Origin of the sequence: Sphingobium cupriresistens (assembly GCF_004152865.1) — a bacterium.
Lineage (GTDB): Bacteria > Pseudomonadota > Alphaproteobacteria > Sphingomonadales > Sphingomonadaceae > Sphingobium > Sphingobium cupriresistens.
Genome location: NZ_SEOO01000006.1, coordinates 1 through 54,865, shown reverse-complemented (window position 1 = coordinate 54,865; position 54,865 = coordinate 1). Strand labels below are relative to the sequence as shown.

The 54,865-nt window shown below is 64.5% G+C and carries 58 protein-coding genes and 1 tRNA gene (1 of these 59 cut by a window edge); 14 read left to right on the top strand and 45 right to left on the bottom strand.

The annotated features are described in order from the left end of the window. The 15 genes from recN to rimP form a co-directional block, all read right to left on the bottom strand. Positions 1-368, bottom strand: the beginning of a protein-coding gene (gene recN, locus EWH12_RS05340) for a DNA repair protein RecN (RefSeq protein WP_129925947.1). Its footprint begins 1,297 nt before the window's first position; the window shows 368 of its 1,665 coding nt (coding positions 1-368); it begins with the start codon at positions 366-368; its stop codon lies beyond the left edge, outside the window. A 50-nt stretch (positions 369-418) separates the two neighbouring features. Continuing rightward, positions 419-1,207 carry an outer membrane protein assembly factor BamD gene (locus EWH12_RS05335; RefSeq protein WP_066605512.1) on the bottom strand — a complete coding sequence of 263 codons (789 nt, stop codon included), beginning with the start codon at positions 1,205-1,207 and terminating at the stop codon, positions 419-421. Between the two features lie 54 nt (positions 1,208-1,261). After that, positions 1,262-2,281 (bottom strand): sensor histidine kinase, encoded by a 1,020-nt coding sequence (locus EWH12_RS05330; protein ID WP_129925946.1) that lies wholly within the window; start codon positions 2,279-2,281, stop codon positions 1,262-1,264. A gap of 162 nt (positions 2,282-2,443) precedes the next feature. Further along, complete coding sequence (gene pnp, locus EWH12_RS05325; protein WP_129925945.1) at positions 2,444-4,780, bottom strand: polyribonucleotide nucleotidyltransferase; 2,337 nt, start codon at positions 4,778-4,780, stop codon at positions 2,444-2,446. A 176-nt stretch (positions 4,781-4,956) separates the two neighbouring features. Next, positions 4,957-5,226 (bottom strand): 30S ribosomal protein S15, encoded by a 270-nt coding sequence (gene rpsO / locus EWH12_RS05320; protein WP_056688046.1) that lies wholly within the window; start codon positions 5,224-5,226, stop codon positions 4,957-4,959. Beyond that, positions 5,227-6,264: a tRNA pseudouridine(55) synthase TruB gene (gene truB / locus EWH12_RS05315; protein ID WP_129925944.1), complete on the bottom strand. Its 1,038-nt coding sequence runs from the start codon at positions 6,262-6,264 to the stop codon at positions 5,227-5,229. A 31-nt stretch (positions 6,265-6,295) separates the two neighbouring features. Then, positions 6,296-6,874, bottom strand: coding sequence for a thymidine kinase (locus tag EWH12_RS05310; protein ID WP_066603681.1), 579 nt, complete (start codon positions 6,872-6,874; stop codon positions 6,296-6,298). Between the two features lie 10 nt (positions 6,875-6,884). Further along, positions 6,885-7,787, bottom strand: a complete 903-nt coding sequence (locus EWH12_RS05305; RefSeq protein WP_422917717.1) for an alpha/beta hydrolase family protein — start codon at positions 7,785-7,787, stop codon at positions 6,885-6,887. Beyond that, the gene (locus EWH12_RS05300) at positions 7,787-8,173 is read right to left on the bottom strand and encodes a type II toxin-antitoxin system VapC family toxin (protein ID WP_129925942.1); all 387 of its coding nucleotides are present in this window, start codon (positions 8,171-8,173) and stop codon (positions 7,787-7,789) included. Before EWH12_RS05300 ends, EWH12_RS05305 begins: the two co-directional genes overlap by 1 nt. Further along, the gene (locus tag EWH12_RS05295; protein ID WP_129925941.1) at positions 8,170-8,451 is read right to left on the bottom strand and encodes an AbrB/MazE/SpoVT family DNA-binding domain-containing protein; all 282 of its coding nucleotides are present in this window, start codon (positions 8,449-8,451) and stop codon (positions 8,170-8,172) included. Before EWH12_RS05295 ends, EWH12_RS05300 begins: the two co-directional genes overlap by 4 nt. Positions 8,452-8,482: 31 nt before the next feature. Beyond that, positions 8,483-8,881 (bottom strand): 30S ribosome-binding factor RbfA, encoded by a 399-nt coding sequence (rbfA, locus tag EWH12_RS05290; protein WP_066603693.1) that lies wholly within the window; start codon positions 8,879-8,881, stop codon positions 8,483-8,485. 186 nt (positions 8,882-9,067) lie between these two features. Further along, positions 9,068-11,647 (bottom strand): translation initiation factor IF-2, encoded by a 2,580-nt coding sequence (infB, locus tag EWH12_RS05285; RefSeq protein ID WP_129925940.1) that lies wholly within the window; start codon positions 11,645-11,647, stop codon positions 9,068-9,070. 81 nt (positions 11,648-11,728) lie between these two features. After that, the gene (locus EWH12_RS05280; RefSeq protein WP_129925939.1) at positions 11,729-12,391 is read right to left on the bottom strand and encodes a DUF448 domain-containing protein; all 663 of its coding nucleotides are present in this window, start codon (positions 12,389-12,391) and stop codon (positions 11,729-11,731) included. Between the two features lie 216 nt (positions 12,392-12,607). Further along, complete coding sequence (nusA, locus tag EWH12_RS05275; protein WP_066603703.1) at positions 12,608-14,182, bottom strand: transcription termination factor NusA; 1,575 nt, start codon at positions 14,180-14,182, stop codon at positions 12,608-12,610. Between the two features lie 14 nt (positions 14,183-14,196). Beyond that, on the bottom strand, positions 14,197-14,721 hold the full coding sequence (gene rimP, locus EWH12_RS05270; RefSeq protein ID WP_066603706.1) for a ribosome maturation protein RimP: 525 nt from the start codon (positions 14,719-14,721) through the stop codon (positions 14,197-14,199). 207 nt (positions 14,722-14,928) lie between these two features. On the opposite strand from rimP, the gene EWH12_RS05265 reads away from it, so the two are divergent. Then, positions 14,929-16,065 carry a PQQ-dependent sugar dehydrogenase gene (locus EWH12_RS05265; protein WP_129925938.1) on the top strand — a complete coding sequence of 379 codons (1,137 nt, stop codon included), beginning with the start codon at positions 14,929-14,931 and terminating at the stop codon, positions 16,063-16,065. 91 nt (positions 16,066-16,156) lie between these two features. Here EWH12_RS05265 and EWH12_RS05260 read toward each other — a convergent pair whose 3' ends face one another. The 3 genes from EWH12_RS05260 to tpiA form a co-directional block, all read right to left on the bottom strand. Continuing rightward, complete coding sequence (locus tag EWH12_RS05260; protein ID WP_066603709.1) at positions 16,157-17,788, bottom strand: CTP synthase; 1,632 nt, start codon at positions 17,786-17,788, stop codon at positions 16,157-16,159. An 89-nt stretch (positions 17,789-17,877) separates the two neighbouring features. Next, positions 17,878-18,258: a preprotein translocase subunit SecG gene (secG, locus tag EWH12_RS05255; protein ID WP_066603713.1), complete on the bottom strand. Its 381-nt coding sequence runs from the start codon at positions 18,256-18,258 to the stop codon at positions 17,878-17,880. Between the two features lie 230 nt (positions 18,259-18,488). After that, complete coding sequence (tpiA, locus tag EWH12_RS05250) at positions 18,489-19,250, bottom strand: triose-phosphate isomerase (RefSeq protein WP_066603715.1); 762 nt, start codon at positions 19,248-19,250, stop codon at positions 18,489-18,491. A 218-nt stretch (positions 19,251-19,468) separates the two neighbouring features. Here tpiA and EWH12_RS05245 point away from each other — a divergent pair, with 218 nt between their 5' ends. Together EWH12_RS05245 and trpE are read left to right on the top strand one after the other, a co-directional pair. Further along, positions 19,469-21,418 carry a peptidylprolyl isomerase gene (locus EWH12_RS05245; RefSeq protein ID WP_129925937.1) on the top strand — a complete coding sequence of 650 codons (1,950 nt, stop codon included), beginning with the start codon at positions 19,469-19,471 and terminating at the stop codon, positions 21,416-21,418. A gap of 1 nt (position 21,419) precedes the next feature. Then, positions 21,420-22,943: an anthranilate synthase component I gene (gene trpE / locus EWH12_RS05240; RefSeq protein ID WP_129925936.1), complete on the top strand. Its 1,524-nt coding sequence runs from the start codon at positions 21,420-21,422 to the stop codon at positions 22,941-22,943. Between the two features lie 3 nt (positions 22,944-22,946). Here trpE and EWH12_RS05235 read toward each other — a convergent pair whose 3' ends face one another. The 3 genes from EWH12_RS05235 to EWH12_RS05225 form a co-directional block, all read right to left on the bottom strand. Continuing rightward, a complete protein-coding gene (locus EWH12_RS05235) occupies positions 22,947-23,672 on the bottom strand; it encodes an extensin-like domain-containing protein (RefSeq protein ID WP_129925935.1) in 726 nt (241 codons plus the stop codon). A 3-nt stretch (positions 23,673-23,675) separates the two neighbouring features. Further along, positions 23,676-24,461 (bottom strand): NUDIX hydrolase, encoded by a 786-nt coding sequence (locus tag EWH12_RS05230; protein ID WP_129925934.1) that lies wholly within the window; start codon positions 24,459-24,461, stop codon positions 23,676-23,678. 66 nt (positions 24,462-24,527) lie between these two features. Further along, positions 24,528-24,603 (bottom strand) — tRNA-Ala (locus EWH12_RS05225). A 237-nt stretch (positions 24,604-24,840) separates the two neighbouring features. Here EWH12_RS05225 and EWH12_RS05220 point away from each other — a divergent pair. Both EWH12_RS05220 and EWH12_RS05215 read left to right on the top strand, forming a co-directional pair. Next, positions 24,841-25,785 (top strand): DUF2171 domain-containing protein, encoded by a 945-nt coding sequence (locus tag EWH12_RS05220; RefSeq protein WP_129925933.1) that lies wholly within the window; start codon positions 24,841-24,843, stop codon positions 25,783-25,785. Positions 25,786-25,915: 130 nt separating this feature from the next. Beyond that, complete coding sequence (locus tag EWH12_RS05215; RefSeq protein WP_129925932.1) at positions 25,916-26,098, top strand: hypothetical protein; 183 nt, start codon at positions 25,916-25,918, stop codon at positions 26,096-26,098. Here EWH12_RS05215 and queA read toward each other — a convergent pair. From queA to EWH12_RS05190, 5 genes are all read right to left on the bottom strand, one after another. Then, positions 26,095-27,135, bottom strand: coding sequence for a tRNA preQ1(34) S-adenosylmethionine ribosyltransferase-isomerase QueA (gene queA, locus EWH12_RS05210; protein WP_129925931.1), 1,041 nt, complete (start codon positions 27,133-27,135; stop codon positions 26,095-26,097). The genes EWH12_RS05215 and queA overlap by 4 nt on opposite strands. 25 nt (positions 27,136-27,160) lie before the next feature. Next, complete coding sequence (locus EWH12_RS05205) at positions 27,161-27,889, bottom strand: peptidylprolyl isomerase (RefSeq protein WP_066603741.1); 729 nt, start codon at positions 27,887-27,889, stop codon at positions 27,161-27,163. A gap of 99 nt (positions 27,890-27,988) precedes the next feature. Further along, positions 27,989-28,498 carry a pantetheine-phosphate adenylyltransferase gene (gene coaD / locus EWH12_RS05200; RefSeq protein ID WP_066603743.1) on the bottom strand — a complete coding sequence of 170 codons (510 nt, stop codon included), beginning with the start codon at positions 28,496-28,498 and terminating at the stop codon, positions 27,989-27,991. Between the two features lie 3 nt (positions 28,499-28,501). Continuing rightward, the gene (locus tag EWH12_RS05195) at positions 28,502-29,416 is read right to left on the bottom strand and encodes a polyprenyl synthetase family protein (protein ID WP_129925930.1); all 915 of its coding nucleotides are present in this window, start codon (positions 29,414-29,416) and stop codon (positions 28,502-28,504) included. Between the two features lie 20 nt (positions 29,417-29,436). Next, entirely contained in the window at positions 29,437-29,691 is a 255-nt protein-coding gene (locus EWH12_RS05190) for an exodeoxyribonuclease VII small subunit (RefSeq protein ID WP_129925929.1), read from the bottom strand. 202 nt (positions 29,692-29,893) lie between these two features. Here EWH12_RS05190 and EWH12_RS05185 point away from each other — a divergent pair, with 202 nt between their 5' ends. Next, complete coding sequence (locus EWH12_RS05185) at positions 29,894-30,274, top strand: hypothetical protein (protein ID WP_129925928.1); 381 nt, start codon at positions 29,894-29,896, stop codon at positions 30,272-30,274. A gap of 301 nt (positions 30,275-30,575) precedes the next feature. Continuing rightward, positions 30,576-32,753, top strand: coding sequence for a phosphoribosylformylglycinamidine synthase subunit PurL (gene purL, locus EWH12_RS05180; RefSeq protein ID WP_129925927.1), 2,178 nt, complete (start codon positions 30,576-30,578; stop codon positions 32,751-32,753). A 139-nt stretch (positions 32,754-32,892) separates the two neighbouring features. Here purL and EWH12_RS05175 read toward each other — a convergent pair whose 3' ends face one another. Further along, positions 32,893-33,675, bottom strand: coding sequence for a methyltransferase domain-containing protein (locus tag EWH12_RS05175; protein WP_066603754.1), 783 nt, complete (start codon positions 33,673-33,675; stop codon positions 32,893-32,895). Between the two features lie 60 nt (positions 33,676-33,735). Here EWH12_RS05175 and EWH12_RS05170 point away from each other — a divergent pair, with 60 nt between their 5' ends. From EWH12_RS05170 to bfr, 3 genes are all read left to right on the top strand, one after another. Continuing rightward, positions 33,736-34,977: a DUF418 domain-containing protein gene (locus EWH12_RS05170; RefSeq protein ID WP_242495957.1), complete on the top strand. Its 1,242-nt coding sequence runs from the start codon at positions 33,736-33,738 to the stop codon at positions 34,975-34,977. 60 nt (positions 34,978-35,037) lie between these two features. Then, the gene (locus EWH12_RS05165) at positions 35,038-35,208 is read left to right on the top strand and encodes a (2Fe-2S)-binding protein (protein ID WP_066603762.1); all 171 of its coding nucleotides are present in this window, start codon (positions 35,038-35,040) and stop codon (positions 35,206-35,208) included. Between the two features lie 148 nt (positions 35,209-35,356). Then, a complete protein-coding gene (bfr, locus tag EWH12_RS05160) occupies positions 35,357-35,836 on the top strand; it encodes a bacterioferritin (protein WP_066603763.1) in 480 nt (159 codons plus the stop codon). A 58-nt stretch (positions 35,837-35,894) separates the two neighbouring features. Here the strand turns inward: bfr and EWH12_RS05155 are convergent, their stop codons facing one another. After that, positions 35,895-36,302, bottom strand: a complete 408-nt coding sequence (locus EWH12_RS05155) for a (deoxy)nucleoside triphosphate pyrophosphohydrolase (RefSeq protein WP_066603768.1) — start codon at positions 36,300-36,302, stop codon at positions 35,895-35,897. 82 nt (positions 36,303-36,384) lie between these two features. Here EWH12_RS05155 and EWH12_RS05150 point away from each other — a divergent pair, with 82 nt between their 5' ends. Together EWH12_RS05150 and EWH12_RS05145 are read left to right on the top strand one after the other, a co-directional pair. Further along, positions 36,385-36,570 carry a Flp family type IVb pilin gene (locus EWH12_RS05150; RefSeq protein ID WP_066603770.1) on the top strand — a complete coding sequence of 62 codons (186 nt, stop codon included), beginning with the start codon at positions 36,385-36,387 and terminating at the stop codon, positions 36,568-36,570. Between the two features lie 139 nt (positions 36,571-36,709). After that, the gene (locus tag EWH12_RS05145; RefSeq protein WP_066603774.1) at positions 36,710-36,871 is read left to right on the top strand and encodes a Flp family type IVb pilin; all 162 of its coding nucleotides are present in this window, start codon (positions 36,710-36,712) and stop codon (positions 36,869-36,871) included. Positions 36,872-36,962: 91 nt separating this feature from the next. On the opposite strand, the gene EWH12_RS05140 is transcribed toward EWH12_RS05145, so the two are convergent. The 5 genes from EWH12_RS05140 to EWH12_RS05120 form a co-directional block, all read right to left on the bottom strand. Further along, positions 36,963-38,444, bottom strand: a complete 1,482-nt coding sequence (locus EWH12_RS05140; protein ID WP_129925926.1) for a M48 family metalloprotease — start codon at positions 38,442-38,444, stop codon at positions 36,963-36,965. Between the two features lie 106 nt (positions 38,445-38,550). After that, positions 38,551-39,495 (bottom strand): acetyl-CoA carboxylase carboxyltransferase subunit alpha, encoded by a 945-nt coding sequence (locus EWH12_RS05135; protein WP_066603780.1) that lies wholly within the window; start codon positions 39,493-39,495, stop codon positions 38,551-38,553. 10 nt (positions 39,496-39,505) lie between these two features. After that, on the bottom strand, positions 39,506-40,453 hold the full coding sequence (locus EWH12_RS05130) for a tyrosine recombinase (protein WP_408021495.1): 948 nt from the start codon (positions 40,451-40,453) through the stop codon (positions 39,506-39,508). A gap of 2 nt (positions 40,454-40,455) precedes the next feature. Then, positions 40,456-42,291: a hypothetical protein gene (locus EWH12_RS05125; protein WP_129925925.1), complete on the bottom strand. Its 1,836-nt coding sequence runs from the start codon at positions 42,289-42,291 to the stop codon at positions 40,456-40,458. Between the two features lie 5 nt (positions 42,292-42,296). After that, positions 42,297-42,485, bottom strand: a complete 189-nt coding sequence (locus EWH12_RS05120; RefSeq protein ID WP_066603784.1) for a cbb3-type cytochrome oxidase assembly protein — start codon at positions 42,483-42,485, stop codon at positions 42,297-42,299. A gap of 96 nt (positions 42,486-42,581) precedes the next feature. Between EWH12_RS05120 and EWH12_RS05115 the strand changes: the two genes are divergently transcribed. Continuing rightward, on the top strand, positions 42,582-43,130 hold the full coding sequence (locus EWH12_RS05115) for a shikimate kinase (RefSeq protein ID WP_129925924.1): 549 nt from the start codon (positions 42,582-42,584) through the stop codon (positions 43,128-43,130). Then, entirely contained in the window at positions 43,121-44,230 is a 1,110-nt protein-coding gene (gene aroB / locus EWH12_RS05110; protein WP_066603789.1) for a 3-dehydroquinate synthase, read from the top strand. Before EWH12_RS05115 ends, aroB begins: the two co-directional genes overlap by 10 nt. Before the next feature lie 243 nt (positions 44,231-44,473). Here aroB and rpmE read toward each other — a convergent pair whose 3' ends face one another. From rpmE to EWH12_RS05050, 12 genes are all read right to left on the bottom strand, one after another. Then, positions 44,474-44,698: a 50S ribosomal protein L31 gene (rpmE, locus tag EWH12_RS05105; RefSeq protein WP_007709952.1), complete on the bottom strand. Its 225-nt coding sequence runs from the start codon at positions 44,696-44,698 to the stop codon at positions 44,474-44,476. A 132-nt stretch (positions 44,699-44,830) separates the two neighbouring features. Further along, positions 44,831-45,307 carry a 3-hydroxyacyl-ACP dehydratase FabZ gene (gene fabZ, locus EWH12_RS05100; protein WP_066603792.1) on the bottom strand — a complete coding sequence of 159 codons (477 nt, stop codon included), beginning with the start codon at positions 45,305-45,307 and terminating at the stop codon, positions 44,831-44,833. Positions 45,308-45,312: 5 nt separating this feature from the next. Next, the gene (locus tag EWH12_RS05095) at positions 45,313-45,963 is read right to left on the bottom strand and encodes an OmpH family outer membrane protein (RefSeq protein WP_066603795.1); all 651 of its coding nucleotides are present in this window, start codon (positions 45,961-45,963) and stop codon (positions 45,313-45,315) included. Next, positions 45,963-48,629 carry an outer membrane protein assembly factor BamA gene (gene bamA / locus EWH12_RS05090; RefSeq protein ID WP_066603798.1) on the bottom strand — a complete coding sequence of 889 codons (2,667 nt, stop codon included), beginning with the start codon at positions 48,627-48,629 and terminating at the stop codon, positions 45,963-45,965. Before bamA ends, EWH12_RS05095 begins: the two co-directional genes overlap by 1 nt. Before the next feature lie 88 nt (positions 48,630-48,717). Beyond that, complete coding sequence (gene rseP, locus EWH12_RS05085) at positions 48,718-49,851, bottom strand: RIP metalloprotease RseP (protein WP_129925923.1); 1,134 nt, start codon at positions 49,849-49,851, stop codon at positions 48,718-48,720. Continuing rightward, complete coding sequence (locus EWH12_RS05080; RefSeq protein ID WP_129925922.1) at positions 49,848-51,005, bottom strand: 1-deoxy-D-xylulose-5-phosphate reductoisomerase; 1,158 nt, start codon at positions 51,003-51,005, stop codon at positions 49,848-49,850. Before EWH12_RS05080 ends, rseP begins: the two co-directional genes overlap by 4 nt. Beyond that, positions 51,002-51,781, bottom strand: coding sequence for a phosphatidate cytidylyltransferase (locus EWH12_RS05075; protein WP_129925921.1), 780 nt, complete (start codon positions 51,779-51,781; stop codon positions 51,002-51,004). Before EWH12_RS05075 ends, EWH12_RS05080 begins: the two co-directional genes overlap by 4 nt. A gap of 6 nt (positions 51,782-51,787) precedes the next feature. After that, positions 51,788-52,528 (bottom strand): isoprenyl transferase, encoded by a 741-nt coding sequence (locus EWH12_RS05070; protein WP_129925920.1) that lies wholly within the window; start codon positions 52,526-52,528, stop codon positions 51,788-51,790. A 43-nt stretch (positions 52,529-52,571) separates the two neighbouring features. Then, positions 52,572-53,129, bottom strand: a complete 558-nt coding sequence (gene frr, locus EWH12_RS05065; RefSeq protein ID WP_066603815.1) for a ribosome recycling factor — start codon at positions 53,127-53,129, stop codon at positions 52,572-52,574. A 2-nt stretch (positions 53,130-53,131) separates the two neighbouring features. Beyond that, positions 53,132-53,857, bottom strand: coding sequence for a UMP kinase (gene pyrH / locus EWH12_RS05060; protein WP_066605519.1), 726 nt, complete (start codon positions 53,855-53,857; stop codon positions 53,132-53,134). After that, positions 53,854-54,564, bottom strand: coding sequence for a HEPN domain-containing protein (locus EWH12_RS05055; protein WP_129925919.1), 711 nt, complete (start codon positions 54,562-54,564; stop codon positions 53,854-53,856). The genes pyrH and EWH12_RS05055 overlap by 4 nt, the downstream gene beginning before the upstream one ends. A 51-nt stretch (positions 54,565-54,615) precedes the next feature. Continuing rightward, positions 54,616-54,865 (bottom strand): transposase (locus EWH12_RS05050; protein ID WP_165363569.1); only part of this gene is annotated, 250 nt, incomplete at its 5' end.

Sequence of the window (54,865 nt, the reverse complement as noted above, 5' to 3'; positions counted from 1 at the left end):
AGGTCGCGCAGCAGCGCCGCCGAACAGGGCTGATCGTTGACGAAGGCGCGACTGCCTCCATCGGCCTTCACCAAGCGGCGGATCAGCAGCGGCTCGCCCGGTTCAATCTCGATGCCATTGTTCGCGAGCAGCAGCGCAACGCGGGTGGCGGCGGCCGGCGGTTCGAAGGTGGCGACGACACTCGCCTGCGCCTCACCATTGCGCACCAGACCGCTGTCGGCGCGCGCGCCCAGCGCCAGGCCGAGCGAATCCAGCAGGATCGACTTGCCCGCCCCCGTCTCCCCGGTCAGCACGGAAAGGCCCGCGCCGAACTCCAAGTCCAGCGCCTCGATCAGCACGACATTGCGGATGGCGAGCGAGATCAGCATGGCGCGCTTCTACCTGTCACCGCACAAAAGGGGAACAGGCAAAAAGGCCGTCAGGCCTTGCCGCCATGTTCCTGCATCAGCTTGTAGCTGCGCTCATACCATTTGGTGCCGGGATAGTTGCGGCCCAGCACGGCGGCGGCCTTCTGCGCTTCGGCGGGGATGCCGAGCGAGAGATAGGATTCGACCAGCCGCTCCAGCGCTTCGGGCGTGTGGGTGGTGGTCTGGTACTTGTCGACCACCGAACGAAAACGCAACGTGGCCGCCAGCCACTGGCCGCGCCGCTGGTAGAAACGGCCGACTTCCATTTCCTTGCCGGCCAGATGATCGTTGACCAGATCGACCTTCAACCGCGCGTCGGCGGCGTAGCGGGTGTCGGGATAGCGGCGGATCAGTTCGCCCAGCGCATCCAATCCTTGCTGCGTGATCTTCTGGTCGCGGGTGACGTCGGCGATCTGCTCATAATAGCAGAGCGCGATCAGATAATAGGCGTAGGGCGCGTCTTTATTGCCGGTATGGATCGACAGGAAACGCTGCGACGCCGAAATGGATTCGGCATAATCGCGATTCATATAATAGCTGAACGCCGACATGAGCTGCGCCCGGCGCGCCCAGGGCGAATAGGGATGCTGGCGTTCCACCTCGTCGAACAGAGCGGCGGCAAGCTTATACTGGCCGCGGTCCAGCCGGTCCTTCCCGCTATTATACAGGGTCGATACGTCGCGCGCGACATATTGGGTGTCGGCCTTGTTCTTCGACGTGGAGCAGCCGGTGAGGACAGGCGAGGCGATCAGGACCAGGGCGGTGGCCGCGCCAATGCGCGTCAGGGTTTTCGTCAGCATGGGCGGGTCATAGCCGAGGGACACGCCGCCGCCAAGCGGCAGAATGCGCGTCATTCAACAGGATGCGCGCGCAGGCAGCTCGAGCCTTGCGACGGCTCCGCCCTGCGGCGCCGCTGTCAGCGCGAAATGGCCGCCTAACTGCGCCGCCAGCGCATGGGCGATACGCAGGCCCAGGGATTCGCTCTTGTCTGTCGGGGAATCGGTTGCGATGCCCTGCCCGTCATCGGCGACCTGCAAGGCCAGCGCGCCATTATTGGACTCCAACGTCACCGCAATGGCGCCGCCGCGATCGGGCAGGCCATGTTCGATCGCATTGCTGACCGATTCCGCCACCACCAAGGCCAGAGGCACGGTGATGTTGGGATCGATCCGCAATCCGTCCGGCGCCGTCACGATCACCTGAATGTCGGTTCGCCCGCTGGCATCGACTATGTCGGTAGTCAGGGCGTTCAGGAAAGCGCACATATCCTGTCCGACGCCCGATGGATCGTAGAGCGCCCGGCTGATCCGGCCGATCAGCGACAGCCGGGCGGAGGCGTCATCCAACGCCCGGCGCGCGACGTCATGATCGACATGGCGGCGCTGGAGCGAGAGCATCGCAGCGACCACCTGCAAATTATTGGACACGCGATGCTGGAGTTCGTGGAACAGTAGTTCGCGATTTTCGGCAAGAGCGCGGCTGCGCTCCCGCTCCACCGCCAGGTTGAAATTCGCGCGCTGCATGAAATGAATCAGGATGATGTCGACTGCGACCACCCCGGTATAAAAAAGCATTGCGACCGCGACCGCAGGATTGAAGGCGAAACTGCCGTTGGGCGGGATGAAGACATACCAGGATGTGACCCCGCACAGCACAGCCGCGAACACGCCCGGCCGCACGCCGAACAGGAAGGACGACAGGATGACGGCGGGAAAAAAAGTAAGGAAGGGATAGCCGACCGGCAGCAGCGGCTCCGCGGCGATCCGCAACAACAGGCCTGCAGCGCAGAAAAAAAACGTCAATATATAGGCATAGACCGGCCGATCGAGGACGAGCGGCAGGCGTTCCACGAACCGCTCATTGCTCCGCTGCATGATGTTCCCCAACAGTTCGTCGTTACAGTATCAGAACCTTATGCCAGCGCATTGATCGAAGTTAGTCAATTGCTCCTTCATGACAAAAACGAGGCGCCCGGAGAATTGGGCGCCCCGTTTCATTTGGCGGTCATGGCGGATCGTGGCGATCCGCCATGATATTTAGTCTTGGGTCAGGAAGTCGGGCAGACCGCCCGGCGCCGGGCCGTCATCATTGCCGCCTTCGCTGCGGTCACGACGGGGACCACGGTCACCGCCGTCGCGGCGCGGGCCACGACCGCGATCGCCACGGCCTTCGCCGCCTTCGCGACGCGGGCCACGATCGCCACCGCCATCACGACGCGGACCGCGATCGCTGCGCGGTTCGCGCGGTTCGCGGGCGGGACGGGTGTCCTCCAGTTCCGCGCCGGTTTCCTGATCGACTACGCGCATCGACAGGCGAACCTTGCCGCGCGGGTCGATTTCGAGAACCTTGACCTTCACTTCCTGGCCTTCCGACACGACGTCGGTCGGCTTTTCAACGCGCTCATTCTTCATTTCGGACACATGGACGAGACCGTCCTTGCCACCCATGAAGTTCACGAAGGCGCCGAAATCAACGATGTTAACGACCTTGCCGTCATAGATTTTGCCGACTTCCGCTTCCTGCGTGATGCCGAGGATCCACTTGCGGGCCGCTTCGATCTGCGCGGGGTCGGACGAGCTGATCTTGATCAGGCCTTCATCGTCGATGTCCACCTTCGCGCCGGTTTCGGCGACGATTTCGCGGATGACCTTGCCGCCGGTGCCGATGACTTCGCGGATCTTCGACTTGTCGATCTGCAACGTCTCGATGCGCGGGGCGTGCGCCGACAATTCGGTGCGGGTCGAGGACAGCGCCTTGCTCATTTCGCCAAGGATATGCGCACGGCCTTCCTTCGCCTGCGTCAGCGCGGCTTCAAAAATTTCGCGCGTAATGCCCGCAATCTTGATGTCCATCTGCATCGTGGTGATGCCCGCTTCGGTGCCGGCAACCTTGAAGTCCATGTCGCCGAGGTGATCTTCGTCACCCAAAATGTCGGACAGGACGGCGAAATCCTTGCCTTCCAGGATCAGGCCCATGGCGATGCCGGACACGGGGCGCTTCAACGGCACACCGGCGTCCATCATCGAGAGCGAACCGCCGCAGACGGTGGCCATCGAGGAAGACCCGTTCGATTCGGTGATGTCCGACAGAACGCGGATCGTGTAGGGGAACTCGTCCTTGCTCGGCAACACGGGGTGCAGCGCACGCCATGCCAGCTTGCCATGGCCCACTTCACGACGACCCGGCGCGCCGAAGCGGCCGACTTCACCGACCGAATAGGGCGGGAAGTTATAGTGCAGCATGAAGTTTTCATAATGCAGGCCGGTCAGGCCGTCGATCATCTGCTCGGCGTCCTTGGTGCCCAACGTGGTGGTGCAGATGGACTGCGTTTCACCGCGCGTGAACAGCGCCGAACCATGGGTGCGGGGCAGGAAGCCGACCATCGCTTCGATCGGACGGATCTGCGTGGTGGTGCGACCGTCGATGCGCTTGCCGTCCTTGAGGATGGCGCCGCGCACGATTTCCGCTTCCAGCTTCTTGGTCAGCTTGATGCCGGCCATGACGGTCTGGGCGTCCAGGCCTTCGGCGGTAAAGCTGGCCTTCGCCTTGGCGCGGGCTTCGTTCAGCGCGTTCGAACGGGCCGACTTGTCGGTCAGCTTGTAGGCGGCGGTGATGTCCTTGCCGATCAGCTTCTTCAGCTTCTTCTTCAGGTCGTCCAGATTGTCGCCCTTGGCCACTTCCCAGGGATCCTTGGCGGCCTTTTCAGCCAAGTCGATGATCGCATTGGCGATCTTCTTGCTCGCTTCATGGGCGAACAGGACCGCGCCCAGCATGATCTCTTCCGACAGTTCCTTCGCTTCGGATTCGACCATCATCACCGCGTTGCCGGTGGCGGCCACAACCAGATCGAGTTCGCCGGTCTTCACTTCGTCCAGCGACGGGTTGAGCTGATATTCGCCATCCTTGTAGCCCACGCGCGCAGCGCCGATCGGACCCATGAACGGCACACCCGACAGGGTCAGCGCGGCCGAAGCGGCGATCATTGCCACAATGTCCGGCTCGCTTTCGCCATCGAACGAAAGAACCTGCGCAATCACGTTGATTTCGTTATAGAAACCTTCGGGGAACAGCGGACGGATCGGGCGGTCGATCAGGCGGGAAACCAGCGTTTCCTTTTCCGTCGCGCCACGCTCACGCTTGAAGAAGCCGCCGGGGATGCGGCCGGCGGCCGAATATTTTTCCTGATAGTGAACGGTCAGCGGGAAGAAATCCTGGCCTTCCTTCACGCTCTTTGCGGCGGTCACGGCGCACAGCACCACGGTTTCGCCATAGGTCGCCAGCACGGCGGCGTCAGCCTGGCGCGCGATACGGCCGGTTTCGAGGGTCAGCGTCTTGCCGGCCAGCTCGATAGATACTTTCTTGACGTCGAACATAGTTTTTTCCTTCGCCCGCGTCGGCCCTATTGCCGGGCGGGGCCTGTGTTGCGAGCTAACCGGCCCGCAGCGGTGTCGGGGCATCATCTGGCCCCTGATATGCAACAGGGCGCCGAATTGCGCCCCATTCCAGAATCGGAAACGGCCCCGAATGGGGCCGTCCCTTTGTAGCAGGCTTACTTGCGCAGGCCCAGCTTACCGATCAGGTCGACATAGCGCGCCTGATCCTTCTTCTTGAGATAGTCCAGCAGCGAACGACGCTTGTTGACCATCATCAGCAGACCACGACGGCTATGATTGTCCTTGTGGTGACCCTTGAAATGCTCGGTCAGGTTGGTGATCCGCTCGGTCAGGATCGAAACCTGAACCTCTGGCGAACCCGTATCACCCTCAGCGCGGGCATATTCCTTGATCAGCGCTTCCTTGCGCTCGGCAGTAATCGTCATCTAATCGTCTTCCCTCGACATCAGGTTGAAACCGCGCACCACGACGATCTGATGATCGTCCGACCGCACCAGCGCCACGGGGATATCGCCCAATGTCGCCAGATACTGGCCGTCGGTGGCGGCGATCCCGGTCAGTATCTTCCCCTGGCGGAGAGCGATGGCCTGATCGGGAGAGACGGGGAGAGCCGGGATGTCGTCCAGCCCCGCCGTCAGCGGCAGCATAAGCCCACCGATGCCGCCGCCCCTAGCAGCTTGGTCCAATTTGTCCAGCGAAATTGCGGATTCGAGGGTGAACGGCCCTGCCTTCACCCGGCGCAGCATGGTGACATGACCGACCGTTCCCAACGCCAGCGCGATGTCGCGGGCCAGGGAGCGGATGTAAGTGCCCTTGGAGACGTGGGCGCGAAGGGTGATCTCTGAAACCCTCTCCCCATGGGGGAGAGGATATGAAGGCTTGGCAGCTTGCTGCCTGGCCGAAGTTGGAGCGGGGCCTGCCTCTCGCTCCCCCGCTCCAAGCTGCGCTAGCCCGCCCTGCGGACAAACTCCGCTATCCTCTGCCCCCTGGGACGAGGATATATGCAGCCCATGGATCGTCACTGACCGCCGCTTCATCTCGACCTCTTCCCCTTTGCGGGCGAGGTCGTAGGCGCGCTGGCCGTCGATCAGGATCGCGCTATAGGCCGGCGGCGCTTGCTCGATCGGTCCGGTGAAGCGCGGCAGGACCGCCTGCACCTGCGCCAGCGTCGGGCGCACGTCGCTCTGCGCGATTCCCTTCCCCTCCAGGTCCAGCGTGTCGGTCTGAACACCGAAAGCGACCGTAAAATCGTAAATCTTGTCGCTGTCGAGCATCCGGCCCGCCAGCTTGGTCGCTTCCCCGATCGCAATCGGCAGCACCCCGGTCGCCAGCGGATCGAGCGTGCCGCCATGGCCGACCTTCCACTTGCCCGCCTCGCTGATCCGCAGCGCGCGCTTGACCGCGCTGACCGCCTGGGTCGAACCCAGGCCATGGGGTTTGTCGAGGATGATCCAACCGTGCATGGCGCGCGTGTATAGCGCGTCGCCACCGCTGTCAGCCCCGCATCTGCTCCACGAAATGCCGGCGGCACAGCGCGACATAGCGATCATTGCCGCCAATCTGCGTCTGCGCGCCTTGCTGGATCGGCCGTCCGCCCGCATCGACGCGCAGGTTCATGGTCGCCTTGCGCCCGCAATCGCACACCGTCTTGATCTCGGTCAGCGTGTCGGCCAGCCCCAATAGCGCCGCGCTGCCGGCGAAAAGCTGGCCCTGAAAATCGGTGCGAATGCCGTAGCAGAGGACCGGGATGCCCAGCCGGTCGCAGACCGCGCCGAGTTGCCACACCTGCGCCTCGGTCAGGAACTGCGCTTCGTCCAGCAGCACGCAGGACAGCGGCGTCGCCTCATGCTGGACCGCGATGGCGGCGAAGATGTCGACCTGCGGATCGAACAGATGCGCCTGCGCGTCCAGCCCGATGCGCGACACGATCCGCCCCCGGCCGTAGCGATCGTCCAGCGCGGCGGTCCAGAGCATGGTTTCCATGCCGCGCTCGCGATAGTTGAAGTCGGATTGCAGCAGGGTGGTCGATTTCCCCGCATTCATCGAGCTATAATAGAAATAGAGCTTCGCCATCCCCGCCGGATTAGCGGATCGTCGGCGCGACGCCAGCCAGGAAACGCACCAGTGCGTCAGCCAATGCAATGCGGCTGTCGGAAAAACTGTGATCGGTCGGCCAGACCATCAAACGCGCGGATGGATTGGCCCCCTGCGCATCGGCCGCCGCCTTGCGCGCCATGGCGCCGATCCCCTTTTCCGCGCCCAACAGCGTCAGCGGACGGCGGCCATAGCCGGCCAGGCGACGGCCCAGGTCGAACTTCTGCCCGTCAGCCCTGATCTCGCCGGTCAGCCCCTCATAGGTCGCGCCATGGAGTGGCGGCAGGTCGCTCGCCACTTCGGCCTTCCATCCCGCCTCGCCTTCCGGCGTGGCCAGCGCCGCCACGGTTTGCGCCGGATCCCAGGGATCGATCAGGAACAGCCCCGCCACGCGCGGGTCGGCGGCGGCGGCATCGGCGGCCATGAAGCCGCCCATGCTATGCCCGGCCACCACGATCGCGCTGGTGTCGATGCGATATCTGGCCACGACCGAGGGCTGCTGCAGATATTGCAACGCGGTGAAAGCGTCGTCGGACGCATTGGCGAAGGAGAAGGCGCCGGGGCTGCCCCAACTGCCGCGATAATGGAGCGTCAGCACATTCCATCCGGCCCGGCGCACGGCCTGGGCCAGGTCCAGATTCTGCTCGTTACCGGGAAAGCCGTGCAGCAACAGCAATGTCGGATGGATGCCCGCACCGGCGGCGGTATAGAGCACCGCGTTCATCGCCCCGTCCTCCGCCGGAATGACGAAAGCGCTCATTCCCGCGGGATAGGCCGCGTCCGGCCTGGGATCGGCAATGACCGCGGGATGGATCGCCGACTCCTTGGCGAAGGCGGGCGAGGACGCCGCTGCCACGCCACAAGACAATAAGCAGGCCAATATCACGCGCATCATTTCAAAACCTCGATTGGCAGAGGAGAATCGCCAAGCTTTCTGAGCATTTCGCGATCGAACGTGACGAAGCTGTCGGCGCGAATCGAAGCGACAATATGCAGCGCGTCAGCGATGTCGCCGCCATGCCGATAGCGTTCAATCGCCCATTGGACCGCACCGCCCTCTTCGACGGAGACATTGGGCAAATCCACTATATCCATCAGCGTATCGGCAACGACCGATCGCGAGAGCTGATAACGGCTGGATAGCAGCCACGCGGTTTCAAGCAACACTGTCAGAGGCACATATGCGCCATTCGCCAGAACCGAATCCGCAACGCCCGCCTGGTCGTCGTCATCTCGGACCATCGCTCTGGCAAGAATATTGGTATCGACGGCTTTCACCAGTCGCCCTGCTCCCCGCTTTTAGCCCAATGCTCTGCGATGGTCAGATTCATGTCTTCTATGCTGACGGGCGGCCCTTTGTAATCGATCCGAGCCGTGATGCGCGCCATGATCTCTTCAAAACTGCGGCCGGACTTTTTATGCTGGGGTTTCAGCAGCACGCCGCCGCCCATGAGGACGACATCCAGCACCTGGCCCGGCGCAAGACCGAGTTTGTCGCGCACATCCTTGGGGATGACGACCTGGCCTTTGGCCGACAGGGTGGTCTTGGCGTTCATGACGGTAAGATGCGTCTTACCGTGCGCCAAGTCAATCCTCGCCCTCGTCCTTCACCAGATCCTGCGCCACCTTGGGCTGGCGCAGCAGCTTGTCGATATGGCTGCCTTCATCAAAGCTGTCGTCCGCGAGGAATTTCAGCTTGGCGGCATATTTGAGCGTCATGCGGTTCGCGACTGCGCGCTGTATATAGGCGGTATTGGTGCGTAACGCCTTGAGCACCGCGTCCTCATCCTGCCCCAGCAGCGACTTAATGAAGATGGTGGCGTGGCGCAGGTCGGGCGACATGCGCACTTCGGTCACGCTCACGACATGCTTGGCCAGCACGTCGTCATGCACGTCGCCGCGCTGGAGAATATCGGAAAGGATATGACGCACCTGTTCGCCCACACGGAGCAGGCGGACGGATGGGCCTTCGGGTTGTTGGGCCATAGCCTATATCTCCCCCCTCCTTTTCAAGTCTTAGGAGGGGCACGTAACCCTCATAAGAGGGTCGGGGGTGGATGCGATCGCTGGCAATCGCCAGCAACCTGCTGTGACAGGTCGTCGAAGCGCGCTTTGCTCACGACCCACCACAACCCCTCCCTCGAAAGGGAGGGGCTTTTGCATTTGCCGTTATTACAGCGTACGCTGACGTTCTTCGACCTCGAACAATTCCAGCGTGTCGCCGGGCTTGATGTCGTTGGTATCCTGCAGGACCGCGCCGCATTCCATGCCTGCGCGGACTTCGGACACATCGTCCTTGAACCGGCGCAGCGAGTGGATGACCGTCTTGGACACGATGACGTCCGACCGGGTAAGGCGCGCATTGAGCCCCTTGCGGATGATGCCGTCCAGGACGAGCAGACCAGCCGCCTTGTCCTTCTTGCCGGCCGGGAACACCTGCAGCACTTCGGCCCGACCCACGATCGTTTCGATGCGTTCGGGGGCGAGTTGACCCGCCATTTCGTTACGCACTTCTTCAAGCAGGTCGTAGATCACGTCATAATAGCGCAGCGAGATTTTCTCACGCACGGCCAGCGGACGCGCCTTGGCGTTGGGACGGACGTTGAAGCCGATCAGCGGCGCGCGGCTGGCGGCCGCCAGCGTCACGTCGCTTTCGGTGATCGCACCCACGCCGGAGCTGAGAATACGCACCTTGATCTCGTCGGTCGAAATACGGTTGAGCGCAGTGACGATCGCTTCGACCGAACCCTGCACATCGCCCCGGATCACGACCGGATATTCGATCATGGTGGTGTTGAGCGCAGAGAACATGCTCTCGAAGTTGGTGGGCACCGACGCCGTCCGCTTGAGCGTGATCTGCTCCTGACGATAGGCCGCGACTTCGCGGGCGCGCGCTTCATTCTCCACGACGGTGAGCTGATCGCCCGCCTTGGGAACGCCGGACAGGCCCAGCACCTCGACCGGGGCTGAGGGACCAGCCGACTTCACCTGCTGCCCCTTGTCGTTGATCAGCGCGCGAACCTTGCCGCTTTCCGCGCCGATGACGAAGGTGTCGCCGACCTTGAGCGTGCCCTTGCGCACCAGCACGGTGGCGACCGCGCCACGGCCCTTGTCGAGTTGCGCCTCGATCACATTGCCTTCGGCGGCGCGATCGGGGTTGGCGGTCAGTTCCATGACTTCGGCCTGGAGCAGGATCTTCTCGATCAGTTGGTCGAGGCCGGTCTTCTTGAGCGCCGAAACCTCCACGTCCTGCACGTCGCCGCCCATATCCTCGACCACGATCTCCTCGCTCAGCAGGCGCTCGCGCACCTTTTGCGGGTTCGCATCGGGCTTGTCGCACTTGTTGATCGCCACGATCATCGGCACGCCGGCCGCCTTGGTATGGTTGATCGCCTCGATCGTCTGCGGCATCAGCCCGTCGTCGGCCGCCACCACCAGGATGACGATGTCGGTGACGTTGGCGCCGCGGGCGCGCATTTCCGAGAAGGCTTCATGGCCCGGCGTGTCGAGGAAGGTGATGACGTCGCCACCCTTGGTCGTCACCTGATAAGCGCCGATATGCTGGGTGATGCCGCCGCTTTCGCCCGCGACCACGTCGGTCCCGCGCAAGGCGTCGAGCAGCGAGGTCTTGCCGTGATCGACATGGCCCATGATGGTGACGACCGGCGCGCGGACTTTCAGCGTTTCAGGTGCATCATCATCACCGGCGATGCCGATTTCGACGTCGGCGTCGGACACGCGCTGGATGCGGTGGCCAAATTCTTCGACCAGCAGTTCCGCCGTATCCTGATCGATCGGCTGGTTGAGCGTAACCGCCTGTCCCATCTTGAACAGCGACTTGACCAGGTCCGCGCCCTTTTCGGCCATGCGGTTGGCCAATTCCTGCACGGTGATGATTTCAGGGACCACGACATCGCGGACCTGCTTGTCACGGGTCTTGGAGCCGCCCGCATAATGGGCGCGACGCTCCTTTTCACGCGCGCGCTTGAGCGCGGCGAGGCTGCGGGCGCGGGCGCTGTCGTCGTCGGCCAGCGCCTTGGTGACGGTCAGCTTGCCAGCCTGGCGACGATTATCCTCGCCCTTCTTCGCGCGTTCCGGCTTGGCAGGCTCCGGGCGCTTGATCGGCGACACCGGAGTAAAGCGGCGCGGGGGCGGCGGAGCGGCGGCTGCCGCGCTGGCAGCGGGCTGCTCCTCTTCGACGGGCGCGGCATTCGCCTGAGTCGGCGGCGCGGGCGCATCGACTTCGGCGACAGGTTCCGGCGTCGCCTGTTCGACGGGCGCAGACGGCGCATCGGCCGTTTCGGCGACGGTGCGATTTTCCTCGGCGCGACGCTTCTGTTCCTCAATGGCGGCCAGGCGTGCGGCGTCCTCCCGACGGCGCGCATCCTCCAGCGCGGTCATGCGGGCTTCTTCGGCCTCGCGCAGCAGCTTGGCCTGCAATTCCTGACGCGACATCAGGCTTTGCGGCGGCGCCTGACGCACAGGCGCCGGCTGCGGCGCGCGGGTCTGCTGCGGCGCGGGCGCGGCGGGGCGCGGCGCGGCCGGCGCCGGGTCGGCCTGGGGCGCAGCCGCAGGGGCTGCACCGGTCGTCTCACCCGGCTTGCCCAGGACGCGGCGCCGCTTCACTTCAACCACGACCGTATTTTTGCGGCCATGGCTGAACTGCTGCTGCACCTGGCCGGATTCCACGGTCCGCTTGATGCCCAGTGGCTTGCGGCCCAGAACCGGCTTGTCTTCCTTGCTGTCACTCATACGACTGAACTTAACCCTTCACTTCCGCTCCGACCGGAAAGGCCCGTCGGCGCCCTTAACAAATTCACATCCGAATTTAACCTAAGCGACCACGCCTGGCACATCGGCGGAGTCAGGCTCCCCATGCACAGGCGCCCCGTTAGCGCAACCCAGATAGCTTTCCAAGCGGCCGATGGCGCCGCGCAGACGCGATGCCGCACGCGAGTCGGTCACCGCGATATGGACGACATTGTCGCGCCCCATTGCCATAGATAGGGCGTCCCGGTCCACAGGCAAGACGATGCCCGCCAAATCCGTGCCTTCGGCTTCCTGTCCGACGCGCAGCGCCTGGTCCAGTTTGCGATTGCCATCGGCCGCCGCATCGGCGGCGTGGAGAAGCAACCGCACCTGGCCCTTGCGGCAGGCGACGTCAATCTTTTCCGAACCCGTCAGCAGCATCGACGCGCGCGCTTCCAGCCCCAGCCGGTCGAGCAGCGTCTTGCGCAGCCCGGATTCGATCATGGCCGGCAGGTCGTCGGGAATCTGGAGATCGCTATCCTTAAACGCGCGGGCCAGCGCGCCTTTGAGCTTGCCCTTGGCCAGCGCGGTTTCCAGTTCGGCGCGCGATACGCCGATCCATGCGCCCCGACCCGGCGCCTTGGCGCGGATGTCGGGCAGCACCTGCCCCTCCGGCCCCACCGCCAGGCGCACCAGCGTTTCGGGGTCGGCGCGGTCGCCGCTCAATATGCATTTGCGTTCGGTCATGCGCGCCCCTCCGCCAAAACGGATGAAAGGGCAAGTCCGACGCTGTCGAGAAGCGCTATTCTCTCATCGGGGAGTGTCCGCAACATGGGCGTCCTCCCTTGCTAGAGAAGCGGAACGGACAGCCGCCGGCCCTTCCGGCCGCTCAATGAGCGACCGGGTGGCGTCGGCGATGATCGCGTGGCCGGCCGGGCGGGTGTCGATAAAAGACATGAAGGCTCAGGCTTCCTCGTCTTCGAACCAATGGGCGCGGGCGGCCATGATGATCTCATTGCCCTGCTCGTCCGACAGGCCATAGGCCGCCAATATGCCGCCCTTGTCCTCGGCGCCGCTATCCGATTTGCGGCGACGCTGGTCGACGCGCTTCTTCTGCACCAGTTCGTCGGTGGCCAGGTCGGCCAGGTCGTCGAGCGTCTTGACGCCCGCCTTGCCCAGCGTGACCAGCATGGCTTCGGTCAGATGCGGCATCTCGGCCAGCGCGTCCTCGACGCCCAGATTGGTGCGTTCCTCGCGGGCAGCGGCCTCGCGGCGCTCCAGCGCTTCAAGCGCGCGGTTCTGCAACTCGGCGGCCAGCTCGTCGTCAAAGCCTTCGATCGCCGCCAGTTCGTCGATCTCGACATAGGCGACCTCTTCCAGCTCGCCAAAGCCTTCGGCGACCAGCAACTGCGACAGCGTCTCGTCCACGTCCAGTTCGTTCTGGAACAGTTCGGAGCGGCTGACGAATTCCTTCTGGCGCTTCTCGCTGGCGTCGGCTTCGGTCATGATGTCGATCGCCTTGCCGGTCAGCTGGCTGGCGAGGCGGACATTCTGGCCGCGACGGCCGATGGCGAGCGACAACTGATCGTCGGGGACGACGACTTCGATACGCTCTTCTTCTTCATCGATGACGACGCGGCTGACCTGGGCCGGCTGCAACGCATTGACGACGAAGGTCGCGGTATCTTCCGACCAGGGGATGATGTCGATCTTTTCGCCCTGCATTTCCTGCACGACGGCCTGCACGCGGCTGCCCTTCATGCCGACGCAGGCGCCGACCGGGTCGATGCTCGAATCGCGGCTGATGACGCCGATCTTGGCGCGGCTGCCCGGATCGCGGGCGGCGGCCATGATGGTGATGACGCCGTCGTAGATTTCCGGCACTTCCTGCGCGAACAGCTTCTTCATGAATTCAGGATGCGCGCGGCTCAGGAAAATCTGCGGCCCGCGATTTTCGCGGCGCACGTTCAGCACGACCGAACGGATGCGATCGCCGACGCGAACGACTTCGCGCGGAATCTGCTGGTCACGGCGGATCACGCCTTCGGCGCGGCCCAGATTGACGACGACATGGCCGAATTCGACCGACTTGACGACGCCGGTGATGATCTCACCCACGCGGTCCTTGAACTCTTCATGCTGGCGCTCACGCTCGGCGTCGCGGACCTTCTGGAAGATAACCTGCTTGGCCGACTGGGCGTCGATGCGGCCCAGGTCGATCGCGGGCAGCGGATCGACGATGAAGTCGCCGATCACGGCATCCTTTTTCAGCTTTTGCCCGGCCTTCAAATCGACCTGCTTGAAATAATCCTCGACCAGTTCGACCACCTCGACGACGCGCCACAGGCGCAGGTCGCCGGTTTCCGGGTCCAGCTTGGCACGGATGTCGTTTTCGGCGCCATAGCGCGCGCGGGCGGCGCGCTGGATCGCGTCTTCCATCGCTTCGATGACGATCGCCTTGTCGATCATCTTTTCGGATGCGACGCTGTTGGCGATCGCGATCAGTTCGGCCCGATTGGCGGAAATGGCGTTGGCCATGGCTTTATGAACCCTTATTCTTCGGTTTCAAAATCATCCGCCCCATCGGAGGAAAGCGGCATTGTAGCAGAAAGGAGCGCGTCGGTCAGCAGCAGCTTCGCGTCGCTGACCAGCGCGAAAGGAATGACGACGTCGCCACTCTTCGCGTCGGTAAACAGGATATTGTCGCCTTCGACCCCGTTCAGGACACCACGGAAACTCTTGCGCCCATCGACGATTTCCGTCGCGGTGATCTTGGCTTCATGGCCGGCCCATTCGATAAAGTCGTGCAACCGGGTCAACGGCCGGTCGATGCCCGGCGAGCTGACTTCCAGCCGATAAGCTTCCTCGATCGGATCGGCCTCGTCCATCACGTCGGAAATACGACGCGAAATGGCAGCGCAATCCTCGATGACCAATTGCTTGGTCTTGGGGTCTTCGGCCATGATCTGCAACGTATGCTCGTCGCCCGACCCGAACAGCTTGATCCGCACGAGATCGAAGCCCAGGGCCTTCACCTCCGGTTCGATCAGCGCAGTCAATAGGGCGATGTCCGCCATGCAATCTCCAGAAACTCTATGCGCGCTTCCCCATGTCGCAGACCTAGAAGCGCCGCAAGCGTTTCGCTTGCGACCCTGACATGTGTAACGATGTAAGGAAGCAAGAGCGATATAGGCGTAGCAGGGGAAATCTGCAACATTATTCGTTGTCGCTCATTCTAGCAGCCAAGATACACGCTTCGACCGCCCGAACCGCCGGAGACACTGATGCGCCACCCGATCGCCTTCGCCCTTCCCCTCATCCTGATCGCCTGTTCGGGCGAAGGGGCCAACAGCCAGACGACCGCCACGGCGGACAAGCCCTTCAGGACCTCCGTCATCGCCGATTTCGATTCGCCCTGGGCCATGACCTTCCTGCCCGACGGCCGCGCCCTGGTGACGGAGAAGAAGGGCGAGATGATCCTGTTCGATCCCAAGAACGGCACCAAAATCCCGATCGCTGGCATCCCTAAAGTGGACAGCGCAGGCCAAGGCGCATTGATGGACGTAGCGCCCTCACCGACCTTCGCCAAAGACAAGGCTGTTTATTTCAGCTTCTCCGAAGAGCGCGACGGGGTGAAGGGCGTGGCGCTGGCGAAGGGCATTTTCGCGCAAGCCAGCGACGGCGCGACGAAGCTGGACGGCGTAACCGTCCTCTTCCGTGCCAGCCCCTATGTCGATGGCAACGGCCACTATTCCGGCCGCATCGCTTTCTCGCCGGACGGAAAATATCTTTTCTTCACCAATGGCGAGCGGCAGAAATTCGATCCCGCGCAAGACCCCAAGGCAACGCTGGGCAAAGTCCTGCGCCTGAACCTCGACGGCACGCCCGCGGCGAATAATCCCCTCGCGGCCCAGGGCTTCAACCCGGCCATCTGGTCCTACGGCCATCGCAACCTGCTGGGCCTCGCCTTCGACAAGGACGGCCGCTTGTGGGAACAGGAAATGGGGCCGAAGGGCGGCGACGAAGTGAACCTCATAAAGCCCGGCCTCAACTATGGCTATCCCAAGGCGTCGAACGGCAGCCATTATGACGGCCGCGACATTCCCGACCATGCGCCGGGCGACGGGTATGAAGCCCCGAAAGTCAGTTGGAACCCCGTTATCTCGCCCGGCGGCCTGCTCTATTATTCGGGCGACCTCTTCCCGCAATGGCAGGGATCGCTGTTCATCGGCGGCCTGTCGAGCCAGAGCCTGGTCCGGGTGAAGCTGGACGGCGACAAGGCGCAAAAGGCCGACCAGTGGGATATGGGCGCCCGCATCCGCGAGGTGGAGCAAGGGCCTGATGGCGCGCTCTGGCTGCTGGAGGATGGCGGCGACGGATCGCAGGGCCGGATGCTGAAACTGACGCCGGCGGCATTTTGATTTGGACCATTTGATAGTCCATCCCGTCACTTGATGGGGGTGAACAGGATGAAGATTTCCGTATCCGACGCCACTCCGGCCCCGCCTTTGTTTACACCAACCGGCTCTGCTTGACCGCCGCTTCGATGAAGCTGGCGAAGAGGGGATGCGGGTCGAACGGCTTGGACTTCAATTCCGGGTGGAACTGCACGCCCACGAACCAGGGATGGTCGGGCCGCTCGACGATTTCGGGCAGCGTGCCGTCGGGCGACATGCCGGAAAAGATCAGGCCGCCCTTTTCCAACGGTTCGCGATAGCCGGCATTGACCTCATAGCGATGCCGGTGCCGCTCGCTAATGTCGTTGGCGCCGTATATGCCCGCCACAACGCTATTGCCGGTCAGCTTAGCCGGATAGGCGCCCAGCCGCATCGTGCCGCCCAGGTCGGTGTCGGCGGTGCGCTTCTGCAGGCCTTCGGTGCTCATCCATTCGGTGATGAGGCCGACGACCGGCTCGGATGTATCGCCAAATTCGGTAGTGGAGGCCGCCGCAATGCCCGCGGTGTTCCGCGCTCCCTCTATGCAGGCCATCTGCATCCCCAGGCAAATGCCGAAGAAGGGCACATTGCGTTCGCGCGCGAATTTGACGCTGGCGATCTTGCCTTCCGACCCGCGCACGCCAAAGCCGCCCGGCACCAGGATGCCGTGCATCGGCTCCAGGCTCGCGACGATGTCGTCGCCCTTCTCGAACAGTTCAGCGTCGATCCACTTGACCTTCACCTTCACCCGGTTGGCCAGGCCGCCATGGTTGAGCGCTTCATAGAGCGACTTATAGGCGTCTAGCAGGCCGACATATTTGCCAACCACGCCGATCGTCACTTCGCCTTCGGGGTTCTGCTGGCGATCCATGATGTCGTCCCAGCGGGCCATCTGGGGCGTGGGCGCATCCTTGATGCCAAAGGCGCGCAGCACTTCCGCGTCCAGCCCTTCGGCATGATATTGATGCGGCACGGCGTAGATGCTGCTGGCGTCGAGCGCGGGAATGACCGCTTCGGGACGCACGTTGCAGAACAGCGCAATCTTCTGGCGCTCGCTGTCGGGCAGCGGATGCTCGCAGCGGCACAGCAATATGTCGGGCTGGATGCCCAGCGAGGTCAGGTCGCGCACGCTGCGCTGGGTCGGCTTGGTTTTCAACTCGCCCGCGGCCGCAATGTACGGCACCAGCGTCACATGAACGAAGATCGACTGGCCGCGATCCAAGTCGTTATGGAGCTGGCGAATCGCTTCCATGAAGGGCAGCGATTCGATGTCGCCCACCGTGCCGCCAATCTCGCACAGCACGAAATCGATATCGTCGGTGTCGGCCAGCGCGAACGCCTTGATCTCGTCGGTCACGTGCGGAATGACCTGCACCGTCGCGCCCAGATAATCGCCGCGCCGCTCGCGCTGGATGATCGTCTGGTACACGCGGCCCTGCGTCACATTGTCGCTCTGGCGCGCGGAAACGCCGGTAAAGCGCTCATAATGGCCAAGGTCCAGGTCGGTTTCCGCCCCGTCGTCGGTCACATAGACTTCGCCATGCTGATACGGGCTCATCGTGCCCGGATCGACGTTGAGATAGGGGTCGAATTTTCGGATTCGCACACGGAAACCTCGCGCCTGCAGCAGCGCTGCAAGCGAAGCGGCCATCAGGCCCTTGCCAAGCGAGGAGACCACGCCGCCGGTGATGAAAATATACCGCGTCATGGGAGGAGAGGCTTAGCCTTTCGGAACAACAAAGGGCAAGCGCGCGAATCCACGCACGCTAAAAAAAGATCGAAAGATCGGTGAAAGGTTTAGTTGGCGAGCGGAACCGCGCCATTGGCCGCCGGAGTCGAGGACGCCGCATTGCTGGCGACGCCCGCCAGCGGATCGGCGTTACCGGCGGGGGCCGGGGCGTTCTGCGTCGCCGGAGCCTGCTTGACCAGCGATGTGTCGATGTCGCTGGGCGCATGACGCACCGATGCGATCACCGCCATGACGATCGACAGGGTAACGAAGATCGTCGCCAGCACCGTGGTCGACCGGGTCAGGAAATCCGCCGCGCCGCGCGCCGACATCAGGCCCGCCGGGCTGCCGCCTACGCCAAGGCCCCCGCCTTCCGACTTCTGCATCAGGATGACGGCGACCAACAGGGCCGCGATGATGGCCTGCACGACGAGAAGGAAGGTGAACATGCGACGGGGTGTCCGGTACTATAGGATGCGTTGGCGCGCACATAGCGACGAAGCGTCGTGGGGGCAACCTATGAGGGGTGCGACCTTCGTCCTCTTCCACGAAACTCTTTCACCGATCGCCCTGAGCGAAGTCGAAGGGCACGACTGAGCGGAGCGAAGTCACTTCGCTCCGCTCAGTAAAAGGCTTCGACTTCACCCAGACCGAATGGAAAAAATCGCTGGGCCTTCGCTCAAGCCGCCACGGCCAAATTGCCGTCCGCCGCCGCCACGATCGGGGCGAATTTCGCCGCGGTCAGGCTAGCGCCTCCCACCAGCCCGCCGTCTACATCGGCGATTCCCAGCAGTTCGGCGGCATTCTCGCCGTTCATCGACCCGCCGTAAAGTATCCGCATCGCACCCGCTTCGCCGCCGATGCGGCTGGCCAAAGCGGCGCGCAACGCGGCGTGCATGGTGGCGACCGCCTCCATCGTCGGGATGCGCCCGGTGCCGATCGCCCAAATGGGTTCATAAGCGACCGCCAGCCAATCGGCCGAGGCGCCGTCCGGCAAGGATGCCAGCAATTGCGCCGAAACCACCGCTTCCGCATCGCCCGCATCGCGCACGTCCAGGCTTTCGCCCACGCACAATATGACGTTCAATCCGGCTGCCCTGGCCGCCATCGCCTTGGCCGCGACATCCGCGTCGCTTTCACCCTGGTCCTGCCGCCGCTCGCTATGGCCCACGATGGTCCAGCTGGCGCCGGCCTCGGCCAGCATCGCCGCCGACAGGCAGCCGGTATGCGCGCCGTTGCCCTGCATGTGGCAATCCTGCGCGCCGATGAAGGCCCCGCCCTTCTGCCCGTCGGCCGCCGCGATCAACGTCGCGGGCAGGCACAGGCCCACTTCCACATCGCCATGATCGGCCGCCAGCGCGCCGATCGCCGCTACCTCGCCCAATTGCGCCATCAGGCCGTTCATCTTCCAGTTGCCGACAACCAGCTTGCGCCTGTCCATCAATCTTGGTCCCTTGTGATTATTGCCGCACGATGCGCCCGGCCGATCCCCGACGGTCTTTCAGGCCAAAGGCCTTTCAGACCGCGCCTCCTTGGATCGTCCCGGCACAGGTATAAGGCGATGAACGGCGCTCGCGCATTTGTCCAGTCCAAGCCTTGCCGCCGCGCGCATCCGCGCCTAAAGCGGGCCGCCATAACGCCCGTAGTTCTGGAACCCCCATGCTTTCTGTCTTTCGCAGCTTCATCCGATCCAAATTCGGCGCGCTTTTCGCCATCCTTTTCCTGGGGGTGATCGCTGCGGCCTTCATCCTGGGGGACGTCACCAGCGGCAATTACGGCAGCCCACTGGGGGGCGGCGCGACTGCGGCCAAGGCGGACGGCTACAAGCTCACGGAAACGGAATTGCAGGATCGGGTGCAGCGCGTGTTCGAAAATGCGCGCCGCACCAATCCCGGCCTCCAGATCGGCGATTTCTTCGAGCAGGGCGGCGCGCGCCAAGTGTTCGACCAGTTGGTGGCGTCCCTGACGCTCAAGGCGTTCGCCGACGATCAGGGCGTGCATATCTCCAAGCGGCTGGTCGACGCGCAGATCGCGCAAATCCCCGCCTTTCAGGACGCCGCCGGCAATTTCAGCAACGACAATTTCCGCGCCCTTCTGGTGCGCGAACGGCTGACCGAACAGGCGCTGCGGGATGACATCAGCCGCGAAATCCTCCAACGCCACCTGCTCGCCCCGGTGGGCCTGGGCGTGAAGCTGACCGACAGCATGGTCCTGCCCTACGCCTCGCTGCTGCTCGAAGCGCGCCAGGGCACGGTCGCGGCGATCCCGGCGGTCGCCTTCCTCGACGACAAGAATCCGACCGACGCGCAACTGGCCGACTATTACAAGAAGAACGCCAGCCGCTTCACCATCCCCGAACAGCGTCGCATCCGCTACGCCGTGGTCGATGCCGAGCGTTTCGCCCAGGCGGCCCAGCCGACCGAGGCTGAGATCAGCGCCAGCTACAACCAGAACAAGGCCGCCTACGCCGCCAGGCAAAGCCGCAGCGTCGAGCAGCTCGTGCTGCCGACGCAGGCGGGCGCCAAGGCGATCGCCGATCAGGTGAAGGGCGGCAAGACGCTCGCCGCCGCAGCCCAGGGCGCTGGCCTCGCCGTATCGACCCTGGCCGACCAGAGCCGCGAAGCGCTGACCGCCACGGCGGGCAAGGGCGTCGCCGACGCCGTGTTCGCTGGCAAGCAAGGTGACCTGATCGGTCCGGTGCGCGGATCGCTCGGCTGGCTGCTGCTGCGCGTTACCGCGACGAAGGAAACCCCTTCCCGCACGCTGGACGCGGTGCGCGGCGAGATCGTCACGGCGCTGCGCGCGCAGAAGGAAAAGCAGCTCTTGTCCGACTTCACCGGCAAGATTGAGGATGCGATCGCCAATGGCGACAGCTTCGAGGAAGTGGCGAAGGATAATGGCCTGAAGCTGGAAACCAGCCCGCCCCTGCTGGCTACCGGCAAGCAGGTGAAGGACCAGGCCTATGCCGCCCCGGCCGACATCCAGCCGCTGCTCGCCCCCGTCTTCGCGATGAGCGCGGACGACGATGCGCAGTTGATCCCGATCACCGCGGACAAGCGTTATGCGCTCGCCGCGCCGGGCGAGATCACCACCGCCGCGCCGCCGCCACTGGCCGAAGTCAAGCAACTGGTGCTCGCGCAATATAAGCTGAATGCCGGCAACCTGAAGGCGAAGGCGCTGGCCGAGCAGATCCAGGCGAAGGTCGCCAAGGGCGCAAAGCTGGCCGACGCCATCGCCCAGGCCGGCGTCAAGCTGCCCGCCCCGCAAACGCTGGGCGGCCGCCGCGCCGATATCATGCGTGGTGAACAGCGTCCCCCGGCCGAAGTCGCGATCCTATTTTCGATGGCCGCGAACACCGTAAAGACGCTGCCGATCGGCCAGGACCGCGGCTATTTCGTCGTCCAGCTAAACAAGATCGAGCGCGGCGACGCCAAGAACCAGCCTGCCTTGCTGAACCAGGTCCGCACCCAGCTCGCCGATGTGGTCGGCCAGGAATATGGGCAGCAATTCGAACGCGCGATCGAAAAGGAACTGGGCGTCACCCGCAATGCCAAGGCGGTGGAGCAGGTCCGCAGCGCGCTGGCCGCCACCAATAGCGGCGAGCAGTAAGATGGCGGCGATCGGCGGGACGGCAGACGGCGTAGAGACTGCGCGCGCGGCGCTTTTGCGTGACGAATCGGCGCTGGTGTGGCGGCGGCAGATCGCCGACACCGACACGCCCATCTCCGCCGCGCTCAAACTGTTCGAGCCCGATCGCGGCGATTATCTGCTGGAATCGGTGGAGGGCGGCGCGGTGCGCGGCCGCCACAGCCTGATCGGCCTCGCTCCCGACCTCGTCTTCCGCGCCAACGGCCAGGATGCCGAAATCAACCGCCAATGGGCGACCGATCGCGATGCTTTCGTGCCCGAAACCGCCGGCGCGCTCGATGCGCTGCGCGCACTGGTGGCCGAATGTCGCGCCGCGATGGACCCCGCCCTGCCCGCCGCGCTCGCCTGCCTTGTCGGCTATTTCGGTTATGAGACGGTCGGGCTGGTCGAAAAACTGCCCCGCCCCGCCGCCAATCCCATCGGCGTGCCCGATATGCTGTTCGTGCGCCCGACCGTGATCCTCGTCTTCGACCGGCTCGCCGACGCCCTCTATCTGGTCGCCCCGGTGTGGAAGGGCAGCTTTACCGACGCGGATCGGGCTATCGAGGAAGCGCTGGAGCGGATCGACGCCACCGCCGCCCGCCTCGCCGCGCCCCTGCCCGCGCTCCCCGCCCCGGCAAATATCGCCGATGTCACGGTCACCCCGGTATTGGAGCCGGGCCGCTATGCGCAGATGGTCGACAAGGCGAAGGACTATATCGTCGCGGGCGACATCTTCCAGGTGGTGATCGCCCAGCGTTTCACCAGCCCCTTCACCTTGCCCCCGATCGCCCTTTATCGCGCGCTGCGGCGGATCAACCCATCGCCCTTCCTCTATTATCTCGACCTGCCCGGCTTCGCGCTGATCGGCTCTTCACCCGAAATCCTGGTCCGCGCCCGCGACGGCGAAGTCACGATCCGCCCGATCGCCGGCACCGGCCCCCGCGGCAAGAACGCCGTGGAGGACGCCGCCAATCGCGAAAGCCTGCTCGCCGATCCCAAGGAACGGGCCGAGCATCTGATGCTGCTGGACCTGGGCCGCAATGATGTCGGCCGTGTGGCGACCGCGGGCAGCGTCACCGTGACCGACAGCTATAGCGTCGAATTTTACAGCCACGTCATGCACATCGTCTCGAACGTCGTGGGCCGTCTGTCCCCTGAGAAAGACGCGATCGACGCCCTGTTCGCGGGCTTCCCGGCCGGCACCGTATCGGGCGCGCCCAAGGTCCGCGCCTGCGAAATCATCGCCGAACTGGAGCCGGAAACGCGCGGCGCTTACGCCGGCGGGGTCGGCTATTTCGGCCCGGACGGCAATATGGACAGTTGCATCGTGCTGCGCACCGCAGTCCTCAAGGACGGCGTCATGCATGTCCAGGCGGGCGCCGGCATTGTCGCCGATTCGACCGCCGAATACGAACAGCGCGAATGCGAAGCCAAGAGCGGCGCCTTGCTGGCCGCCGCGCGCGAGGCGGTGACGCTGGCGCGGGAAGCCGGCTTCGGCCAGTAAAGGTCAGCGGCACGCCCGTCCGCCCATCGCACCCCGTTCCGCCTGGTCCAGATGGAAATGGTCGCGATGCGCGGCGTTATAGTCGGGCGACAGCACGGTCGAGAACAGCCCGCACGCCCCGTCCCGCACCGCGCGCAGAAATTCCGCGTCCTTCTCCGTTCCCTTCCAATCGTTCAGCACGCTGACCTGCCTCCCGTCCTTCAGCACGAAGGCGGCGACGTCGATCGCGTCGGCGGTGGCATGTTCGCTATAATCGCCTCGGCTGCGGCCATAGATGCGCCGACAGCTATAGCTGCCGAAATGGCGGATGCTGCGCACCGGCGCGCCATAGATGCGCTGCGCGGCTGGTTGCACCACCTGCCATTCCCACAGTTTGAGCGCGGCCGCCACCGGGCAGGAGGGCGCTACCGCGGCCGGCGCCAGGGCGATCGCATCACCGTCAGGTCGCAACCGCACCGCATCGGCATAGCGACACTGGTCCGCCCCGCCCGGCTCCATTGCGACATAATCCACCCCGGCCCGGTCGAGCAGCGCCCGGCATTGCGCACGGTCGCCGGTCAGCGCCGCCAGCTTGCGGCCGGTGAACAAGCCGATCGGCTGCCCCAGGTCCAGACCGGTCCAGGGCAGATCCTGCGGCCTTTGCCGCAACCAGGCGTAGGCGAGGAAGATCAGGGTCAAAAAGCCGCCCAGCAAGACAAGGCGGCGCAGGGTCAGGTGAAGTCGGCGCATGTCCTAAACACGCCGGACTTGCCGCATCGGTTCCGATGTGATCGGATAACCCAGATGGGTCGGGATGCAGAGATGGGTTTCGCCGTCGCGCTGCTCCCGCCATGGCCGCACCTTCTCCACCGGATAGGCCAGCGCATGGGCGACCAGGGCGTCAAGATTCGCGTGCAGCGCCAGCCGCTCCAGATTGCGGCGAGTGGGAAAGATCACCTGTGCCTCACCCGCATCCGCCTTCGCCAGCGTATCCGCCGCGCTGCTCCAGAACAGGCGCACATTCTCGGTCGTATCGACGCTCGCCACCTGCCCTTCGGGCGCGCGCGCCAGATAGAATCGCGTGTCGAACACCCGCCGCGCCCGCTCGAACGGCGCGGGGTGCCAGCGCGCAAAGGGCGTCAGCGCGTCGAGCGCTATGCCCAGCCCCAACCGCGCCAGCATCGCGCCCATCGTCCGCCCGTCATGCAACCCGTCACGCAGCCGCAGGACGGCAGCCGCGTCCACCGCGCCCGTCAAGCCGATCCCCAGCCCGCTTTCCTCGATCGTCTCGCGAATGGCGGCGATCCGCCCGGCCGCCTCGTCCGGGTCCAGCCCATGGTCGATTACGTGCGCCAGCGCATGATCGCCCTCGTCCACCGCGCCGCCAGGAAAGACCAGCGCGCCTGCGGCAAAGGCCATGGTCGACGCGCGCTCCACCATCAGCAATTCCGGGGGGCCATCATGCCGGTCGCGCACGATGACAACCGTGGCGGCGGGGCGGCCCATATCCGTTTCACGGGCATCTGTTTCAATTGTCATGGAAACCGCTCTACGCATGTCATGCGCCAGCGGTAAAGTCCTTGCGGTTCAACCCTGGAAAGGGGTTGGTGGAGCCTAGCGGGATCGAACCGCTGACCTCGTCATTGCGAACGACGCGCTCTCCCAGCTGAGCTAAGGCCCCCGAAGGAGCGCTGCCTATAAGCGAGCGATTTAGCCCATGCAACCGTCTTTTGCACAAAAATGCTTATGTGCGGCTGCTCTGGATCAAGCCGTTCGGAAAGGGAGCGATTTGCGCGCGACAGAGCGCCCGACAGGCAGGACATTACCCCTGCGTAACGCCCGGAACGATGCCCCTTTCCACTCATTGACCTCCCGTGGACGCCGCGCAGGTGTCGCTCACAACAGAAGGAGAAGGACAATGGGTTACCAAGGCGGACGCCGCTATGGTGGCGATGATCGATATGGCAGCAACTGGGATCGCGGCGGCGACCGCTATCGCCGGTCAGGCGATTATGGACCCGACGATCGCGGCTATCGCTACGGGACACGCGGCCAGTTCGGCGGTCCCGACCATCGCCGCCCGCCCAGCGATTATCATTTCGAAGATCGCGGTTTCTTCGACCGCGCCGGGGATGAGGTCCGCAGCTGGTTCGGCGATGAGGAAGCCGAGCGTCGGCGCGAATATGACGAATATTATAACCGCCCCTATGGCGACCCGCGCGACCAGTCGAGCCGCATGGGCTATGCATCGGCCTCCCGCAGTGATTATCTGCCGAACCGCGGCTTCACCCCCTATAGCGGCGAACGCAGCGGCTATGGCAGTGAAGACCATGGCAATCGCGTCTATGGCTATGGCCCGCAGCAGGATTATGGCGCGCATCATGACAGCAATTACCAGGCCTGGCGCCAGCAGCGCGTGGATGAACTGGACCGCGACTATGCTGAATATCAGCGCGAACATCGCGACCGCTTCAACAGCGAATTCGGCACTTGGCGCAACCGCCGCGGCGAACAGCGCCAGGCGATACAGCAGGTGCGCGAACATCATGAGGTGGTCGGCAGCGACGGCGAGCATGTCGGCACCGTCGACAAGCTGCGCGGCGACCGCATCATCCTGACCAAGAGCGACAGCGATGCCGGCGGCGTTCACCATTCTATCCCGTCAAGCTGGATCAAGTCGGTCGACGCGACCAAGGTGACGTTGGAAAAGACCGCCGAGCAAGCGCAGGACGCTTGGCGCACCGAACGCGAGCAGAACGCCTTGTTCGGCGGTCGCGACCGCGATCAGGGGGGCTGGACCGGCGAAGGCGCCGCAAGCAGCACCTCCGGCAGCAGCAGCTATAGCGGCATCCGCTATCGCTAATCCCGCTGGTTGAAAACGTAAAAGGCCCGGTTACCGCGCCGGGCCTTTTTCATGGGCGCAATTGACCCGGCGCCACGGAACTTCGGTCGCTCCTGCGCGCTGAGGAAAGACAATAGTGTAAGGAGTCCCCATGAAGAATCTCATCGGCACCACCATCGGCGCCGTGATCGACCGCAAGGATGGCGACAGCGGCGTCAAGGGCGCGATATTGGGCTATGCCGCATCGGGCGCTGCGAAAACTCTCGGCAAGCTCGGCCTGTTGGCCGCGATCGGTTATGGCGCCGTCAATCTCGTCCGCAGGCGCAACGCCTAAACGCTGCGCTGCGGCAACAGCAGCGAGCTATCCCCATAGGAATAGAAGCGGTAGCCCGTCTCGATCGCATGACCGTAGACGGCCCGCATCCGATCCGTCCCCATCAACGCGCTGACCAGCATGAACAGCGTCGATTTGGGCAGATGGAAATTGGTCATCAGTCCGTCAACCGCCTTGAAGCGGTAGCCGGGCGTGATGAAAATGCGCGTTTCGTCGGCGAAGGGTCGGATCAGCCCATCTTTGTCGACGGCGCTTTCCAGCAACCGCAGCGATGTTGTGCCGACCGCGATCAGCCGCCCGCCCGCCGCTCGCGCCGCATTCAGCCGGTCAACCGTCGCCGCGTCGATCCGCCCCCATTCGGCGTGCATCCGATGGTCGTCGGTATCGTCCGCCTTTACCGGCAGGAACGTGCCGGCCCCGACATGCAGCGTCAGCGTCTCGGTCGTGATGCCCGCCTGGTCCAGCGCCGCCATCAAGTCGGGCGTAAAGTGCAGCGCCGCGGTGGGCGCGGCGACCGCCCCATCCTTCCGCGCGAACATGGTCTGGTAATCGCTCCGGTCGCGTTCGTCGGTCGGACGCTTGCTGGCGATATAGGGTGGCAGCGGCATCCGCCCCGCCCGCTCCAGCAAAATCTCGACCGGCTCGTCGCCCTCGAAGTCGAGCGTCACGCCGCCATCCTCGTCGCGCGGCCCGGCGATCGCCGTCACGCCCGCCCCGAAATCGATCCGGTCGCCCGCCCGCACCCGCTTTGCGTTGCGCAGAAAGGCCTGCCATTGCCGCAATCCCTGCCTTTTGTGCAGCGTCGCGCCGATCCGCGCCTCGCCGCGCATCCCTTCCAGCTGGGCGGGAATAACTTTGGTGTCGTTGAACACCAGCACGTCGCCCGCGCGCAGCAGGCCGGGCAGGTCGCGCACGACATGGTCTTCCATCGCGCCATTGCCCGGCGCCAGCAACAGGCGCGCGCTATCGCGCGGCGACGCGGGCCGCAGCGCGATATTTTCGGGCGGCAGGTCGAAATCGAACAGCTCTACGCGCATGGCTTCATTCGGCGCGAACGCCGCCTTACTGGCCAGGCGTAGCGGGCAGGATCGATGGCGCGGCGGGCGCTGGCGCCACCGGGGCGGTCACCGGCGGCTTGCCGTCGCTCTCGATCGACGCTTGCAGGATCACGGTGGGGTTGGCCGGCGGCTCGCCCTGCGCGATCGCGTCGACATATTGGATGCCCTCGATCACGCGGCCGAAGACGGTATATTTCTTGTCCAGTTGCATCCGCGGCAGCAGTACGATGAAGAATTGGCTGTTGGCGCTGTCCTCGCTCTGGGCGCGCGCCATCGACACGGTGCCGCGCAGATGCGGCATCGGGTTGAACTCGGCCTTCAGGTCCGGCAGCGTCGATCCGCCCGTGCCGTCGCCCTTGGGATCGCCCCCCTGCGCCATGAAGCCGGGGATGACGCGATGGAATTTCAGACCGTTATAAAAGCCCTGGCGCGTCAATTCCTTGATCCGTTCGACATGGGTCGGCGCGATGTCGGGGCGCAATTGAATGCGCACGCGGCCGCCGCTCGACAAGTCCAGATCCCAGATATTCTGGGGATCGGCCGGCACGGTGGCGGGCGGCAGCTGGGGCTTTAGGTTCGTATCCAGCGACTTGGCGTTTTCCTGCGCGCGCGCGGCTGCTTCCGCCTTCTTCACATCCTCGCCGCCACCACCGCCGCCCTGGGCATAGGCCAGGCCGGACGCGGTAAGGGCGACGCCGATCGCAACGGTCTTGAGCGCGCAGGTGAAACGCATGGGGTAGGACTTCCTTGATCTCTTAGGCCGACGGGGCAAGCCGCCCTGATAGCGCGCTGATCGCGATTGGCAACTGAACGCAGGCTGAAAGAGGATAACTCAGCTGCCCTTGCGCCCGATCTTCTCGACCCGCGCGGCCACCTCGTCGCGCACGGTCGGGCTGACGAATTTATGGATCGGCCCGCCATAAAGCGCGATTTCCTTGACCAGTCGCGACGCGATCGGCTGCAACGACACGTCCGCCATCAGGAAGACGGTTTCGATCCGGCCGTTGATCTGCTGGTTCATGCCCGCCATCTGATATTCATATTCGAAGTCGGCAACGGCCCGCAGGCCGCGAATGATGACGCTGGCGTTCTGCGATTCGGCAAAATCCATCAGCAGCGAATTGAACCCGGTCACGACGATCTCCGTGTCGATGCCCGCGCATTCGCGCCGCACCATCTCCAGCCGTTCCGCATCTGAGAACATGGGCGATTTGGCGATGTTGGTGGTGACGCCGATCACCAGCTTGTCGACCAGCTTCGCGCCGCGCCGGATGATGTCCATATGGCCGAGCGTGATCGGGTCGAACGTGCCCGGATAGACGCCGATACGCTGCTTGCTCATGATTTAGCGGTCCCTCTCCACGATATAGTCGGCAATGGCGCGCAGCAGGTCGGCCTCCGCGCCAGACCCGCGCAGATGCGCCTTGGCCTGTTCGACCAGCATATGCGCCTGTTCGCGCGCGCGCTCCACGCCCAGCAGCGACACGAACGTCTCCTTGCCCGCCGCCGCATCCTTGCCCAGCGCCTTGCCCGCCAGCGCCGCGTCGCCCTCGACGTCCAGCAGGTCGTCGGCGATCTGGAAGGCCAGGCCGATGTCGCGGGCGTAGCCGTGCAGCCCGGTGCGCGCCTCATGCGGCAACCGCGCCATGATCGCGGCGGCCTCCACGCAGAAAGCGATCAGCGCCCCGGTCTTGAGATTTTGGAGCCGCGTGACGGTCGCCAGGTCGAAGCGGGTTTTTTCCGCCTCCAGGTCCATCATCTGTCCGCCCGCCATGCCGGCCGGGCCGCTCGATAAGGCCAAGGCCCGCACCAGGTCGATCCGCACGAACGGATCGGGATGCGTCTGCTCGTCAGCCAATATCTCGAACGCCAGGTCGTGCAGGCAATCGCCCGCCAGTATCGCGGTTGCTTCGTCATACGCCTTGTGCACCGTCGGCTTGCCGCGGCGCATATCGTCATTGTCCATCGCCGGCAGGTCGTCGTGGATCAGCGAATAGACATGGATGCACTCGATCGCGAGGCCGACGCGCAGGGCCGAATCGCGCGAGATGTTGAACAGGTCGCACGCCGCCTGCACCAGCAGCGGGCGCAATCGCTTGCCACCGCCGATCGCCGCATGGCGCATCGCGTCATAGAGGCGCGCGCGGGCGTCGTCGGGCACCGCGAGCAGCCGGTCGAAAGCGGCATCGATGTCCTGCGCGACGCTGGCCGCGCGGCTGGCGACCAGCGATGCTGCGGAGGCGCTCCGTCCCTCGTTCATGCCGCCCCCATTCATGAAGGTCAGTCCGCGCCGAAGGGTTGCGCGCCGGTCACCGCGCCATGGGTGTCGACCGTCAGCTTGGCGATCCGCGCTTCGGCCGCTTGCAATCGCTCGGCGCAGCGCTTGCGCAGTTCCTCGCCCTGGGCATAAAGCGAGATCGACTCGTCCAGCGGCACGTCGCCGCTTTCCAGCCGACGGACGATCGTTTCGAGCGCGCGCAGCGCATCCTCGAAAGACAAGGTTGCGGTATCGGGGGTGGAATTATCCTCAGCCATGCCCCTGCATTGGCGGCCGCCACCGCCCCGGTCAAGCCCGCGTCGGCCATTTAAAGGCGGTCAGGGGCGCGACCCGCCCGCAATTCGCCATTCATCCTCATATCGTCATCCTATCGTCATGACGTCATTTCACGGCGCATGGCGGGAACATCGCAGTTTTGCGTTGACGCACCATGTTGCACATGCACATAAAAGGATCGCTATGAAATATTATCTCCCCCTTATCGCCGTCGCCAGCGTGGCTTTGCTGTCGGCCTGTAACAAGAATGACGAACCCGAAGTCGTGGGCGGCCCTGCCGATCCCATGGCGGCCGAACTCGCTAACGCCGCGCCGGTCGAGCTGCCGCCCTCGGTCAAGGCCAACAAGCAGTTCCGCTGCAAGGACAACAGCCTGATCTTCGTCGATTTCATGACCGACGACAAAACGGCGAACCTGCGCACCGAAAAGGGTGGATCGCCGACCAAGCTGGTCGCAGCGGAAGCGGGCCAGCCCTACACGGCCGATGGCTTCGAAGTCAGCGGCCAGGGCGACGCCGTGACCATCACCGTGCCTGGCAAGGGCGCCCAGGCCTGCCACGTCTAAAACCGGGCACGCCTTTTTCTGTCTTCACCAAGGCCGGACCTCCCCTAAGGTCCGGCCTTTTTCTTTTGGAGTGAGTGGCGGGTTTGCGACCATTGCGTTCGCAATCCGACCTTCCCTCCCCCTTTCGCGCCCCAATCATTGCAAGCCGTCACCCTCTCGCTTCTCTGCGCCTCGGCGCGAAAAATCACATCAGCCGAAACGCGCCACCTCCCATCCCCCGCTCCCGCCCGATCGACGCATCGCCACCAATCCACGCACGCCGCCATTGTGATTCCTCCACGCCCCCGCTATGGGCGCGCACATGTCCAGCACCGCCCCCCAGATCACCCCGGAAGTCGTCGCCGAGCATGGCCTCAGCCCGGAAGAATATGACCGCGTCCTGAGCGCCCTCGGCCGCGAGCCTAACCTGACGGAACTGGGCATATTCTCGGTCATGTGGTCGGAACATTGCTCGTATAAATCCTCCAAGATCCATCTGATGAAGCTGCCGACCACCGGCCCGCAGGTGATTTGCGGCCCCGGCGAAAATGCCGGCGTGGTCGACATCGGTGACGGACAGGCGGCGATCTTCAAGATGGAGAGCCACAACCATCCCAGCTATATCGAACCCTATCAGGGCGCGGCGACGGGCGTCGGCGGCATCCTGCGCGACGTCTTCACCATGGGCGCGCGTCCGGTCGCGAACATGAACGCGCTGCGTTTCGGCCGGCCCGACCATCCCAAGATGCGCCACCTTATCAGCGGCGTAGTGCGCGGCATCGGCGGCTATGGCAATTGCGTCGGCGTGCCGACCGTGGGCGGAGAGGTGAATTTCCACCCCGCCTATGACGGCAATATCCTGGTCAATGCGATGACCGTAGGCGTCGCCGACACCGACAAGATTTTCTACAGCGCCGCCAGCGGCACCGGGAACCCGATCGTCTATGTGGGGTCGAAGACTGGCCGCGACGGTATCCATGGCGCGACGATGGCGAGCGCCGATTTCGGCGACGACGCCGACGCCAAGCGCCCCACCGTGCAGGTCGGCGACCCTTTCACCGAAAAGCTGCTGATCGAAGCCTGTCTGGAACTTATGGCGTCCGACGCGATCGTCGCCATTCAGGATATGGGCGCAGCCGGCCTCACCTCCTCCAGCGTCGAAATGGCGTCGAAGGGCGGCGTCGGCATCCAGCTCAACATGGACGACGTGCCGCAGCGCGAAACCGGCATGACCACCTATGAAATGATGCTCTCCGAAAGCCAAGAGCGCATGTTGATGGTCTTGAAGCCCGGCCGCGAGGCTTTCGCCGAAGCGATCTTCCAGAAGTGGGAACTGGACTTCGCCGTCATCGGTCATGTCACCGACACCGGCCGCATGGTGCTGATCCACAAGGGCGAGACAGTGTGCGACATCCCGCTCGCCCCGCTGGCCGACGACGCGCCGCTCTACGACCGTCCCTCCATGCCGAAGGACGACTATAAGATCTGGTCGAAGGTCGAACCGCTGGGCGAGATCGCCGAAAGCGCCGACATCGGCGCGGACCTTGTGAAGCTGATGGGCAGCCCCGACATCGCCAGCCGCCGCTGGATCTGGGAACAATATGATCACATGGTCGGCGCCGACACCGTCCAGCGCCCCGGTGGCGACGCCGCGGTCGTGCGCGTCCACGGATCGAACAAGGGCATCGCGATCAGCACCGACTGCACGCCGCGCTATTGCTATGCCGACCCCTATGAAGGCGGCAAGCAGGCGATCGCCGAATGTTATCGCAACCTGTCCGCCGTCGGCGCGATGCCGCTCGCGGTCACCAACTGCCTCAACTTCGCCAACCCGCAACGCCCCGAAATCATGGCGCAGCTGACCGGCTGCCTGGAGGGCATGGGCGACGCCTGCCGCGCGCTCGACTTCCCGATCGTGAGCGGCAACGTCTCGCTCTATAATGAGAGCAAGGCGACCGGCGGCGGGAGCGCGATCCTGCCGACCCCGGCGATCGGCGGCATCGGCCTGCTGGCCGACGTCGATATGATGGCGACCGTGGCTTTCAAAAATGCAGGCGACGCGATCTGGCTGATCGGCGAAGAAGGCGCGCATCTGGGCCAGACCATCTGGCTGCGCGAGATCGCCGGTCGCGAAGCAGGCGACGCGCCCAAGGTCGATCTGGCCGCCGAACGCGCCCGCGCCGACACCGTGCGCGCGCTGGTCGCCAGCGGCACGGTCAATGCCGTGCATGACATCAGCGACGGCGGCCTGCTGGTCACCATCGCGGAAATGGCGCTGGCCGGCAAAATGGGCGCGACGCTCGACATCGCCCTCACCACCGCATCCGCTTTTGGCGAAGATCAGGGCCGCTATGTCGTCACGGCCCCCGCAAGCGTCGAGATTGCAGGCGCGTCAAAGATCGGCACGACCGGCGGCGCCAGCATCGCCGGCGTGTCACTCGACGCGCTACGCACCGCCCATGAAGGCTTCTTCCCAGCCCTGATGGACAGCGAACTCTAATCGCCCAAACTCGCAAAGCCCCGTCGTCCTCGCGCAGGCGGGGCTTCACTTCTCCTCCTGCGACTGGATCGCATGAAGGCGCCATGGATTGCCGCCGTCGCGGGAATGACGAGTGAGGGTAAGCCCTGTCCCCGCAGCGCTATGCCCCAGCCCGCGTCACCCGCGCGAACAGCACCTGATAGCCATCACCACCGCCCCTCTCTTCAAACGCTGCCATGACCCGGCGCAGGTCGCGCGGGGTCAGCGGCTTGCGCCCTTCGCTCGGCACCACCGCGCCGATCCCCTTGAGGTGCGCGATCAGCCCGCGCGCGCCGCCGCACGCCAGCGTATAATGTTCGTCAAAGGCGAAGGCGTCGTCATGCCCCACGAGCAGCCCGCGCAGATCATCGAGCGACGGATAGCCCGGCACCCCCGCCACCAGCCCGCACGCATCATGCGCCGCGCGCCAGCGGGCGAAGCTCCCCCGCCCCATGGTCGAAAAGATCAGGCTCCCGCCCGGCCGCAACAACCGCGCCAGCCGCGCGATCGCGCCGCCCAGATCGTCAAACCACTGAAAGGCCAGGCTGGACAGGATCAGGTCGAACCATGGCCCCTCGAACGGCGGCGCTTCCCCGTCCATCGTCATGAACCGCCCCGCGACCAACCCGTGCGACGCCGCCTGCTCCAACATGCCCGGCGATATGTCGGTCGCCACCAGTTCCGCGCCGGGCCAGCGCGCCTGAATGGCGCGCGTCAGGAATCCGGTGCCGCACCCGATCTCCAGGATGCGCCCCACCCCATCGGGCTTCTGCCGCTGAGCGAGGTCGGCGACCAGGCTCGCGGCCAGCCGCTGCGGCCCGGCATAGGCGTCATAATGCGCCGCCGCCGCGCCGAAGGCGTCGCTTATTCGTTGTTTGCGCCATTGCCTGGAGCGGTCGTTCATGGCTAGGCGCATGGCAGAGCTTCGACTGGCTGACCAGTCCTTTCAAGGAACCGCCGCTTCATGACCCCCTTCGCCCGCAACCCCGCCATGGACGTGCTGCGCGGTTGCGCCGTGCTGGGTATCTTGTGGATGAACATCACCGCCTTCGCCCTGCCGCAAAACGCTTATTTCAATCCGGCGGTGGCGGGACCGCCCTCCGCTGCGGACATCGCCGCCTGGGCGATCAGCCTGATCCTGGTGGACGGCAAGATGCGCGGTCTGTTCGCCCTGTTGTTCGGCGCGTCGATGCTGCTGCTGATCGACCGGGAGGAGATGGCGGGGCGCGACGGCCGCCGGGCGCAGATCATCCGCGCGGGCTGGCTGTTCGTCCTGGGCTGCGCGCATTTCTTCCTGCTGTGGTGGGGCGACATATTGCGCGTCTATGCGCTGGTCAGCCTGTTCGCGCTGCTGTTCGTGGGCCTCGAACCCTTCGCCCTAGTCAAGCGCGCCCTGCTCTTCTTCCTGCTCCAGTTCCTGCTGGTCGCCAGCTTCATCGCCAGCCTATACGCCTGGAGCCATGCCGCCGCAGCCCCCGACGCAGGCGCATCCCCGCGCGATGGCTATGCCGCCTTCATGGCCGCCCTGGCCAATCCCGCCAGCCCCGGCACATTGGCGGAAATCGCTACCTATCGCGGCGGCTTTGCCGGCATCCTCCAGCATAAACTGGCCGGCCTGCCGGGCGACTGGCTCTGGGGTTTCCTCTTCACCGCCTTCGAAACCATGGGCTTCATGCTGCTGGGGATGGCGATGCTCAAGGGTGGCTTCCTCACCGGTCGCTGGGACGCGGAGCAATATCGCCGCACCGCACGCCATTGTTTCCTGATCGGCCTGCCGCCCATGGCCGCGCTGACGCTCTGGGTGGCCTGGAGCGGCTTTGCCCCCCTGCCCGCCTATGGCGTCGCGCTCGCCTGGTCGCTGCCCTTCCGTATTCCGCTGACGGTTGGCTGGGCCGCGCTCATCCTCTGGCTGCTCGCCCGCCATCGCAGCCATTGGCTGGTCGATCGCCTGGCCGCCGCCGGACGGCTGACGCTCAGCAACTATCTCGCCACCAGCCTCGTCATGACCGCGCTCTTCTACGGTTGGGGCCTTGGCCTCTTCGCACGGGTGCCGCCGGCGGCGCTCCCCCTGTTCGTGCTGGGCGGCTGGACACTGATGCTCGCCTGGTCGAAACCCTATGCGGCGCGATTCGCCCTGGGTCCGGCCGAATGGCTATGGCGCAGCCTGATCCGCGGCCAACCGCAAAAGATTCGCAAAAGCGACTGATTACTATTGCGACCCATTATCAGACACGCTATCCCTGTTTCCAACAGGAGAGTGTCTTCGATGGTCGTCTGCGTGTGTAATGCGATTCGTGAAAAGGACTTGCGGGAAGCCGCGCGCAACGGGGCGGACACGCCCTGCAGCGCCTATGCCCAATATGGTCGCCGCCCCAAATGCGGCCAGTGCGTCTCCTTCGCCCGCACCATCATCGCGGCCGAACGCGCCTCGGCCTGACAGGATTGCGAATCAGCCTCAGTCGGCAATCGCGATCTCCACGCAATAGCGCACGGAAAAAGCCGGGATTCCCAAGGGTTTTCAGCTTAACAGCGCGTCTCCGAAACGATATATGGGCCGGCGTCCCCCATTGCCGGAGTAAAGCGCCATGAAAGGCGACGCCAAGGTCATCGAATATCTGAACGAGGTGCTCAAGAATGAGCTGACCGCGATCAACCAATATTTTCTCCACTATCGTATGCTCAACCATTGGGGCATCGAGAAGCTGGCCAAGTTTGAATATGAGGAATCCATCGATGAGATGAAGCACGCCGATAAGGTGGCGGAGCGCATCCTCTTCCTTGACGGCCTGCCCAATTTTCAGCTGCTCGGCCGCCTCAAGATCGGCGAAACGGTCGAGGAAATCCTCAAGGCCGACCTTGAACTGGAATATGAGGCGCTGCCGGTGCTGCGCGACGCGATAGCCTATTGCGAATCGATCCGCGACTTCGTCAGCCGCGACCTGTTCCAATATATCCTCGAAAGCGAGGAAGAGCATGTCGACACGCTGGAAACCCAGTTCGAAATGATCGAACGCATGGGCATCCAGAATTATGTCCAGCTCCAGAGCAAGGCGAAAGAGGACTGATCGTCCCGATCCCTATCGAATTTGAAAGGGGCGTCCTGCACGGTGCGCCCCTTTTGCGTCATAGCAGCGCTTCGAGCAGCCCGATCAACGGCAAGTCCGCAGGCGGCATGTCCAGCGCATACATCTGCGCCGGCTTCAACCATTGCAGCGCCGTCGCATGGCGCGCCTCCGGCATCCCCTTCCACTTGCGGCAGACATAGAGCAGCAGCAGCAGATGCTTCTCGCCCAGCGCCTCGCTGGCGAAAGTCGCAGGGGCCAGACAGCTGCTATGCGTCTCTATCCCCAACTCTTCTTCCAACTCGCGCACCAGCGCCGCTTCGGGCGTTTCGCCCGGCTCCACCTTGCCGCCCGGAAATTCCCACAGGTCCGCCATCGCCTTGCCGGGCGGGCGCTGCTGCAACAGCACCCGGCCATCGGCATCGACCAACGCTACGGCCACCACCAGCAAGGGAGAAAAAGAAGGCATATCGGTCCTGTCGGGAGGGCTTTGTTAACCGTGGTTCCTTTACACGTGGATTGGGGACTGTCTGTAGCGAAACGGGGATATTATGCGCGCGCTTGTCGAAATCATTGCCCGATTGAGGCTGATCCGATGCGAACGCGCCGCCACGGCCGTCGAATATGGCCTTATCATCGCCATGGTCGTTCTGGCCATGATTGCGGCCCTCAACAACGTCGCGACCAAGACCACGGGCATGTGGAACAACGTCGCGACGGAAGTAACGAAGCATTAACCATCAATATTTGACAGCCGCGACATCGCATTAAGAGTTTTTCAACCGGCTTTGTCTAATTCAATCCTTGCTGACCACAAATATCCATACGGGGCGGCCGGGTAGTTAAACGCTGAAATCTATTTCAAGGAGACGTCACATGCAGTTCATGCGTAAGATGCTGAAGAACGAAAAGGGTGCCACCGCGATCGAATACGGCCTGATCGCCGCTCTGATCGCCGTCGCCGCCATCGGCGCGATGACCAGCCTGGGCACCAAGCTGGGTTCGACCTTCAACAACGTGTCGGGCAATCTGAAGTAAGCCCAGACGCTTGTCGAAACAGGGGGCGGCGGAAGCAATTCCGCCGCCCCTTTTCGTATGTGCGTAAGAATGCGTCTTTCGACAAAGACTCTTACCAAGTGACGATCTTCACCCGCTGCCCAGCCCGCAATGTGGCATTCGCGGCCAGTGCGTTCATGGTCAGGAACCGATCGAGCTGATAATCCGAATAGGCCATGCGCTTGGCCATGGATTGCACGGTGTCGCCCGCCTTGACGGTGATGACATCGACGCGGCGCGGCTTGATCCCCGCTGCTTCCTGCGCGCTCAGCCGCTGGACCGACTGCACCATCGCGGTGAAAGGCCCAAGCCCCTGCCCCGCGGGCGTCAGCAGCAGGAAATGATAGGCCTTCCCGCCGCCAAAATCATAAGCAAACACGGTCGCATCGACCTGACTCTGCTGGCTGGTCGCGCGCACGGTGCGCCAGGCGGCCGGGATGCCGTTGATGGTGGTGCGCCGAACCTCGCCCGCGGGCACGCCACCGCCCTCGCCGCCGCCCAGCTTGGCGAACACGCCGTCGATATAGGCGGCCAGATTGCCCGAATAGGGGGCCGCGCCAAATTGCGCCTGTCCGCCCGATCCGGTGATCGACACCGCATCCGCGCCATTTTCCATGCCGAACCCGCTCGGCGCGGCGAAACTCAGCCGCAGGTCGGGATGGCGGAAGCGATTGCCATCGATCACCCCCTGTTTGGGATCGTCGCCATACAGTACGCCGTCCACCGCATTGAGGAAGGCGTCGCGGTTGCGCACCTTGCTGGTCGCGCGAGTCGCGGCGGCGGCATTGGCCGCCCGTTGCACGCGCGACGCGGGATCGGGGTGGGTGCTCGCCCATTCCGGCATCGACCGCGCGCTGCCCGCCACCCGCGCGTCCAGGCTGCTCTGCGCCGCCAGCGACGCCAGCATCCCCGACAGCGCGCGCGGATCATAGCCGCCGCTCGCCAGGTAACGGATGCCCAGATCGTCGGCCTCATATTCCTGGCTGCGTGAAAATTTGAGCGTCAGTAACTGGCTGCCAGTGCCGATCCCCTTCTGGATCAGCCCAGCAAAGCCCGAATCGCCCAAAAACGCTCCCGCCAATGCGCCCAGCAACGCGCCGCCGATCGCATTACGCGTCGCCGCCTTCTGCCTGCGCTGCCCATGCTGGGCCGCGACATGGCCGACTTCATGGCCCAGCACGCCGGCCAGTTCGGCCTCGTCGTTCATCAGCGCCATCAACTGCCGGGTCACATAGACATAGCCGCCGGGGATCGCGAAGGCGTTGTTCACCGGCGAATTGAGCAAAGTGACGGTGAAGTCGCCCTGCGCGTTGGACAGGCCGGACTGCACCGCGATGCGACGCCCGACGCCCTCCACATATCTGGCCTGTGGCCCCACATAGGCGCCGCCAAATTCCTTCAGCAATTCGGGGTGCTGCTTCGCGCCGCTCGCCTTTTCCTGCGCGCTTATCGACGACACGGTGCGAATCGCGCGCTGCTGCCCGATCACAGCCGGTGCGCTTGCCGCGATCGCCAGCACGGCCGCCGCGCCGCCCAGCTTCATCTTCCAGTTCATAAACCCTCACCCATTGCCGTTACCCCCACGTAACGAACAATCATGGCGAGGCGTTCCCGGAAAAGCGAGCGACACAACCGTCCAATCGCCCGTCATGGCGAAAGCCTTACGCCCCGATGGCGAGGAACTTGTCCGCCCGGTCGGTGCGCAGCGCGTCCGCGCCCAGCCCGTCGAGCGACGCCAGTTCCGCGTCGATCGCCGCGCCCAGATTGGCGATCGCCGTCACCGGATCGCGATGCGCGCCGCCCACCGGCTCCGGCACGATCCGGTCGATCACGCCCAGGCCTTTCAAATGCTGCGCCGTCACCTGCATCGCCGTCGCCGCGTCGCTCGCCTTGTCGGCGGTGCGCCACAGGATCGACGCGCAGCCTTCGGGCGAAATCACCGAATAGATGGCATGTTCGAACATCAGCACGCGGTTCGCCGCCGCCAGCGCGATCGCGCCGCCGGAGCCACCCTCGCCCACCACGGCGGCGATCATCGGCACGCCCAGTTTCAGGCAGGCTTCGGTCGACCGGGCGATGGCCTCGGCCTGCCCGCGCTCTTCCGCCTGCACGCCAGGAAATGCCCCCGACGTATCGACCAGCGACACGACCGGCAGGCCGAACCGGTCGGCCAGTTCCATCAGGCGGATCGCCTTGCGATAGCCCTCCGGCTTGGCCATGCCGAAATTGTGGCGCACACGGCTGGCGGTATCGTCGCCCTTTTCATGGCCGATCACCATGACCTTGCGCTCGCCCAGCATCGCGAAGCCGCCGATGATCGCCTGATCGTCGGCAAAGGCGCGGTCGCCCGCCAGCGGCATGAAATTGTCGAACATGCCCGCGACATAGTCCTTGAAGTGCGGGCGTTCGGCGTGCCGCGCCACCTGCGTCTTCTGCCACGGCGTCAACTTGGCATAAGTGTCCGACAACAGTTTGGCCGCGCGGCTTTCCAGCGTCGCGATCTCGCCGTCGATGTTGATGTCCCCCACGCTGGCGGTGGCGCGCAGCTCGACGATGCGCGCTTCCAGCTCCGCGATCGGCTTTTCGAATTCCAGAAAGCTTACCATGGCCGGAGCGTTAAGGCGCTGGCGCGTCGCCGTCAACGCGGGGATGCGGGAAGTTCGCGCTCATGCCCGCCAGCGGGTGGCGGCTGTTGACCAGTTCGACCAGCCGCCGGCTGTCGACATGGGTATAGATTTGCGTGGTGCCGATATCGGCATGGCCCAGCATCATCTGCAACGCGCGCAAATCGGCCCCGCCTTCCAGCAAATGGGTGGCGAACGCATGGCGCAGCACATGCGGGCTGACCCGTTCCGGCGCGATGCCGCTGGCCGCCGCCAGCGCCTTGACCAACTGATAGAGGCGAATACGGCTCAAATGGCTCTTCCCCGACGGGAACAGCCACGCGCTATCTGCCGGCACATGCGGAAGCCAGGCGGTGACGGCGGCCCGCGCCCGGTCGGAAATCGGCACCAGCCGCTCGCGCGCGCCCTTGCCCTTCAGGATCAGGAAGGGCCGATCCGCCGCCAGCGCCCGGCGCGGCAGCGACATCAATTCGGTCGCGCGCAGCCCCGACCCGTAGAGCAGTTCGATCAAGGCCGCGAGCCGCAGGTCCGCCGCCGCAGGATGCGCGACGTCCAGCCGCTCGGCGATATGGGCGAAGAAACGATCGACCTCCGCCACCGACAATATCTTGGGCAGCGCCCGGCGCGTCGTCGGCCGCGGCAGCGCGGCGGACGGATTGTCGCCACGCAGCCCCTCCTCCTCCAGAAAGGCGTAGAAAGCCCGCAGCGCCGACGCCTTGCGCGCCACCGATGAAGCGGCGAGGTCGGCCCAGGCCGCCGCCAGCGTCCCCAGCCCATCCTTGTCCGCCCCGGCCAGCCCGCCCAGCAGGTCGCCCGCGCCCGTCAAATCGGCGCGATAGGCGAGCAAAGTATTGCGCGACGCGCCCCGCTCCGCCGCCATCATCTCCAGGAAGCGATCGATCAGGATGGCGTCATCCTGTCCCACGTCATCCTGTCCCATATTCAGGTGCGACTGATCGCCTCGGCCGCGATCATCCTCGCTTCGGGGTCCAGCCCGACGCGATGCAACGCCGCCACGACATGATAGAGATGCCCGGCCGGCAGGCGGCTCCAGTCATTACCCTGCATACCGACCGCCGCCAGCAACGCCACGGTGCCCTTCTCGCCCCGTTGCGCCGCCGCGCCGATCGCGCGCGCCCAACGGCTGTTCGCGCCCAGCGCAAAGCCGTTATCCTGCGCCAGCGACGCGGCATCCTCACCCGACAGACGCGACAGGCCGGCCAGCGCCGCGATCAGCATCCGGCCCTTCTCCACGCCGACGTCGCCGACATAGCCCGACACCCGGCTGCTGTTGATATCCACCACCGGGCTGGGCGCGCCGACCGCCAGCAAGGCCCAGAATTGCGACGCGCCCGCGCCGTCCAACTGCCCGATCGCCCGCGCCCAGCGCGCGGCGTTGCGGTCGTATCCGGCCGCGAGCATCGCCGCGACCAGATTGGCCGCATCCTGCGCATCGGCCTGCGCCACCGGCAGCGCCGCTGCGGCCCGCGCCGTCGCGATCAGGCCCAGATAATCGGGCTTCGCGCCGTCCTGCCACCATGTCCGCATCGCGCCGATCCGGTCGCCCACGGTCGATCCGGCATAAGCGGTGCGCAGCGATTCGATCCGGTCGGCGGCATCCGCGGGCGGATCGCCGTCAGTGCCCATCTGGCCATAGAAGCCGACCAGCGCCGCGCTGGACAGCACGCCCAGCCGCGCGGCGATGTCCACGCCCGGCCGCCGCTTGACCGCGCTCAACGCCGGCGCGCGCGCTTCCCACGCGCGGACATGCGATCCGACCGTGCCATATAATGCGTCAGGTATCTCGACGTTCAGCGCCGTCGCCAGCCCGAATCGCCACGCCGTCAGCCGATCAACCCCGTCCCATTCGATCTTCACCGACCGGCGCGCATTGAATCCGGTGCCGACCACCTTCTCGGCCAGTCGATAATCGATGCCGCGCACGACCCCGCGCCGCTGCGCCTGGTTCAGCGCGCCGCTCGACGTCCCCTGGTCGCCCGACAGCGCCGGGCAGATCGCCCGCGTCATGTCCCAACCCGGTTCCTTGGTGAACCGCAGGGCGCCTGCCGACAGCGGGCACAGGCCCGCCGGATCGGCCGTCGCCAGATAGGTCTGCATCGCGATCGCATAGAGGCGCGGCGAATAACGGTCAGGATCGACGCTCTGCACCATCAGCCGGGCATTGTCCGCCTCGCCCATGCGCAGCAGCAGCCAGGCACGCTCCGCCGTCCAGTCCGCCCCGTCAATGTCGCGCGGCGTATCGACCGCGCTGAGCAACGCCCGGCGCAGCAGGATGGAGGCCCAGCGCGACACGATCGGCGCATGCGTCTGCTTCATCAGCGTGGCCAGATATTTGCCCGATTCGCCGCCGAATGCGTCCGGCTCGAACCCGCGCGTCTGCGGCGTCAGTGGCCCGATCCGGTCCAGCGACCGGCGCGCCGTGTCGGGCAGGTCATATTTCGCCTTCTGCGCCGCCAGTTCTTCGGGCGTCATTTCGGCCTCGGCGGCGTTCTGCGCCGCGTCCACCAACGACAGGTCGGGCGGGGTCGCCGGGTTGAGCGGCTGCACCATGGGGGCCGCGGGGGGGGCCGCGGGCGCGCCCGACACCGCCGGCGCACCGGGCGTGGGCCGCACCGGCGGCGGCGCGGGGGCTTCGGGCGCATCGCCGAAACCGGGCGGCAGCAGCGATTCGGGCGCCTGCTGCGCGACGACAGGCAGCGTCAGGGCCAGCGCGAAGCTGCCCAACGCCCATTTCGCATTACCGCGCGGCCAGCGCATCCGCCTTACTGGCCCAGCTTCTCGGCGGGGATGACCTTCTCGACGCGCTGCTGCGGCTGTTCGCCCCCGCGCGACCAGAAAAAAGCCAGCAGGGCGATGACCAGCACGACCAGCGCGATGGGGATGATCGGCAGGCTGGAGCCACGACGACGATTGCCGCCCTCAAAACTGCTGAAGTTGCGATTATTCTTCATAGGTCCTTGGCTATAGCTGGCCGGGCGTTGAAGGCCGGGCGACAAAGAAAGATGCGATTTGCCTCTGTGACGGCTGGCTGTATAGCCCCGCAAGCCATGCAGCGAAACAGCAAAATCCCGCAGAGCCAGGCCCGGCGCGGTCCCATCGTCCTGGTGGGCATGATGGGCGTGGGCAAATCCACGGTCGGCCGCCGCCTTGCCGCGCGTCTGGGCCTCAGCTTCGTCGATGCGGACGAGGAGATTGAGAAGGCCGCCGGCATGACCGTGGCGGAGATTTTCGAACGCTATGGCGAATCCTATTTCCGCGACGGCGAACGCCGCGTCATCGCCCGGCTAATGGACGGCGCGCCCAAGGTGATCGCGACGGGCGGCGGCGCCTTCATGCAGGATGAGACGCGCCGCCTGATCCTGGAAGCCGCCACCGCCATCTGGCTGGACGCCGACATCGACATATTGGTCGATCGCGTCGCCCGCCGCGAAAGCCGCCCGCTGCTCAAGAATCGCGACCCGCGGGTCGTGCTGACGGAGCTGGCCGCGGTCCGCAACCCCGTCTACGCGCTCGCGCCCATTCATGTGAAAAGCATCGCCGCCCCGCATGAAGTCGCCGTCGAACGCATCATGGAGCAATTGACCGCATGGCATTAGTCCGCGTCGCGCTGGGTGCGCGCAGCTATGATATCCTGATCGAACAGGGCGCGCTCGACCGCGCCGGCGATACGCTCGCCCCCTATGCGCGCAAGGGCCGGCTGGTCGTCGTCACCGACGCCAATGTCGCGGCCGCGCAACTGCCGCGCCTCGACGCCAGCCTGCACGCCGCAAACATCGCGGTCGAACCGATCATTTTGCCGCCGGGCGAACAGACCAAGAGCTGGCGCCATCTGGAGCAACTGCTCGACGCGCTGCTGGCCCTGGAGATCGAACGCGGCGACCATATCGTGGCGCTGGGCGGCGGCGTGATCGGCGACCTGGTCGGCTTCGCCGCCTCGATCCTCAAGCGCGGCTGCCACTTCATCCAAGTGCCCACTACCCTGCTGGCCCAGGTCGATTCGTCGGTCGGCGGCAAAACGGCGATCAATGCGAAGGCCGGCAAGAATCTGATCGGCAGCTTCTACCAGCCAGCCCTGGTCCTCATCGATCCCTCGACGCTCGACAGCCTGCCCCCCCGTGAAACCCGCGCGGGCTATGCCGAAGTCGTCAAATATGGCCTGATCGACGATCCTGAGTTCTTCGACTGGTGCGCCGCCAACGCCCAGGCGCTGCTGGCCGGCGACCCCGACGCCCGCACCATCGCGATTCAGCGCAGCGTGCAGGCCAAGGCCGCGATCGTCGCCGATGACGAGCGCGAAACATCGGGCCGCCGCGCCCTGCTCAATCTCGGCCACACCTTCGGCCATGCGCTGGAGGCCGACACCGGCTTTTCTGACACGCTGCTCCATGGCGAGGGCGTCGCCGCCGGCATGGCGCTCGCCTTCCGCTACTCCGCGCGCCTTGGCCTTTGTGCGCAGGCGGATGCCGACCGCGTCACCGCGCATCTCAAAGCCGTCGGCCTCCCCCATGACCTCGCTACCGCCCATGTGCGCGCGGGCGGCGCGGCACTGGTCGGCCATATGCTGCATGACAAGAAAATGGCCGCCGGCACCCTCCCCTTCCTCCTCGCCCGCGGCATCGGCCAGACCTTCCTGTCGAAGGATGTGGCGCTGGACGATGTGGCCGCGTTCCTGGACGCGGATCGCACGGCGGCCTGAGACAAGATTTCAGCCACGGCCCCGCCAGCAACATCGCTGACATTTCCCTGCATCATTCTACGCCCAGAAGCCTCCTCGTCAGCGGCGCCCTACACAGATCCCCCTTCTGTCGCCGCTGATCCTCCCCTGAACCTCGGCCTCCAGCTTTTTGCTGGAGGCCCTTTTTTCCCGCCCCCCCCGGAAAATACAGGCACAAAAAAGGGCGCCTCGCGGGCGCCCTTTCGTTCAACCATCGAAGGCCGATTATTTCTTCAGCGTCAGACCGCCGAAACGCTTGTTGAAGCGCGCCACCTGGCCGCCGGTGTCGAGCTGGCGGTTGCCGCCGGTCCAGGCCGGATGCGACTTGGGATCGATGTCGAGCGCCATCGTGTCGCCTTCCTTGCCCCAGGTGGAGCGCGTCTGGAAGGTGGTGCCGTCGGTCATCTGGACGGTGATCAGATGGTAGTCGGGGTGGGTATCGGCCTTCATGGCATATGCTCCGTAATGTGCCGGTTCCGACCGGCTGTGGATGCGTGTAAAATAGCGAAGGCGCGCCGTTAGCGGGTTCGGCGCGCCTTGGCAAGAACAAAGCCCCGGCGCGAACCGGGGCGCTGGGCATAATCAATCCTTGGGCGGATCGCTGATCATCGCAACGAAATTGGCTTCCGCCGCCAGCTTGCCCTCGATCATCGCCTTGCCGCTGAACTTGCAGATCGCGCCGCGATTCTGCGTCACTTCCACATGCAGGTCGAGCAGGCAGCCCGGCTCCACCGGCGTGCGGAACTTCGCGCCGTCGATGCTCATGAAATAGACGAGCTTGCCCGAATCGGCCAGGTTCATCGATTCCACCGCCAGCACGCCCGCCGCCTGCGCCATCGCTTCCACGATCAGAACGCCGGGCATGATCGGCCGGGTGGGGAAATGCCCCTGGAAAAACGGCTCGTTCACCGACACCGCCTTGATCGCGTGGATCGACTGGCTGGGCACCAGCGTCACCACCCGATCGATCAGCAGCATCGGATACCGATGCGGCAGCGCGGCCATGACCCGACGGACATCCATCGGGCCACGCGCGGTCGTTTCAACCTCTCCCGTCATTTTTATCAGCGCGACTTGGGCGCCTGCGCCGGGGTCGCCGGAGCGGGAGCCGCCTGGCCCTGACGGCCACCGGGCTGCCAGCCGGCGGGCGGGGTGATCGACGCGCTGGGGACCAGGGCGTTCAGTTCGGTGGTGACGGCAGGAGTGATGTCCGCGCCCGCGCCGAAGCTTTCGGTCGCGGCCTTCTTGAACACGATTTCCGACTTGGTCTTGGCGGTCGCGGCCTTCAGCGCGTCGTCCAGCTTGGCGACGATCTGTTCCTCGACATAGGCGCGGGCCAGGCTGATCGGCTGGCTCATGCGCTGCAATTCGGCCTGACCGGCCTGCTGGGCCTGCTGATATTGCTGATACTGGGTTTCGATCGCCGGGGTCGGCTTGTTCGCGGCGGCCTTCAGCGCGGCTTGCAGGGCATCACCCTTGGTCTTCAGGTCCGTTTCGATCGCGGTGCGGCGCGTGTTCAGCGCGTCGATCTGCGGCTTGTAGGTGGTCTGCATCTGGCTGATCGCGGTGGTGAAGGCCGTGCTCTTGGCGACGGCTTCCTCCAGGTCGACCACGGCCAGGCCCTGCTTGGTCTGGGCGACGGCCGGAACGGCGGTCATGGCGATGGCGGTCATGGGCGCGAAAACGAGCGCTGCGGCCTTGAAAATCGTCTGCATCAGAATTGAGTCCCTACGTTGAAGGTGATGAGCTTGTTGTCGTCCCCTGGTTCTTTCAACAGGGCCTTGGCGATGTCGATGCGGAACGGGCCGAAGGGCGAGTTCCAGTTGACGCCAAAGCCCACCGACAGACGCGGCTTGAGCGTGTCGCCGAGATATTCTTCCACGAAATTGCCGCCGGAGAAGCTGTAGTTGGTCGGGCAAGTCGGCGCATAGGGCGTGCCCCCGGCCTTGACCGTGGTCGTTCCCGCTGCGCCGGTTCCGGGTGCGCAATAGCCGGCAAAGTCGATCGTGCCGGGATTCTTCAATCCGGCGACGGCGCCTGCATCCATGAAGATCGAAGGCCGCAGACCCATTTCGCGCGCGCCCGACCCCAACGGAATTTCGATTTCGGCGCGGGCGAGATAATAGATCTTGCCGCCCAATGCGTCGTCGGAAACATTGTTGTTGCCGTTGCTCTTGACGTAGCCGGTGGTAGTCCCGGCTTCGTTGGTTTCGGCCGTCAGATAATAGCGCTTCACGCGTGGGCCGACGCCGCGAATGTCGAAACCGCGGAACTGGGGTTCGCCCAGGAAGAAGCGGTCGGTCAGGCGGATCTTGTCGACCAACTGCCCCGTCGAATCGCGTCGTTCCCCTTCCAGGCTGTGGATGTAACCACCCTCGCCCGACAGCGAGAAGATGAAGCCGCTACCCAAGGGCACATATTTGGACGCGGACAAACGGGTGCGGACATATTTCACGCTGCCGCCCAGACCCGCGAAATCCTGGCTCAGCGTGACATTCTGGCCGCGCGTCGGACGGATGCGGTTATCGCGCGTGTCGTAGATCAGCGAATAGCCGAGCGAAGATGTCGTGCGCTTGCCGATCGCGTCGCACAGATAGCGGCCCGCCAGCAGCGGATCGCACTCGGTCGTGCCATCGCCGTCCGTATCGGAATAATAAGTATCCTTGTCGAGCGTCACATCGTCGAAATTGAGGCTGTAGCGCAGCGCCAGCGACATATATTCGGTAATCGGCACGCCCGCGCGCAACTGGAAGCCGGTGGTGGTCTGTTCGTAGGTCGTGTCGCGATCGTTATTGGTCAGATAGCGGAAGCTGTTCAGGTCGCGACGATAGATGTCGCCGCCCAGCGCGATATTCTTGTCCATGAAATAGGGTTCGGTGAACCCGACCTCCACCGACTTGCTATAGGCCGAATAATTGACCGAGGTACGCAGTTCCTGGCCCTTGCCGCGGAAGTTGCGCTGCGTGATCGACGCCGACACGATGAAGCGTTCCAGCGAAGAAAAACCGGCCGACAGCGACAATTCGCCGGTCGATTTTTCCTGCACATTGGTTTCCAGGATGATGCGGTCGGGCGCGGAACCGGGCTTCTGCTCGACGTCCAGCTTCTCCTGGAAGAAGCCAAGCGAATTGATCCGGTCCTTCGACCGCTTCACCAGGAAGCTGTTGAAGGCGTCGCCTTCGGCCAGGCGGAACTCGCGGCGCACGACCTTGTCCTGGGTCAGCGTATTGCCGTTGATGTCGACCCGCTCGACATAGACACGCGGCGCGTTGGCGATGCGGAAGTTGATCCCCATCGTCAGCGATTCCTTCTCGCGATTGAAGTCGGGCGACACGTCGGCGAAGGCATAGCCGAAGAGGCCAGCCGTCTCGCTGAGCGTATCGACCGTGTCCTCGACCTGCTTGGCGTTGTACCAGTCGCCCTTCTTCATCGGCAGGCGCTTGGTCAGCAGGTCGCCCGACAGGTCGCGAATGTCGGATTCGACCTTCACGTCGCCGAATTTGTAGCGGTCGCCTTCTTCCACGACATAGGTGATGATGAAGTCCTGCTTGTCCGGCGTCAGTTCCGCCACGGCGGAAATCACGCGGAAATCGGCATAGCCTTCGGTCAGGTAGAATTGACGCAGCTTCTGTTGATCATAGGCCAGGCGATCAGGATCATAGCTGGTGCCCGACGAAAACAGGCGGAACCAGCGCGACTGCTTGGTCACCATCTGGCTGCGCAGTTCGCCGTCCTTGAACTTGTCGTTGCCGATGATATTGATCTGGCGGACCTTGGACTTGGGCCCTTCCGAAATCTCGAACACGATGTCGACGCGATTCTGGTCCAGCTGCACCATCTTCGGCTCGATCGTCGCGGCGAAGCGGCCCTGGCGGCGATACAGCTCTACGATGCGGGCCACGTCGGCGCGCACCTTGGACCGGGTGTAAATCTGGCGCGGGGCCAGTTTGATTTCAGGCCGGATCTTGTCTTCCTTCAGGCGCTTATTACCTTCCAGGACGATACGGTTGATGACCGGGTTCTCCTTCACCTCGACGGTGAGCGACCCATTGTCGTTGCGAATCTGGACATCGGAGAACAATTCCGTCTCGTACAGGTCGCGCAGGCCCTGATCCAGGCTCTCCTGGCTATAGGGCTGGCCGATGCGCAGCTTCGTGTAGGACAGGACCGTGTCCGGCTCCAGCCGCTGGGTGCCGGTGACGGTGATCGCACGGATCGTGCCCTGGGGCGCGGCCACGACCGGGGCCGGGGTGGATGCCGGGGCCGCCAGCGGGGCTGCGGGCGCCTGCTGCGCCATCGCCGGGACTGCGGGCAGTCCTGCGATCATGGTCGTCGCCAACAGGGCGGCCACGACCGGGCGCTGCCTCAAGCTGCTCTTCATCGCTGTCACCCGCTTCACCTCAAAATTCCGATACAATGTTTCCGCCGACACAGACGACGCCAAACCGGGCTTCCCTGCCCGATGCGCGTCAACCGATCAAGCCGGACAGACTCTTCCAAAGCCCGAAAGACGACAAATCGTTGAAAGTCACCAGCAGCATCATCGCCATCAGCACCGCCAGGCCGGACCGATAGGCCCATTCCTGCGCCTGTGCGCTGACCGGCCGCCGCTGCACCGCCTCGATCCCGTAAAAGAGCAGATGCCCGCCATCCAGCATGGGAATTGGCAAGAGGTTGATGAACCCCAAGTTAATCGAGATGAGCGCGGCGAAGAAGATGAAGCTTTCGATGCCCAGCGTCGCCGCCTGTCCCGAAACCTGCGCGATCTTCAACGGCCCGCCCAGTTCCTTGACCGAACGGCCGCCAGTGAATATCTGGCCCATCGTCTCGACCATCGTGCGCACGATTTGCCCGGTGCGCTCGACCGCGACGACCGGCGCGCGCAGCAGGCTTACCGGCTCGACCACCGGATCGCCGGGGGCCAGGCCCAGCCGACCGATCTGGAACGTGTTGCCGAACCCGTCATCCTCTGTGACGCTGCCGATCTTGCCGTCGCGCGCGAAGGTCTTGCCGTCGCGCTCGATCACCATCGCCACCGGCTCGCCGGGGCGGATCTGCGCATAGAGGCGGATATCGTCGAAGGTCGCCATGTCACGGCCGCCCAGCGACACGATCCGGTCGCCCGCCTTGATGCCCGCCGCCGCCGCCGCGCTACCCGGCTGCACCATGCCCGCCACCGCCGGCGTCCGGCTTTCGCCATGGACGAAGGCGAAGGTCGCCAGAATGAGGATCGCGAACAGGAAATTGATCGCCGGCCCGGCCGCGACGATCGCGGCGCGCTGCCACAGCGGCTTGGCGGGAAAGCTTTCCGCCCGGTCCTTGGCCGACATTTCCAGCCAGGCCGGATCGGTCATGCTCGCCGCGTTCATGTCGCCCTTGAAGCGGACATAGCCGCCCAGCGGCAACGCCGCGACGCGCCAGCGGGTGCCGCGCTTGTCGACCCAGGCGAACAGCTCCGGCCCGAAGCCGATCGAGAACGCCTCCGCCTTCACCCCGCACCAGCGGCCGACCAGATAATGGCCCAGCTCATGGACGAAGACGAGCGGTCCGATGACCGCCACAAAGGCGAGTGCGGTCAGCAGGAAACCAGGATTGTGGATCAAGCCGTCAATCTTTCCATCACTAGGCCCGCTTCTTGACGCGCCTGTCCGTCCGCCGCCAGCACATCATCGATCGCAGAGGGGCTGGCCGCGCTATAACGGTTCAACACATCCTCTACAATCATGGCGATATCAAGGAAGCCGATCTGCCCCGCCAGGAAAGCGGCGACCGCCACTTCATTGGCCGCGTTCAAAATCGCGGGCATCGCGCCGCCCGCTTCGGCCGCCTGCCGCGCCAGGCGCAGCGCCGGAAAGCGTTCCATATCAGGTGCTTCGAAATCGAGCCTGCCAATGCGTGCGAGATCCAGCGGCTGGCATGGCGTCGCGATCCGCTGCGGCCAGGCCAGCGCATGGGCGATCGGAATCCGCATGTCGGGCGACCCCAACTGCGCCAGCGTCGACCGGTCGCGATATTCGACCATCGAGTGAATCACCGATTGCGGGTGAACCAATATCTCGATCCGGTCGAGGCCGACAGGAAACAGATGCGCCGCCTCGATCAGTTCCAGTCCCTTGTTCATCATCGTCGCGCTGTCGACGCTGATCTTCGCGCCCATCGACCAATTGGGATGCGCCACCGCCTGCGCCGGAGTGATGTCGGCCATCTCCGCCCGGCTGCGGGTACGGAACGGCCCGCCGCTCGCGGTCAGGGTGATCCTTGCGACATCGTCCAAGCTACTGCCGGCAAGGCACTGGAAAATCGCATTATGCTCGCTGTCCACCGGCAGCAATGTGGCGCCAGATGCGGCCGCGGCCTCCATCATCAGCGCGCCCGCCGACACCAGCGACTCCTTGTTGGCCAGCGCCACCGTGCGCCCGGCCTTCAGCGCCGCCATGGTCGGCCGCAAGCCCGCACAGCCCATAATCGCCGCCATGGTCCAGTCCGCGTCCATCGCCGCCGCCTCGACCAGCGCTTCCTCGCCTGCCGCTGCCTCGACACCCGACCCGGCCAGCGCCGCCTTGAGCGCCCCATGCAGCCGCGCCTGCCCGATCACGGCGACCTGCGCGCCCGTCTCGCGCGCCAGGGCCGCCAAACTGTCCACATCGCTGTTCGCGGTCAGCGCGACGACCTTATAATCGTCGGGCGCGCGCCGGATCAGGTCCAGCGTCGACAAGCCGACCGACCCGGTCGCGCCGAATATCGAAACCCGCTTCATCCGCCCTGCACCAGCAGGATATAGAGCAAGGCCGCCAGCGGCGCGGCGGTCGCCACCCCGTCCAGCCGGTCCATCACCCCGCCATGGCCGGGCAACAACGTGCCGCTATCCTTCACCCCCGCCTTGCGCTTCATCCCGCTTTCCAGCAGGTCGCCCAGTTGCGCCGCCACCGCCAGCACGCCGCTCGCCGCGGCCAGCTGGATCGGCAGGTCGGCGAAGCGATGCAGCAGGAACCCCAGCACCAGCGCCGCCAGCACGCCGCCCGCCAGCCCCGCCCAGGTCTTGGACGGGCTGACCCGTGGCGCGAGCTTCGGCCCGCCGATCGACCGGCCGGCGAAATAGGCGCCGATGTCCGTCGCCCACACCAGCCCCAGCGTCCAGAAGGCCAGCAACAGCCCATAGGCATAGGGCGCCTGCCCGCGCAGGAACAGCAACGCCACGATCGGCAGGCAGACATAGGGGATGCCCAGCGCCAGCTTCAGGCTGCGGCTGGTGAACAGGATGAAGAAGAATGCCGCCGCGCCTGCGATCAGCACCGGCCAATCGATTCCGGCCGCATAGGGGCATAGCAAGGCCAGCGGGATCGACACGGCGAACATCGCCGCCTTGCGCTGCTCCGGGGTCGCCCCGGTCAGGTCGCCCCATTCGCCCTGCATCAGCACGCCCGCCACCACCAGCAGCGTCCAGAAGATCAGGCCGCCCGACAGCAACGCGCCCAGCGCCACCGCGATCAGCGCGACGCCCACGATGCTGCGGGTCCGCAATTCGCTACTCATGTCAGATCACAATCCGCCGAACCGGCGGTCCCTCAATCGGAAAGCATCCAGCGCCTGGGCCAATGCCCGGCCGTCGAAATCGGGCCACAGCATGTCGGTGAAATACAGCTCGGCATAGGCCGCCTGCCACAGCATGAAATTGCTCAGCCGCTGCTCGCCCGATGTGCGGATCATCAGGTCCAGCGGCGGCAGGTCGGCGGTATAGAGCGCGCGATCGATATCCGCCGCGCCAATCGCATCGGCCGCAATCTCGCCCGCCGCCGCCCGCGCCGCCAGCGCCTGCACCGCCTGCACCATCTCGTCCTGCGCGCCATAGTTGAGCGCGATTGCGACGATCGGCCCGCTATTGCCCGCCGTCCGCGCCATCGCGCTTTCGATCAGCGTCACCAGCGAAGGCTCCAGCGCGCGATAATCGCCGATGACCCGCAACCGCACGCCATGCCCATGCATTTCGTCGATATCGGACTGGATGAAATGGCGCAGCAGGCCCATCAGGTCCGCTACCTCGCTCGCCGGCCGTTTCCAGTTTTCGGAGGAAAAGGCATAGAGCGTCAGGCATTCCAGCCCCAGTTCCTGCGCCGCCCGCGCCACCTTGCGCACCGCTTCCACGCCGGCGCGATGCCCGGCCACGCGCGGCAGCAGCCGTTTCTTGGCCCAGCGTCCATTGCCGTCCATGATAATCGCGACATGACGCGCGCCATGGGCAGGCGCGACGCTGGTCAGATCGGGCTTGGCTTGTGTGGCCATCAGGAAGACATGCGTGCTTTGGCCGCGAAAGGAAAGCCCCGGCTTACTGGCCGAGGATTTCCTTTTCCTTCGACGTCGCCAGCGCATCGATATCCGCGATCGTGGAATCGGTCATCTTCTGGACTTCGGTTTCCAGGCGCTTGCGCTCGTCCTCGCTGATTTCGCCCTTCTTCTCGTCGGTCTTCAGGCTGTCCATGCCGTCGCGGCGGACGTTGCGCACCGCAATGCGCGCGCCTTCGGCATATTTGCTGGCCAGCTTGGCCAGTTCCTTGCGACGCTCTTCCGTCAGGTCTGGAATCGGCAGGCGCAGCGTCTGGCCATCCACGATGGGGTTCAGGCCCAGGCCAGCCGATCGGATCGCCTTGTCACACGGCCCGACATTGGTCTTGTCCCATACCTGCACCGACAACATTCGCGGTTCGGGCGCGGAGACGGTCGCGACCTGATTGAGCGGCATGTTCGCGCCATAGACGGTGACCATCACCGGATCGAGCAACTGGACGTTGGCGCGGCCGGTGCGCAGACCGGTCAGGTCGCCGCGCAGCGCTTCGATCGCGCCGGCCATGCGGCGCTCAAGGTCGGATTTGTCATATTGGGCCATGATTAGCTCTCCTGATTCTGGACGATCGTCGCGACACCCTGCCCGGCTAGCACCGTGGCCAGATTACCGGTTTCGCGGATGTTGAACACGACGATGGGAATGTCATTTTCGCGGCACAGGGCGATGGCGCTCGCGTCCATCACCTTGAGATTGTCGTTCAATACCTGATCGAAGCTGATGCTGTCGTAACGGATCGCATCGGCGACCTTCTTGGGATCGGCATTATACACGCCATCGACGCTGGTGCCCTTGAACAGCGCGTCGCAATTCATTTCGGCCGCGCGCAGCGCTGCGGTCGTGTCGGTGGTGAAATAGGGGCTGCCGGTGCCGGCCGCGAAGATCACGATCCGGCCTTTCTCCATATGCCGCTCCGCCTTGCGCCTTATATAGGGTTCGCATACCGACGCCATCGGAATCGCCGACTGGACTCGCGTGTCGTAACCCAGCTTCTCCAGACCATTCTGCACGGCCAGCGCGTTCATGACGGTGGCCAACATGCCCATATAATCGGCGCTCGCCCGGTCGAATCCCGCCGCAGCCCCCGCCAGGCCACGGAAGATATTGCCGCCGCCCACGACGACGCAAATCTCGAAACCGGCATCCTTGGCCGCCGCGATCTCGCCCGCGACACGGGCCACGGTTTCCGGCTCGATGCCGAACTGCCCCTGTCCCATCAGCACTTCGCCGGACAATTTCAACAGGATACGCTTGTAGGCGGGCCGGGTCATGAGCGGTCTGATATCCTTGTAACTGGCAGGGAAAGCGGCCGGGACATTAGGGGCGCAAAGCCGCGATGTGAAGGGCGATTGTTGCCGATATGCCGCTTATGATCCACGACGCCGTCGACTGCCGCAGGGGGGGGGGGGGGGGCAGCACTATCGGGTGGGGGGCACCAATTTGAAACAAGCCCTGCCATCTCTGACATAAATGACTTTGTCGATCGTAACACAGTGTCGGCCTCTTCCTGCGTATACTTAATTCCGGGATGCGCCGTTTTCGTCCGATAGGCACGGTTGCAACTGTGCAGAAGCATATATGCACGAAGCAAGTCGTCCTGATCTGTTCCACGCTCCATTTCATCAATCTTGGCTTTGATATTCGACGTAAGCTTACCCCAAGACAATGTTTCGCCATTCTTGCTTTGGTATGTTGCGCCCAGCCTTTCTGCGAGAACCGCCACGGCATTCTCCGCAGCGCGCATCACATGATAAACACAGGCTGTATACCTGGATAGCGAGAAACATTTCGCAGCCTCTTCAATATCAAACAAAGCGTCCGGGAAGCAGTCACCTACTTCATTGCCGAATGGGGATTCTTCATTGAAATGATAGGCAGAATTTGAATTTGCAAAAGCAAAAAACTGAGTGGACTTGGCCTCGTCACAAAACCTACTAGCTACGTCAGAAAGAACATGCGCATTTATTCTAATGTGCATAGGACTCATCTTCCAGTGATTTTCAGCCTTAGAGCCGGATTCGGAAGTTTCTCAATTCTGACAATACCTTGCGGTTCTGCGTGTGAGCATGCGGATTGAGGCGATGAGGGCCCAAGCTGTTGATGAGGCGATGGATCGCTCCCAGTCTTTCGCGAGCCGACGACAGCGCCCGAGCCAGGCAAAAGTTCGTTCGACCACCCATCTGCGGGGCAGCACCTGAAAGCCTTTCGCCTTGTCCGATCGCTTGATGATTTCGATCGTCCATTTGCCCATGCCAACCAAGGCGGATCGCAGCTTGTCT

Excerpts from the sequence above, each read along its gene's own strand:
- EWH12_RS05080 (WP_129925922.1), bottom strand. The coding sequence starts at position 51,005 with ATGAAGCGGGTTTCGATATTCGGCGCGACCGGGTCGGTCGGCTTGTCG.
- nusA (WP_066603703.1), bottom strand. The coding sequence starts at position 14,182 with ATGGCCAACGCCATTTCCGCCAATCGGGCCGAACTGATCGCGATCGCC.
- rimP (WP_066603706.1), bottom strand. The coding sequence starts at position 14,721 with ATGGCGGACATCGCCCTATTGACTGCGCTGATCGAACCGGAGGTGAAG.
- EWH12_RS05165 (WP_066603762.1), top strand. The coding sequence starts at position 35,038 with ATGGTCGTCTGCGTGTGTAATGCGATTCGTGAAAAGGACTTGCGGGAA.
- EWH12_RS05170 (WP_242495957.1), top strand. The coding sequence starts at position 33,736 with ATGACCCCCTTCGCCCGCAACCCCGCCATGGACGTGCTGCGCGGTTGC.
- EWH12_RS05230 (WP_129925934.1), bottom strand. The coding sequence starts at position 24,461 with ATGACAATTGAAACAGATGCCCGTGAAACGGATATGGGCCGCCCCGCC.
- EWH12_RS05070 (WP_129925920.1), bottom strand. The coding sequence starts at position 52,528 with ATGGCCACACAAGCCAAGCCCGATCTGACCAGCGTCGCGCCTGCCCAT.
- queA (WP_129925931.1), bottom strand. The coding sequence starts at position 27,135 with ATGCGCGTAGAGCTGTTCGATTTCGACCTGCCGCCCGAAAATATCGCG.
- EWH12_RS05150 (WP_066603770.1), top strand. The coding sequence starts at position 36,385 with ATGCGCGCGCTTGTCGAAATCATTGCCCGATTGAGGCTGATCCGATGC.
- EWH12_RS05280 (WP_129925939.1), bottom strand. The coding sequence starts at position 12,391 with ATGACCGAACGCAAATGCATATTGAGCGGCGACCGCGCCGACCCCGAA.
- aroB (WP_066603789.1), top strand. The coding sequence starts at position 43,121 with ATGGCATTAGTCCGCGTCGCGCTGGGTGCGCGCAGCTATGATATCCTG.
- bamA (WP_066603798.1), bottom strand. The coding sequence starts at position 48,629 with ATGAAGAGCAGCTTGAGGCAGCGCCCGGTCGTGGCCGCCCTGTTGGCG.
- EWH12_RS05130 (WP_408021495.1), bottom strand. The coding sequence starts at position 40,453 with ATGGGACAGGATGACGTGGGACAGGATGACGCCATCCTGATCGATCGC.
- EWH12_RS05135 (WP_066603780.1), bottom strand. The coding sequence starts at position 39,495 with ATGGTAAGCTTTCTGGAATTCGAAAAGCCGATCGCGGAGCTGGAAGCG.
- fabZ (WP_066603792.1), bottom strand. The coding sequence starts at position 45,307 with ATGACGGGAGAGGTTGAAACGACCGCGCGTGGCCCGATGGATGTCCGT.
- EWH12_RS05155 (WP_066603768.1), bottom strand. The coding sequence starts at position 36,302 with ATGCCTTCTTTTTCTCCCTTGCTGGTGGTGGCCGTAGCGTTGGTCGAT.
- EWH12_RS05190 (WP_129925929.1), bottom strand. The coding sequence starts at position 29,691 with ATGGCTGAGGATAATTCCACCCCCGATACCGCAACCTTGTCTTTCGAG.
- EWH12_RS05055 (WP_129925919.1), bottom strand. The coding sequence starts at position 54,564 with ATGCACATTAGAATAAATGCGCATGTTCTTTCTGACGTAGCTAGTAGG.
- EWH12_RS05295 (WP_129925941.1), bottom strand. The coding sequence starts at position 8,451 with ATGAACGCCAAGACCACCCTGTCGGCCAAAGGCCAGGTCGTCATCCCC.
- EWH12_RS05265 (WP_129925938.1), top strand. The coding sequence starts at position 14,929 with ATGCGCCACCCGATCGCCTTCGCCCTTCCCCTCATCCTGATCGCCTGT.
- EWH12_RS05075 (WP_129925921.1), bottom strand. The coding sequence starts at position 51,781 with ATGAGTAGCGAATTGCGGACCCGCAGCATCGTGGGCGTCGCGCTGATC.
- EWH12_RS05305 (WP_422917717.1), bottom strand. The coding sequence starts at position 7,787 with ATGCGCGTGATATTGGCCTGCTTATTGTCTTGTGGCGTGGCAGCGGCG.
- infB (WP_129925940.1), bottom strand. The coding sequence starts at position 11,647 with ATGAGTGACAGCAAGGAAGACAAGCCGGTTCTGGGCCGCAAGCCACTG.
- pyrH (WP_066605519.1), bottom strand. The coding sequence starts at position 53,857 with ATGACCCGGCCCGCCTACAAGCGTATCCTGTTGAAATTGTCCGGCGAA.
- EWH12_RS05195 (WP_129925930.1), bottom strand. The coding sequence starts at position 29,416 with ATGAACGAGGGACGGAGCGCCTCCGCAGCATCGCTGGTCGCCAGCCGC.
- EWH12_RS05115 (WP_129925924.1), top strand. The coding sequence starts at position 42,582 with ATGCAGCGAAACAGCAAAATCCCGCAGAGCCAGGCCCGGCGCGGTCCC.
- EWH12_RS05175 (WP_066603754.1), bottom strand. The coding sequence starts at position 33,675 with ATGAACGACCGCTCCAGGCAATGGCGCAAACAACGAATAAGCGACGCC.
- EWH12_RS05095 (WP_066603795.1), bottom strand. The coding sequence starts at position 45,963 with ATGCAGACGATTTTCAAGGCCGCAGCGCTCGTTTTCGCGCCCATGACC.
- rpmE (WP_007709952.1), bottom strand. The coding sequence starts at position 44,698 with ATGAAGGCCGATACCCACCCCGACTACCATCTGATCACCGTCCAGATG.
- purL (WP_129925927.1), top strand. The coding sequence starts at position 30,576 with ATGTCCAGCACCGCCCCCCAGATCACCCCGGAAGTCGTCGCCGAGCAT.
- secG (WP_066603713.1), bottom strand. The coding sequence starts at position 18,258 with ATGTTCACCTTCCTTCTCGTCGTGCAGGCCATCATCGCGGCCCTGTTG.
- tpiA (WP_066603715.1), bottom strand. The coding sequence starts at position 19,250 with ATGGACAGGCGCAAGCTGGTTGTCGGCAACTGGAAGATGAACGGCCTG.
- EWH12_RS05140 (WP_129925926.1), bottom strand. The coding sequence starts at position 38,444 with ATGAACTGGAAGATGAAGCTGGGCGGCGCGGCGGCCGTGCTGGCGATC.
- frr (WP_066603815.1), bottom strand. The coding sequence starts at position 53,129 with ATGGCCCAATATGACAAATCCGACCTTGAGCGCCGCATGGCCGGCGCG.
- EWH12_RS05260 (WP_066603709.1), bottom strand. The coding sequence starts at position 17,788 with ATGACGCGGTATATTTTCATCACCGGCGGCGTGGTCTCCTCGCTTGGC.
- EWH12_RS05245 (WP_129925937.1), top strand. The coding sequence starts at position 19,469 with ATGCTTTCTGTCTTTCGCAGCTTCATCCGATCCAAATTCGGCGCGCTT.
- EWH12_RS05145 (WP_066603774.1), top strand. The coding sequence starts at position 36,710 with ATGCAGTTCATGCGTAAGATGCTGAAGAACGAAAAGGGTGCCACCGCG.
- coaD (WP_066603743.1), bottom strand. The coding sequence starts at position 28,498 with ATGAGCAAGCAGCGTATCGGCGTCTATCCGGGCACGTTCGACCCGATC.
- EWH12_RS05120 (WP_066603784.1), bottom strand. The coding sequence starts at position 42,485 with ATGAAGAATAATCGCAACTTCAGCAGTTTTGAGGGCGGCAATCGTCGT.
- EWH12_RS05220 (WP_129925933.1), top strand. The coding sequence starts at position 24,841 with ATGGGTTACCAAGGCGGACGCCGCTATGGTGGCGATGATCGATATGGC.
- rpsO (WP_056688046.1), bottom strand. The coding sequence starts at position 5,226 with ATGACGATTACTGCCGAGCGCAAGGAAGCGCTGATCAAGGAATATGCC.
- bfr (WP_066603763.1), top strand. The coding sequence starts at position 35,357 with ATGAAAGGCGACGCCAAGGTCATCGAATATCTGAACGAGGTGCTCAAG.
- EWH12_RS05185 (WP_129925928.1), top strand. The coding sequence starts at position 29,894 with ATGAAATATTATCTCCCCCTTATCGCCGTCGCCAGCGTGGCTTTGCTG.
- EWH12_RS05235 (WP_129925935.1), bottom strand. The coding sequence starts at position 23,672 with ATGCGCCGACTTCACCTGACCCTGCGCCGCCTTGTCTTGCTGGGCGGC.
- EWH12_RS05335 (WP_066605512.1), bottom strand. The coding sequence starts at position 1,207 with ATGCTGACGAAAACCCTGACGCGCATTGGCGCGGCCACCGCCCTGGTC.
- EWH12_RS05215 (WP_129925932.1), top strand. The coding sequence starts at position 25,916 with ATGAAGAATCTCATCGGCACCACCATCGGCGCCGTGATCGACCGCAAG.
- EWH12_RS05125 (WP_129925925.1), bottom strand. The coding sequence starts at position 42,291 with ATGCGCTGGCCGCGCGGTAATGCGAAATGGGCGTTGGGCAGCTTCGCG.
- rbfA (WP_066603693.1), bottom strand. The coding sequence starts at position 8,881 with ATGGCCCAACAACCCGAAGGCCCATCCGTCCGCCTGCTCCGTGTGGGC.
- truB (WP_129925944.1), bottom strand. The coding sequence starts at position 6,264 with ATGCACGGTTGGATCATCCTCGACAAACCCCATGGCCTGGGTTCGACC.
- EWH12_RS05310 (WP_066603681.1), bottom strand. The coding sequence starts at position 6,874 with ATGGCGAAGCTCTATTTCTATTATAGCTCGATGAATGCGGGGAAATCG.
- EWH12_RS05205 (WP_066603741.1), bottom strand. The coding sequence starts at position 27,889 with ATGCGTTTCACCTGCGCGCTCAAGACCGTTGCGATCGGCGTCGCCCTT.
- EWH12_RS05330 (WP_129925946.1), bottom strand. The coding sequence starts at position 2,281 with ATGCAGCGGAGCAATGAGCGGTTCGTGGAACGCCTGCCGCTCGTCCTC.
- pnp (WP_129925945.1), bottom strand. The coding sequence starts at position 4,780 with ATGTTCGACGTCAAGAAAGTATCTATCGAGCTGGCCGGCAAGACGCTG.
- trpE (WP_129925936.1), top strand. The coding sequence starts at position 21,420 with ATGGCGGCGATCGGCGGGACGGCAGACGGCGTAGAGACTGCGCGCGCG.